43 protein-coding genes and 1 tRNA gene (1 of these 44 running past the window's edge) are annotated in these 57,671 nt (G+C 33.7%); 21 read left to right on the top strand and 23 right to left on the bottom strand.

Features of this window, described 5'->3' with window-relative positions:
• The 17 genes from FS85_RS0109110 to FS85_RS0109195 all read right to left on the bottom strand — a co-directional run.
• Positions 1 to 1,363: sulfatase (locus FS85_RS0109110; protein ID WP_033194675.1), on the bottom strand; the 1,363-nt coding region annotated here is incomplete at its 3' end.
• Positions 1,364 to 1,495: 132 nt separating this feature from the next.
• Positions 1,496 to 2,995, bottom strand: coding sequence for a sulfatase (locus tag FS85_RS0109115; protein WP_010135917.1), 1,500 nt, complete (start codon positions 2,993 to 2,995; stop codon positions 1,496 to 1,498).
• A 7-nt stretch (positions 2,996 to 3,002) separates the two neighbouring features.
• Entirely contained in the window at positions 3,003 to 3,890 is an 888-nt protein-coding gene (locus FS85_RS0109120) for a sialate O-acetylesterase (protein WP_071585713.1), read from the bottom strand.
• Positions 3,891 to 4,074: 184 nt separating this feature from the next.
• Positions 4,075 to 6,360: an alpha-amylase family protein gene (locus tag FS85_RS0109125; protein ID WP_010135919.1), complete on the bottom strand. Its 2,286-nt coding sequence runs from the start codon at positions 6,358 to 6,360 to the stop codon at positions 4,075 to 4,077.
• Positions 6,361 to 6,368: 8 nt separating this feature from the next.
• Positions 6,369 to 8,195 carry a right-handed parallel beta-helix repeat-containing protein gene (locus FS85_RS0109130; RefSeq protein ID WP_010135920.1) on the bottom strand — a complete coding sequence of 609 codons (1,827 nt, stop codon included), beginning with the start codon at positions 8,193 to 8,195 and terminating at the stop codon, positions 6,369 to 6,371.
• 12 nt (positions 8,196 to 8,207) lie between these two features.
• Positions 8,208 to 9,389: a hypothetical protein gene (locus tag FS85_RS0109135; RefSeq protein WP_139062179.1), complete on the bottom strand. Its 1,182-nt coding sequence runs from the start codon at positions 9,387 to 9,389 to the stop codon at positions 8,208 to 8,210.
• A 129-nt stretch (positions 9,390 to 9,518) separates the two neighbouring features.
• A complete protein-coding gene (locus FS85_RS0109140; protein WP_010135923.1) occupies positions 9,519 to 11,486 on the bottom strand; it encodes an FAD-dependent oxidoreductase in 1,968 nt (655 codons plus the stop codon).
• Between the two features lie 26 nt (positions 11,487 to 11,512).
• Complete coding sequence (locus FS85_RS0109145) at positions 11,513 to 12,979, bottom strand: sulfatase family protein (RefSeq protein WP_010135924.1); 1,467 nt, start codon at positions 12,977 to 12,979, stop codon at positions 11,513 to 11,515.
• 120 nt (positions 12,980 to 13,099) lie between these two features.
• Complete coding sequence (locus FS85_RS0109150) at positions 13,100 to 14,668, bottom strand: T9SS type A sorting domain-containing protein (protein ID WP_010135925.1); 1,569 nt, start codon at positions 14,666 to 14,668, stop codon at positions 13,100 to 13,102.
• Positions 14,669 to 14,674: 6 nt separating this feature from the next.
• Complete coding sequence (locus FS85_RS15415) at positions 14,675 to 17,578, bottom strand: PQQ-binding-like beta-propeller repeat protein (protein ID WP_050809640.1); 2,904 nt, start codon at positions 17,576 to 17,578, stop codon at positions 14,675 to 14,677.
• Positions 17,579 to 17,767: 189 nt separating this feature from the next.
• Positions 17,768 to 19,042, bottom strand: a complete 1,275-nt coding sequence (locus tag FS85_RS0109165; protein WP_010135927.1) for a T9SS type A sorting domain-containing protein — start codon at positions 19,040 to 19,042, stop codon at positions 17,768 to 17,770.
• A 183-nt stretch (positions 19,043 to 19,225) separates the two neighbouring features.
• Positions 19,226 to 22,048: a PQQ-binding-like beta-propeller repeat protein gene (locus tag FS85_RS15420; RefSeq protein WP_010135928.1), complete on the bottom strand. Its 2,823-nt coding sequence runs from the start codon at positions 22,046 to 22,048 to the stop codon at positions 19,226 to 19,228.
• Between the two features lie 184 nt (positions 22,049 to 22,232).
• A complete protein-coding gene (locus FS85_RS0109175; RefSeq protein ID WP_010135929.1) occupies positions 22,233 to 23,558 on the bottom strand; it encodes a T9SS type A sorting domain-containing protein in 1,326 nt (441 codons plus the stop codon).
• A gap of 126 nt (positions 23,559 to 23,684) precedes the next feature.
• Positions 23,685 to 25,151 (bottom strand): carbon starvation CstA family protein, encoded by a 1,467-nt coding sequence (locus FS85_RS0109180; RefSeq protein ID WP_010135930.1) that lies wholly within the window; start codon positions 25,149 to 25,151, stop codon positions 23,685 to 23,687.
• A gap of 1 nt (position 25,152) precedes the next feature.
• A complete protein-coding gene (locus FS85_RS0109185) occupies positions 25,153 to 27,558 on the bottom strand; it encodes a glycoside hydrolase family 2 TIM barrel-domain containing protein (RefSeq protein WP_010135931.1) in 2,406 nt (801 codons plus the stop codon).
• A gap of 240 nt (positions 27,559 to 27,798) precedes the next feature.
• A complete protein-coding gene (locus FS85_RS0109190; RefSeq protein WP_139062180.1) occupies positions 27,799 to 28,806 on the bottom strand; it encodes a family 43 glycosylhydrolase in 1,008 nt (335 codons plus the stop codon).
• 140 nt (positions 28,807 to 28,946) lie between these two features.
• Positions 28,947 to 29,017, bottom strand: a tRNA-Gln gene (locus FS85_RS0109195).
• A gap of 198 nt (positions 29,018 to 29,215) precedes the next feature.
• Between FS85_RS0109195 and FS85_RS0109200 the strand changes: the two genes are divergently transcribed.
• Complete coding sequence (locus FS85_RS0109200; protein ID WP_237706956.1) at positions 29,216 to 32,323, top strand: glycosyltransferase family 117 protein; 3,108 nt, start codon at positions 29,216 to 29,218, stop codon at positions 32,321 to 32,323.
• Positions 32,323 to 32,955 carry a polysaccharide deacetylase family protein gene (locus FS85_RS0109205; RefSeq protein WP_010135934.1) on the top strand — a complete coding sequence of 211 codons (633 nt, stop codon included), beginning with the start codon at positions 32,323 to 32,325 and terminating at the stop codon, positions 32,953 to 32,955. The genes FS85_RS0109200 and FS85_RS0109205 overlap by 1 nt, the downstream gene beginning before the upstream one ends.
• Here the strand turns inward: FS85_RS0109205 and FS85_RS0109210 are convergent.
• Entirely contained in the window at positions 32,952 to 33,251 is a 300-nt protein-coding gene (locus tag FS85_RS0109210) for a thioredoxin family protein (RefSeq protein WP_010135935.1), read from the bottom strand. The genes FS85_RS0109205 and FS85_RS0109210 overlap by 4 nt on opposite strands.
• A 220-nt stretch (positions 33,252 to 33,471) precedes the next feature.
• Between FS85_RS0109210 and polA the strand changes: the two genes are divergently transcribed.
• Positions 33,472 to 36,279 carry a DNA polymerase I gene (polA, locus tag FS85_RS15425; RefSeq protein WP_010135936.1) on the top strand — a complete coding sequence of 936 codons (2,808 nt, stop codon included), beginning with the start codon at positions 33,472 to 33,474 and terminating at the stop codon, positions 36,277 to 36,279.
• A 78-nt stretch (positions 36,280 to 36,357) separates the two neighbouring features.
• Here polA and FS85_RS0109230 read toward each other — a convergent pair whose 3' ends face one another.
• Positions 36,358 to 37,710 (bottom strand): T9SS type A sorting domain-containing protein, encoded by a 1,353-nt coding sequence (locus tag FS85_RS0109230; RefSeq protein WP_029489373.1) that lies wholly within the window; start codon positions 37,708 to 37,710, stop codon positions 36,358 to 36,360.
• Positions 37,711 to 38,004: 294 nt separating this feature from the next.
• Here FS85_RS0109230 and rplM point away from each other — a divergent pair, with 294 nt between their 5' ends.
• The 7 genes from rplM to FS85_RS0109265 all read left to right on the top strand — a co-directional run bounded on the left by rplM (position 38,005) and on the right by FS85_RS0109265 (position 44,501).
• A complete protein-coding gene (gene rplM / locus FS85_RS0109235) occupies positions 38,005 to 38,460 on the top strand; it encodes a 50S ribosomal protein L13 (RefSeq protein ID WP_010135941.1) in 456 nt (151 codons plus the stop codon).
• A gap of 2 nt (positions 38,461 to 38,462) precedes the next feature.
• A complete protein-coding gene (rpsI, locus tag FS85_RS0109240) occupies positions 38,463 to 38,849 on the top strand; it encodes a 30S ribosomal protein S9 (protein ID WP_010135942.1) in 387 nt (128 codons plus the stop codon).
• A 168-nt stretch (positions 38,850 to 39,017) separates the two neighbouring features.
• Positions 39,018 to 39,758, top strand: coding sequence for a 30S ribosomal protein S2 (rpsB, locus tag FS85_RS0109245; protein ID WP_010135943.1), 741 nt, complete (start codon positions 39,018 to 39,020; stop codon positions 39,756 to 39,758).
• Between the two features lie 86 nt (positions 39,759 to 39,844).
• A complete protein-coding gene (gene tsf, locus FS85_RS0109250) occupies positions 39,845 to 40,666 on the top strand; it encodes a translation elongation factor Ts (protein ID WP_010135944.1) in 822 nt (273 codons plus the stop codon).
• Positions 40,667 to 40,803: 137 nt separating this feature from the next.
• On the top strand, positions 40,804 to 41,514 hold the full coding sequence (gene pyrH / locus FS85_RS0109255; RefSeq protein WP_010135945.1) for a UMP kinase: 711 nt from the start codon (positions 40,804 to 40,806) through the stop codon (positions 41,512 to 41,514).
• An 8-nt stretch (positions 41,515 to 41,522) separates the two neighbouring features.
• A complete protein-coding gene (gene frr / locus FS85_RS0109260; RefSeq protein WP_010135946.1) occupies positions 41,523 to 42,077 on the top strand; it encodes a ribosome recycling factor in 555 nt (184 codons plus the stop codon).
• Between the two features lie 96 nt (positions 42,078 to 42,173).
• Positions 42,174 to 44,501 carry an efflux RND transporter permease subunit gene (locus FS85_RS0109265; protein WP_010135947.1) on the top strand — a complete coding sequence of 776 codons (2,328 nt, stop codon included), beginning with the start codon at positions 42,174 to 42,176 and terminating at the stop codon, positions 44,499 to 44,501.
• A 3-nt stretch (positions 44,502 to 44,504) separates the two neighbouring features.
• On the opposite strand, the gene FS85_RS0109270 is transcribed toward FS85_RS0109265, so the two are convergent.
• Positions 44,505 to 45,362 carry an RluA family pseudouridine synthase gene (locus FS85_RS0109270; protein ID WP_010135948.1) on the bottom strand — a complete coding sequence of 286 codons (858 nt, stop codon included), beginning with the start codon at positions 45,360 to 45,362 and terminating at the stop codon, positions 44,505 to 44,507.
• A gap of 157 nt (positions 45,363 to 45,519) precedes the next feature.
• Between FS85_RS0109270 and FS85_RS0109275 the strand changes: the two genes are divergently transcribed.
• Positions 45,520 to 46,095: a CopD family protein gene (locus FS85_RS0109275; protein ID WP_010135949.1), complete on the top strand. Its 576-nt coding sequence runs from the start codon at positions 45,520 to 45,522 to the stop codon at positions 46,093 to 46,095.
• A 5-nt stretch (positions 46,096 to 46,100) separates the two neighbouring features.
• Here the strand turns inward: FS85_RS0109275 and FS85_RS0109280 are convergent, their stop codons facing one another.
• The 3 genes from FS85_RS0109280 to FS85_RS0109290 form a co-directional block, all read right to left on the bottom strand.
• The gene (locus tag FS85_RS0109280) at positions 46,101 to 47,234 is read right to left on the bottom strand and encodes a glycosyltransferase family 2 protein (protein ID WP_010135950.1); all 1,134 of its coding nucleotides are present in this window, start codon (positions 47,232 to 47,234) and stop codon (positions 46,101 to 46,103) included.
• Between the two features lie 94 nt (positions 47,235 to 47,328).
• Positions 47,329 to 48,990 carry a SulP family inorganic anion transporter gene (locus FS85_RS0109285; protein WP_010135951.1) on the bottom strand — a complete coding sequence of 554 codons (1,662 nt, stop codon included), beginning with the start codon at positions 48,988 to 48,990 and terminating at the stop codon, positions 47,329 to 47,331.
• An 86-nt stretch (positions 48,991 to 49,076) separates the two neighbouring features.
• Entirely contained in the window at positions 49,077 to 49,715 is a 639-nt protein-coding gene (locus tag FS85_RS0109290) for a rhomboid family intramembrane serine protease (RefSeq protein WP_033194673.1), read from the bottom strand.
• Positions 49,716 to 49,772: 57 nt separating this feature from the next.
• Between FS85_RS0109290 and FS85_RS0109295 the strand changes: the two genes are divergently transcribed.
• The 10 genes from FS85_RS0109295 to FS85_RS0109340 form a co-directional block, all read left to right on the top strand.
• Positions 49,773 to 50,696 carry a lysophospholipid acyltransferase family protein gene (locus tag FS85_RS0109295; protein ID WP_139062184.1) on the top strand — a complete coding sequence of 308 codons (924 nt, stop codon included), beginning with the start codon at positions 49,773 to 49,775 and terminating at the stop codon, positions 50,694 to 50,696.
• 13 nt (positions 50,697 to 50,709) lie between these two features.
• A complete protein-coding gene (locus tag FS85_RS0109300) occupies positions 50,710 to 51,558 on the top strand; it encodes a LytR/AlgR family response regulator transcription factor (protein WP_010135955.1) in 849 nt (282 codons plus the stop codon).
• 146 nt (positions 51,559 to 51,704) lie between these two features.
• Positions 51,705 to 53,165, top strand: coding sequence for a phytoene desaturase family protein (locus FS85_RS0109305; RefSeq protein WP_010135956.1), 1,461 nt, complete (start codon positions 51,705 to 51,707; stop codon positions 53,163 to 53,165).
• Between the two features lie 2 nt (positions 53,166 to 53,167).
• On the top strand, positions 53,168 to 54,004 hold the full coding sequence (locus FS85_RS0109310) for a phytoene/squalene synthase family protein (protein ID WP_010135957.1): 837 nt from the start codon (positions 53,168 to 53,170) through the stop codon (positions 54,002 to 54,004).
• 1 nt (position 54,005) lies between these two features.
• The gene (locus FS85_RS16135; protein WP_010135958.1) at positions 54,006 to 54,467 is read left to right on the top strand and encodes a hypothetical protein; all 462 of its coding nucleotides are present in this window, start codon (positions 54,006 to 54,008) and stop codon (positions 54,465 to 54,467) included.
• Positions 54,460 to 54,918, top strand: a complete 459-nt coding sequence (locus FS85_RS0109320; protein ID WP_010135959.1) for a sterol desaturase family protein — start codon at positions 54,460 to 54,462, stop codon at positions 54,916 to 54,918. Before FS85_RS16135 ends, FS85_RS0109320 begins: the two co-directional genes overlap by 8 nt.
• Positions 54,918 to 55,610: a lycopene cyclase domain-containing protein gene (locus FS85_RS0109325; protein ID WP_010135961.1), complete on the top strand. Its 693-nt coding sequence runs from the start codon at positions 54,918 to 54,920 to the stop codon at positions 55,608 to 55,610. Before FS85_RS0109320 ends, FS85_RS0109325 begins: the two co-directional genes overlap by 1 nt.
• Positions 55,597 to 56,883, top strand: a complete 1,287-nt coding sequence (locus tag FS85_RS0109330) for a cryptochrome/photolyase family protein (protein ID WP_010135962.1) — start codon at positions 55,597 to 55,599, stop codon at positions 56,881 to 56,883. The genes FS85_RS0109325 and FS85_RS0109330 overlap by 14 nt, the downstream gene beginning before the upstream one ends.
• 82 nt (positions 56,884 to 56,965) lie before the next feature.
• Positions 56,966 to 57,349, top strand: coding sequence for a hypothetical protein (locus tag FS85_RS0109335; RefSeq protein WP_010135963.1), 384 nt, complete (start codon positions 56,966 to 56,968; stop codon positions 57,347 to 57,349).
• Between the two features lie 64 nt (positions 57,350 to 57,413).
• Positions 57,414 to 57,671 carry the start of a YfiT family bacillithiol transferase gene (locus tag FS85_RS0109340; RefSeq protein ID WP_010135964.1) on the top strand. 276 nt of this gene lie beyond the right edge of the window, so 258 of the gene's 534 nt are visible here — the first part of the coding sequence; its start codon is at positions 57,414 to 57,416; the stop codon falls past the right edge of the window.

The following is a 57,671-nucleotide window of genomic DNA, read 5'->3' on the forward strand; positions in this document are numbered from 1 at the left end:
CTTTATTTTCAGGATCCTTAGCAATATTATTCCACTCCATTGGGTCTGTTCTATGATTGTATAACTCTTCAAAACCATCACCGTAAACTATGTATCTATGATCTTCACTTCTTAGAGTATAGTTCCCATCTCCTTTAGAAGTTAAAGCTGAGTGATTCCATTTTCCCTTTGGATTGGCTACCAAATGTGCAAAACTATTTCCATCTAAATCTGTTTTATTAGGCAAACCACACATTTCTAACAATGTTGGATATACATCTATTAAAGAAACCGTTCTAGTACTTTCTCCTTTTGCTCCGTTGAATGGATTGTAAACAATTAAAGGAGTTTTTGTAGCCTCTTCCCAAAGTGTTTGTTTAGACCAATGTTCTTTTTCTCCTAAATGCCAACCATGATCTCCCATTAATACAACAATGGTATTGTTTTTATACTCGCTATTTTCCAACTGGTTTAATACATTTCCTACACAAGCATCTGCATAGGCTAAACAAGCTAAATAAGCTTTAACAGCAGATTTCCATTTCTGATTTCTTAAAATCTCTTGATGTAATTTTTTACCAGCCCAATTTCTACCAGTTTTTCCAACATCGTCTAAATCATTTTGTAAAATTTTAGGAAGTTGAATCTTATCTTCATCAAATAAATCAAAATATTTTTGAGGAGCATACAAAGGCAAGTGAGGTCTAAAAATACCACATGCTAAAAAGAAAGGTTGGTTGTGTTTTTGTCTTAAAAAACGAGCTGCATAATCCGATGACTTCCAATCGTTGGTTTGTTCGTCTTTAATCTGAACTCCTCCCCAATCAAAAGAACGAGTTTTACTACCCTTTATGCCTGCTTTTTTAAAATCTAATCCCTGCTGAAAACGTTGTTCCTTTGGCGGATATTGACACCCCAAACCTCCTTTATGTTCTTGTTGAAAAGAACCTGGATCACTTCCTGGCTTAGGTGTAGGTTTGGTTCCTCTTGGACTGTGAAAAATTTTACCTGCTGCAGCTGTTTTATAACCATTGGCAGCAAAATATTGTGGCAACGTTACTGTGTTTTCAAATCCTTTTTGTTTTCTAAAATTTTCTTCATTACCATGAACACCTGTTCTAAAAGGTTGGTATCCGGTTAACATACTTGTTCTTGATGGGTTGCATAACGCAGCTGAACAATAAGCCTGCTTGAACACTGTACTTTTTTTTGCCAATGCATCCATGTTAGGAGTAATGGCTTGCGGATGTCCTCCATAAGCACCAATCCAATCATTCATATCATCTACCATGATTAGCAACACGTTGGGTTTAGATTGTTGACTATAGACTGATATTGTAAAAAGCAACACCAATGAGCTTATTAATTTTTTATTGATATTCATAAATCATATTATTTCATTAAAACGAAGAAAATAAAATCAAAGTAATAAGATATACTTGTACGTTAAATAGATGTCGCTATAAGTACTATTTACAACAAAGCCAGCCTTTATTAGGACTGGATTTGATTTTATTTAATTTTGAAGTACAGAGTTAGGTGGCAATGGAACCTTATTTTCTTTTCGCCATTCTACCAATTCTTTCAATAGTTTTTGTATTCTTTTAGATTCTGTTTTGACCAAATTAACAGACTCTTTAGGATCTTTTTCTAAATTATAAAGTTCCAATTCTCCAGTAGCCAAATACTGAATTAACTTATAATTGTCTTTCCTTATTACAGAACACGCTTTTTGTTTTTTATTGTTACTAGCTAAGTGCCAGAACAAAGGTCTTTTCTCTAAAGATTTTTCATCTTTTTTAAACAAAGGAACCAAAGAGTTTCCATCTAACGTTTGTTGATAGTTTTGAATGTTTGCTAACTCTAAAAAAGTAGGAAAAAAATCTAGCAAACTAACTGCAACATGGGTTCTTCTCTCTTTTATTTTACCTGGCCAATTAATAAGCAAAGGTACACGTATACCACCTTCATAAATTTGTCTCTTTCGTCCTCTTAACAAATTGTTTTCGCCAATGTTGTAACCATTATCAGATGTAAGAATAATTAATGTATTTTCTCTTAAGCCTTCTTTGTCTAAATATGTTACAATTTTCTGAATATTTTCGTCTACAGACTCAATCATTGTAGCATATCCAGCCATAACTTTTCGCTTGTTTTCTGGCCCTATTCCCTGTCCCGTAACTTTATCTCCTTTTTTCTTAATGTACTTGTTGTACAATTTATCATTTCTACTTTTTACAGGTTTGTGTACTGCATAGTAATTTAGATTGATGAAAAAAGGTTCTTTTTTATGTTCTCCCATAAAACGAATCGCTTCATCTGTCAATCGATCTGTTAACCATTCATCCGATGGTTTATTAATTATAAAAGGATTACTAAACGGAGCTCTATATCCTCCCTTATAACTTTTGTAGCCTTCTATTTCAAAAGCGGGATCTCCTTTATACGTTCCTCCTACGTTTTCAATAAATCCACGTCCTTGCGGATAGTATTGTAACACTTCTTTGGTTTTATGTGCTGCCAGCCAAGTATAATCTCCTGGTTCTGGTTGTGTTAATTTTTGCTGAAAAGGATATGGTTGATTCAGTTCCTTTTCTGGGTAAGGTCCTACAATATGATATTTCCCTAAGTGAATGGCTTTGTATCCACTTTTTGCCAAAGGCTGTGCATAAATTTCATGATCTTTAGTTACTGTCCATCTAGAAAATATATTTTCTTCTGCAGTTCCATGCTCTAAAACAGGTACATTGTACACTCCTGTTCTAAAAGATTGTTGCCCAGTAAAAATTGCACTTCTTGATGGAGAACAAGTAGGGTACATATAAGCATTGTCTACCAACAAACTATTTTTTGCTAATTTATCCAGATTAGGAGTTTCATAATATTTTGATCCATTGAAACCTACATCAGCATATCCTAAATCATCTACCAAAATAAAAACAATATTGGGTTGCTTTTGTCCTAGCACGGTATAACCAATCAAGCAACATAAAATGAGAACGAAACTATTTTTCATTTTATTGTTATTTAAGGATTGAACATAAAGCTTTTGCAAAAGCAACTCCTAGTCTTTTCTGCCCCTCTGTGTTGTAATGTGTATCATCAGAATGTTTTGGATAATCTGTCCAAGAAACATCGGTAGAAGTTTTTACCAAAGCAACATTTTTATTATCAGCAACCACTTGTTCCATAGCTTTTCTTACCAAAGTAGGACCTTGTTTAAACTTTCGGGGAGGAATGTTGATTTGTCCAATAACAAAAGGTAATTTTTCAATACCAAATTCTTTTCTGTATGCTGCAATTAAATTCTCTAAATTTTGTTGATATGCCGTAGCTTTTAATTCATTATTGGTATCTGCTTCTCCTTGCATCCACAAAACTCCAACTATTTTATAAGGAATTCCTTTTGATTCTAAAACAGCTAGGTTGCTTTTTATATTCTTGATGTGTTTTTGGTACAGCTGCATACTTTGTCTGGCTGCACCTCGTTCTGCAATTTTTGCTTTCTCTTGTGTCCAATTCGGGTTCCATGCTCCGTACAAAGAAGTTCCTCCTACGGCCGTTTTAATCAACAAAAAATCATCTTCTGGGTACGTTTCAGACAATACTACTCCTGAAAACAGCTCGGGCCCAAAATGCTTCTTAAAATTGTATTTTTTATTGCTACCTCCATTATACCACGTTAAAGGAACAGGCTCTTTTTTTTGTGGTTCTCTTGTAGCCAACTTAACCCTAATTCCTGCTTTTTTTACCCTATCCAAAGCTTTTTCATCTAGGGCATCAAAATTTCCATGACCAGCCATGTTAGATTGCCCAGCCAACAGTACTACTTGTACTTCCTTTTTTTGTGCTGTACATAAAAAAGAAAATAAGCATGAGGAAATGAATAGAAGTATTTTCCTGTAAATCATTGTTAATTTTTTATTGTGTTTTACAGAGCACAAGTACGTTTATTTCTTTGGTTATGTTGTTCTTTTGCATTTACATTTTGTTTCTGATAGTAAATTAATCCTCTTTTTAAAATTCTCTAACAATTAAACAAAAAAACCAACAGAAGGCTAGTTTGTTGGTTTTCTGTATCTCTATGTAGGTCGATTATTTTTTAGTATCAACCTCAACAAAAAATACTTCGTTAGGTGCTAAAGTAGGTTTGTTGGTTACAGCAATTCCTTTAATCAGATCTTTGCAAACTGGTGTTAAGTTCCCATCCATAGAAATGTGAATTTGTGTTGGCTCTTTTCCAACATTTACAGCCGATAATACAACTTTACCATCTTGCTTTTTAATAGACTTCCATACACAAGTTTTTACTTTTAAAGGATTTGTTTCTGTTACTTGTATACTTGGCAATAAATCTTTTTCTGCTAGCAAATCCATTGCTTTTTGTTCCATTTTTAGGGTATTTGCTACTTTTATCAACTTTCCTTTTTCTTGTTTTAGTTCTGTAGAAATAGCCTCTCCATATTCATTGTACTTTAAACTTTCTGAATCTAAAACAATCGTTCCTCCTTGATTTAAATAAGCTTGTAATGCGTTAAATTCTTCTTGAGTTACAAAGGGTGTTTTGTGAACCAAGACTACATCCCACAAAGTATTTTCTTGTTTGTTAATAATGTCTTTGGTTACAAAGCCTAAAGAAGTCCCATTAAAATGTAAACCTTCATACAACTCAAACACATCGTCCATATGTCTGGTTTTGTTAATGGCAGATGTTTTAGAATAAAAAATTCGCAAAGGCTTTCTTAAACGTTGCAAACTCATAATTTCACGTCCAAAACTGTTTAAGTCAATCAACGTCATAGCAACTTCATTGGTTACTCTGGGTTGCATGTTGTTAGATCCCGCGTAACCTTTATCATTTTTAGCTTTCTTAGAAATAGCTCCATTAGCTCCTCTTGGCCAATACCAAATTTGACTAGCTGTCATTCCATAAGTATGTGCCAACCAAAAAGTAGCTCTTGCATATGCTGGATTCATATATAAATCACGAGATCTATTAGTAGATAAATAATGAAGTTCTGAATTAAAATTGATTTTGTTTGGACTTACAGATTTCATAAAATCAAATCCCATACACAATTCTCTCCAATCAAAAGCGTAGTGCTCTTCCCACTCATAAGGCTTTTTTTGCCAAATTCTTTTGTGTTCTGCACCAGAATCGTTTCCAATAATACCACTCATTTCGGTCAACGCCTCTAAGTCTATTCCATGTATTCTTGCATTTTCAGTCCACAAATTAGGCATGATCTTTAAATGTACTTTTCCCTCTGGATCGTACTTTTGAATTTCATTTTTCATAAAACGATACCAATCTGTTACTCTATCCATATTAAAGGCAGCCCAATCGTACCATTTTGGTGTTCCTTTTAGGCTGATATCAATAGGAATTTGCAATTCCACAGTCTGAAAATTTTTAAAGTTGGTTTTCCATACCTTGTTTAAAGATGTAATATTTTTATGTTTTTCTTGTAACCAGTCTCTAAATTTATCCATCGTAAAATGCGAAACTCCTCCAGAAGCCCAAGGTTTTTTATTCTTAGTTTTATCTGTTTGTGTATAAAAATGAGGTTCGTTACACAACATGTATCCTAGTTCAGAAAACTTTTTACCTGCAGTACTGGGAACCACAGCTTTGATTAAGGCTTTCTGAATAACTCTAGCTCCTGGATTGTCTATATCGTAACCCGTATACGTATCTTCTCTCATACTAAAATTAGGTCCAAACTTTTCTTTTGCCCAATTGGGTACGGACTTGTGGTTGAAAAAAATAAATCCTAATGAGCCCTCTTTTTTAGCTTTTAATTCTTGTTCCTTTTTAGGCTGAAGATCTCCTTTTTCATTAATTACATAAGGTGGAGTGATAAAAAATCCATCTTGATTTCCGTGATATGCTGTCAATTTGGATGTTTTGGGTTTCCAAGTATAATCTGCCAAGAATACAGGTTGGTCTTTATAAGTAATTTGATCTCCATCTACATAAACTTCTTTCCAATCTACTTGTGGTGATGGTGTTCTAAATTGTTTTCCACTTAACACCAAAGACAACTCTTCTTTTGCTTTTTCTAGCATTAACAAAACCTCTTTTCTTTCAAAATCTGGCAATTCTTTGGCATATGTTGCTGCTTTGGGTTTGTAAGAAGCTACCAACTTGAATGCCTTGGTATTTGATTCTATATTTTTTTGATCCCAATCGGCAAACTCTAAAAATATTTCTGCAGTTCTAATTGTTGTTTTTTCCTTCAGAACGTCAATTCCTCTTTTCTCTGCTTTTTCAATTAGTTTTTCTAAATCTTTGATTTCGTGTGCAGCTTGTTTTTGTACATTCTGAGCAAAAAAACAACTAGTAAACAAACAAGCTATGGCTAGGATTCTTTTTTTCATTTGGGATTTTATTTTTTTGAATACTTAAAACCTTTATTCCTTTTAACCGTAAGAGTTGCTTCTGTGTTTTTATCCACATCAAAATATTTGGTTACCGTTCCCGTATATGTGTTTCTTGTAATGTTGATGTTTTTACAATTCTTAAGGTAAAACAAGGCATTATCAGGATACTGAGGTTTTTCTGTGGATGTTTGCTGTATGTTGTTTCCTTTAAAAACAAGTCCATCTAACCTGTCCGCCCAAACAATACAGTTGTCAAAGGTTTCAATTGTGTTGTTTTCAAACAAAATATTTCTATCGTAAACAGCTGTCTGATCAAAGGCTGATCCTAGCCTTGGCGATACTTTTAGTACTGCATGCCCTGGAGCTCCTCCGTAGGCTACATGTTTAAAACGATTGTTTCTAATGGTTACATCTTCTACACTACCTGACTCAAACCAAAAATAACTTTCTCCTCTTAGCATGATGGAAGACATCATAGACGAAAAATCATTGTTTTCTAACAAGATTTTTTTGGGGGTTTTAATAATGATATTTCTAGCTCTGTGATCCCTAATTACACAATTACGCAGCGTAAATTCAGGATTCCAGGTTTTGTTTTCTAAAATATCTCCATCTTTTAAAGTGGTTGGAATTTCATTTCCAAAGGTGATGTCCGTAAATCTATCATTAATGTATCGAATGGATTTTACTGTATTTATCGTACCTCTAGACGGATTTGGACTTTTAATAAACCAAACCTCATCTCCTTTATCTGCAAATTTAAATCCTGTTTGCTCAAAATGCATTAAGCGAATTCTAACCGTCTGTTTGTCCAAAATTTTGTGTACCTCTACATAAGTTCCATGTACATTGGTACCATCGTCTAACATCCCTTCAAAACGACAATTATCAACCAAAATTTGTCCTTTGCAATTGGCAAAGTGTGTAGCATCTGCAATAGTTGAAATCGCTCGATCCGACCCTTCTTTGATGTAAATTCCCGAATTCAAAATTTGAATTCCATCACATCTTTCGAACAAAAAACCCATTCCCAATGCGTGATGAATAACAACTTTGTCAAAAATAATATTGTTAGATTCTGTTACTTGAAAAGCTGGAGCATAACGATTTTGTTCGTGTGGTCCTTTGGAGTGAAATACCGATCCTACTCTTGGAAAATGTTTGATGTTTTCGTCGTAAATTCTTAGAATTCCATTCGGTTTTCTTTCTACTTTATTGGGTCTTAAAGACATGTCAAAAGCACCATAAGCAACTTGTTTTGTAGCTTTATCAAAAGCCAAAGTGCTTCCTAAAGAAGCAAAGTAAAAATGTTCTATATCTGGAAAAATAATACGTCCTCTTTGCAATTTCCAAGAATATCCTTTGGTATAAGGTTTCATTTCAAACCAATGTTCTTTTTTATTTACTGCAGTTACATCTCCTTGAAAACTGAATGGAATATCCCAGTCTATAGTAATTCCTTTTACAGAGATTTGCTTGCAATTTAGAAATTGAAAAGGGGCTACTTGACCTCTAAAAATAAATTCTGCATTATTTCCTTCTAGGGTTACAGAGTTAAAGTCTTGAAACAAGAAAACAATCTTTTTTAAGCCATTTCCATGATTGGTAATGTAACAAAATTTTTCTTGTGCATAAGTGGGTAAAAAGTGATATACTCCTTTAGAAAACACTAATTTTAGATCTTTATCTTTTGTGTTTGCTATAGCCTCTCTAACCACAGTTGTAACATCATCACTAGGATGGATTTCTATAATTTCTTTTGCTTGGATTTGGTGTATTGTGAATAATAAACACAGTGATACCCATATTTTTTGAATGCTGTTATTTTTCATTTATTCTATAAATTATAATCTATCTTTGTATTGTTTTTTAAACTTTTTTAATTTCTTTTTTTGTTTTGCATGCAGGTTTTCTTCTTCATCTAGCAAAAACCAGTACGCTCTTCTAGCAATTAAAAAATTATCTGCTTCTAATAAGTTTACCAATTGTTCTATAAGCAAATCCGAGCTAAATTGGTGCTGCTTTAAATTGCTTAAAAACATTTCTACTTCTTGATAACTAAACGTAGCTATTTGCTTACTTAGCTGATTGTAATATGCTGTATTTTCTCCTTTATTGGTTTTAGCTACTGAGTTAAGACAAGCTACTCGTTTTTTATAGTCTCCTTTAGCAAACAAATAAGTCACCGAAGCATAATAATGTTTAGCAGGTATGGTTTCTATATAATCCATTGCTCTTTTAAAAACAGCATACTCACTAAAAACTGCTTGCTGTACTACCTCTGTTACTGTAGCAGTATCTTTAAGACCTAAAAACAGAAAACTTTCGATGGCAAATTTTTTATAATCTGAATCTTTATTTTTTAAAAACTCAGCAATCAAATCATCTTCAGAAAACTGTTTTCTTGTAATGTTTTTTATCTGGGATTCTATTTCTCCGTTTGCCCAATGCCATAATGTATAACAAGTCCAAACAGCTCCTTCAACGGTTTCGCTAGGACTTACGGTAGATGTTGCTCCAGATACAGCATCTACATCTACCGCACCGTGTTCTATAAAATCGGTAGTTACAAGATTGTCTTTAAATACATGGGCTAGCTCAGAATTTTTGTTCTGTAGTACCCATTCTAACTTTTTATAGTCCTCAGAGGTAAACGGAGCTCCTTCTTTTTTTTCCAATCCCTCTCCATCTTGCAACTCATAATGTGTATATCGTCCTATTTCATCCCAAAACATGCGCACCGTAACTACCTTGCAAACATTTTCTCCACAATTAACGGAATCTACATCTAAATAAAATTCTTTGTTTCCATTAGCCTTTTGTCTCTCTACCAAATAACATACTATCGGATTTTTTTTATCAATAGCAGGATGCACAACTGCAACCTTATGTACTTTTTCTGAAGGATTGGAAACTGTGTTAGATGATTGCAAAAAACACATCAACACCAATACAAAAAAGAGATAAATTCTGTGTGTGTGGAGTCTTAAAAAAAAGGGTGTTTTTATGTTTTGTAAGCGATTCATAAACACGGTGTTTATTGTAAAACAATACAACTTGTAAAAATGCAATATGTTTTTGTTAGGTAAAAAGCCGTGATTGATAAATTTCAAACTTAAATTCACCAATCACAGCTCTGCTATTTTTTTATTTTTTTAAGCTTCGTAAGCTCTTATTTCAAACAACTTAGCTGTTTTATGTCCATACGTTTGTTTTAACTGAATTCTAATTGCCGATGTTTTTATTTTGGTAAAATCAAATTTAATCAAGCGAGCAATATTTCTGTCTTTTGTTCCAACTTTTATCCATGTTCCATTCACTCTCACCTCTAAATCCAATTCTCTTAGCAACTCTGGAGGCACGGTGTCAATAAACGTTTTTCTTTGTCTGTCTGACAATGGTTGTTTTCGCATAGTGATATTTTTATGCAAATTGGTATCACATTTTATCTCTACCTTAGAAAGCTGTACGGGCTGTTCCCACTCTAACTGAAAGGTAGCTGGCAACCCTTCGGACTGCCAATGGTTTATTTCTCCGTCAATGTCTCTAGAAATTCCGTTGATGACATTTTTTGCAGCTCCAGATTTGGTTGATGTAGCGAAAATAGCACTCGCTTTTTTAGCTAAATCTTTAGGATCATTAGCTACTACTTTTGGAATGTACACATCGTCTCGCATTAGCATTTCTTGTAACTGTTTGATGTGCTTCTGCTTTACTTCTCGTGGTGTAATTTTTTTGTTTACACAAATAGTTGCTGCTGTACCTGTGGCTTGCCCCATCAATGCACAAGTTCCCTGAATACGTGTTGATGACAACGCAATATGAGTTAAACTTGCATTACGCCCAGCAAACATTAAATTGTCTATATTTTTAGAATACAAAGAACTAAAAGGAACTTGGTAAACGGTTTTAAAACGTTCGTGAAAAAAACTTGGACGCTCTTTAATATCTAAAATTCCTCCTGGATTGTGCTCGTCCAAAGACCAACCTCCATAACCAATAGCATCTTCAAAATGTCTATGCCCTGTTAAATCTCTTTCTGACAATATATGATCTCCTATAAAACGACGAGACTCTCTACGTCCTGGCAAAGAACCTACCCATTCTAAAGCATAATTTGCAGAATCTGGATATTTTCCCGAGTTTTTTATGTAATCCCAAACCCCATGCAAATATCCCATCAAATCATGACGGTTGTCTTCTTGCACATCTATAATATCATGATCACTTCCAAGCTCTACCCACCAATATCCATCTAAATATTGACTAATTTTTCTTTCGTGGTTGGCATTGTCTCCATCGTATTTTTTTGCAAATGTCGGTGCTGTGTAAGGCATCGGTCTGCCGTGATCTTTTCCTTGTAATAAAATAGAAGCTCCCATTTGCCATCCATCTGGCTGGTCTGGTGCATAGGTTTCATTAAACTCCGCTTTTCCTTCCCTTCCGGTTCTGTATAACGCTCCTGCTTTTGCAGCCATCAATCCATCTCCTGAGCAATCAATAAACATATCTCCTTTTACGGTAAATTCTGTTTCGGTAGTTAATTGCCAGCATTTTGTAGAAACAATTTTAGCTCCCTCCATTGTAGCATCAATGGCCTGCGTATTTAACATAACGGTTAAATTAGGTTCTCTAACTACATAATCGTACACAATATGATCCCAAACAGGATACGATTGTTGCGGATTGTACAAACGGTTTTCTAACATTATTTCTTCCACAATTCCTGTTTCTCTTTCTGCTTTTCCTGTAGACAAACGGTTTACTCCGTTAAGAGTAACACGAATTTCGCTAGATGCATTTCCTCCTAAAACAGGACGGTCATTAATCAATACTGTTTTGGCTCCATTTCTTGCCGATGCTACTGCTGAACAAATACCTGCAACTCCTGCTCCAACCACAACTACATCGTAGGTTACTGTCTTTTTTCTTTCAGGATTGGGGACTTTTTTTCCTGTTCCTAACTGATGCCATTGCCCATCACCTTCTACAGCCGTGGCACTGGTATTTCCTTGGTTAATTTCCTCTGCAACTCCGTCTAAAGATTTGCAAGAAGACAAAGGTATTACACTGGCTGCAACAGCTGCACCTGCCGCATTTTTTAAAAAATTTCTACGTTTCATTTCTATCTTTGGTTCTGTTTTTCTGATTATAAATCTACCCCTGTTCCTTGTAGAGAATTATCGTGATCCCACATAATTAACCAGGGATCTTTGGTTTGTAACTGAAATTTTCTAAGCTGTGCTTTTAGTTCGGCTAATTTTTCTTGATATGCCTCATCTAACGCAAGATTGTTGGTTTCTCCTGGATCTTTTTCCAAATCAAACAACTCGAATTCCGCATGTTTTAAATAATCTTCTACAGTTTTGTTTCCATACATCTCTTCATGATTTCTATACACACTTTGCCAAGTAGAAGAAGCCCATAAATCTGATGCAAATGGATAGTCTAATTGCCAAGCAATATTCCATATCAACTTATATTTTCCTTGAATCACGGCTTTCATAGGATAGTACATGGTAATTTCATGAAATGTGTGCGATGCATATACAGTATTCCAACCTTCTGGATTTTCTTTTTCAAGAATTCCATGAAAAGACTTTCCGTGAAATTCCTTTTTATCATAAGATACACCTGCCATATCTAAAATAGTTGGAGTAATATCTACCCAAGAAATTTTGGCATTATTTATCCCTCCTTTGTTTTCTTGTTGGCTAGGGTCTTTAATAATACATGGAAGCTGAATTCCTGGTTCATAAACTGTTGTTTTAGCTCCAGGAAAAGCCATTCCGTTATCCGAAATATAAAAAACAATAGTATTGTTTAACTTATCTGCTTCTTTTAAGTGCTGCATCAAACGTCCAAAACCTTGATCTATTCTGGATATACTTTGATAGTATTGAGCTATTTCTTCCCTAGACTCTTTGGTGTCTGGCAAAAAATCGGGAACAACAACGTCATTAGGATCATAGACCACTTGGTTTTCCCCTGGATAAGGTTCTTTTTTATTTCCAAACGAGTTAGGCAAATTCCATGGTTCAGACTTAAAAGGATGTCCGCGGTGAGGATCGTCTGTACAGAAATATAAAAAGAAGGGCTTTTTTGATTGAATGACATCCACACAAGCATCGGCCATCTCTAAGGTACTTCTAGGGTTGGCCTCCAAAACCGTATTAAAATGATACACTTTTTCTGGTGCCACGTGGTATTTTCCAATCCTAGCGGTTTCATAACCTGCCTGTTCTAATAATATGGGTAATGATTTTACATGATCGTAAGTGCTGAAATGATGATAATCGTGCACATGTCCGTAAGATCCGGTTGCGTGTCCAAATTTTCCTGTTAGAATTACAGATCTACTTGCAGCACAACTTGCGCTGGTACAATACGCATTGTTAAATCGTACTCCTTCTGCAGCCAATTGATCCAAATTTGGAGTCTGAATTACTTTATTTCCATAAGCTCCTATAGCATCTTTTCCATGGTCATCTGCCACAAACAACACAATATTGGGTTGGTTACTTAACGTTTTTGATGGCGTTTCTTTTGATGGGCTACAAGCCATTAAGAAAACACCTAAAATAAAAATCTTTGATTGTTGTAAAATTGAAATCATGCTCTATAGGATTGATAAATTTTGATCCGTTAAGTTAGTGTAAATTTAGACGCTCATCATGACACAGATGTCTTTTACAGGAGATATTATGTTCTTTTGCGTAAAATTTTCTGAATACATTTACTTAACAACTAGCTTCTTAATAACTGACTTAGAACCAAATGAAATTTTCACAAAGTAAACTCCGCTTAAATTTTTATTCAATTCTATTCTTGGCCTAGCCTGTTGTGTTTCTATTTCTTTGACCAGTTGTCCTGAAGTACTAAATATGCTTAGCTGAGCTCCTACAGGACAAGAAATATTAAAATATTGATTTGCGGGATTGGGAACTATCGTTATCAATTGGTCTAAATTAGATTGTTTTCCTTCGCAACTTACTGCGGTTTCAACCTCTATTAAATCTCCTAATTGGCTTTCTATTTCAAAAAATGGTTGGTAAAACTGTTTCACTTTTTCTCCATTTTTATAGACTGTATAAGGTGCAGTTCCTTGAACAATCTCAATCTTTGTTGTATTCCTTAGTGAAGATAAATTTACTTCTAATAGGGTTGCCTCTGGAACTGTTAAAACATACTCGTTGGAAACAGAAGTTTGCATAGAACCTAGCTTTAAACGATATTCTCCTGGGGTTAAATCTGTAATAGTTATAGCCTGAGTAAACGTTTTCTTTTCTTGATTAAACTCCACAAAATACGTTCCTTCTGTTTCTGTATCAATGTGTATCTGTCCGTTGTTTTTATCTAAACAAGTTTCTCCTATTGCCTTCAGTTCAAACTTAGGGTTGCTATACGCTCGCTTTAATTTAAACATAATATCATCTACATAAAATTCTCCTTGATATGGACCTTCTTCAGAAAAATTGGGAACAAAAATTTGAAATGTTCCTTCTTGAACCGATTCACTTATTACCACCTCTTTAGTAAGTAAAATCCACTGCCCCTTTGCTACCTCTTCTAAATTCCATTCTGTAGAATGCCATGGAGCAACAATTTGTGTATAAAAGCTGGGGATTGTAGTTTTATTGGCTACCCAAACCTGCAGGCTCACATCATAAACCCCTGCTACCAGACTAAGATTTTTCTCTTTGGTGGTTTCAATTTTACTTGTATATGCCAATTCTTTTGGAATGACAGATGCGGGAACTAAAAGCTGTAAATCATCCAAATAAAAAGTTCCGACAGCTCCTGTACTGCTATCCATCACAATTCTAACATTGGTGTTTTCAAACGGCTCTGAAAGGGTAAAAGGAACCTTCACTTCAACCCACTGATCTTTAACTACAGAAGTTACATCTAAATTAACATTGACATCATTCTTGCCCTCTGTTCTAAAATTCACTCTTATTTTTGATATAGACGTAGATTCGCTAGCAACCCAAATCATAGCTTTTAGTTCATAACTGCCCGACTTTAAATTGATAAGCATCTCTGAAATGGAAGAACTTCCAAATGCTTTTTTACTACCCGTAAAAGAAGTTGCATTGGTGTACTTTAAACTTCTTTGGGTTCCATCGGCTCCTTTATTGTTCACTATAGACCAATTATCGGGCTGCTGCATCCACCAACCATCGTCTCCTGTTTCAATTTCAAAACCGTAATAAGAACGATCTAAAACGTTTATTTTTTCTTGTGCCTTTACCATCATTATGGTTAAAAACAGACCTAAAAAAATGTTGATTTTTATTTTCATATACGATTAATTTAAAGGAGAACTTAACGTAATGTCTATAAATCTAAAACCACCTAAAGGTACATCTACAGTAACCGTTCCTTGGACTTGGTAAGAAGTTCCATCTAAAATATCTCTCATTTCAATAGGATTTATTGTCTGAAACTGTACCACCGCTTTTTGAGCCTTAGGATTTAGATATCCTCCATCAATAAGTGTTAATCTTAGATTTGTAGACGATGTTTGTGCTACCACCCAAGCCACATCACCAGAAACTGTTAAAGGCATTTTTTTTGCTCTTTGTTGAATGTCTTTTTGAACTGTATGATGATAATTTTTTGCATCGTATTGTTGCGTGCCATCTTCAGAATAATAATACCTACCATCGGTATAATATTCTTTTAAAATGTTTTTGTATAAAGGGTGCAACTTATCTTTTAGCTTTCCTCTAGGTGCTGTAAGATCTGCATTTGCTCCTTGCTGTGGAGGAGTAATTAAAACTAATCCGTTTGGATAATTTGGCAAATAATTTTGTCTTCGGTCTTTTACATTTGCTGCATAGCTAGAAAAATCCCAGGGTGTGTTTTTTGCTCCCATCCAATTGGCATTTTGTCGGCTAAACACAAAAGCATTGTTATTGATAAATTCTTCGTCGTAATGCGTAGCCCATTTTAAACTACTTCCTTCTGTAAGAAAATGAGTATCTGGAGGTAGCATACTGATATGTACTGGAGAAATGCTTAACAACTCATTGGGTTTGGGCACAAACAATGCTCCTTTAGCTACCAATTCCCATACAATACTCATGTAATCTGGATCAATTGCAAAATTATTGATATAGGTTGCTCCGTTAGCCATATGATAAATTAAATGACGTAAAAAGTGATTGGGAAGTTGTTGATGACAAAATTGCCTAGACCTGTCATAACTAGGATTATCTGGTACAGTTCTAGTACCCCAATCAGTTACTGCACCACTTGCCCAAATACCTACTCTGCTGGCGATACTTATATCCATGGCTTTGTCTGTGGTTTCTTCCATAGAAGGCACAAAAACATTCGCATATTTTCCAGACAACAATCCTTTCCACATAGGCATGTATACATTGGCCTGCCAAAAATTATGCTTAGTTCTTACATAAATATTTGCATTTTTTGTTTGGCAATAGGCCGCTAAAGGATAAAACATATCCTCCATAACCCAAGCAAAATCTTCTGAATGATCTTCTAGCTCAGGAAAAATCATCACTGTTTTTTTCCCTTTTGCATAATCCAGAGTTTGTTTTCTTGTTTCTAGCTGAAAAAAGTACGGATCGTTACCATGCCCACCCCAGTAAGCAATTCCCTCGTCACCCGCTGGAGATTCATCGTACCAAGCATTGATCATATTTATAGACTCTTGCTGACTGAGTACGTATTTTTTACGTCCGTCTCTTTTTTGCTGATACTTTGCATTGCCTAAAGACGATCGATCCCAATTTTCTGTCTTAGAAAAATGACTACCACCCAAAAATTTTGGACTTTGGTAATGGTTTCTAATATTTGTTGCGGTCAACTTTGCCAAGCCACTACTTAAATCCTCTGTCATAAAGTAAATAGCTCTTGCTGCTCTTTGCTCCGATGGCTGTTGATATCTAGCTAAGGCTTCTCTTGACTTTGTTGTATTTGCTAAAATTTCTTGAATTTTTCCTTTAGGAATTAAAGCTTGATATTCTTGTTTCCAATTTGGATGCCCTGTATTTACTATATGAATTTGACTTCCCCCACTTTGACAACTTGCCAAAATTAGTTGATTGGAATTGGAACGTTTCCACATATCATAATACGCATATTTGGTTTCTAACTTTTCTTCTGATGTAAAGTCTTTTGACACCAAAACCATATGATTTCCTACTAAGAATAAATACTTTTCTTGATCTACATCCACAATCAACTCTGGCTGTACTACAGAATATCCAAATCCTAATTTATTAATTTTGTATTGGTCTGTGGTATCGTCTTTTAAATGGACTCTAGCTACATTGGCTTCATTTTGATGGTTAGAAGCTCCTAGCAGAATTTCATAAATTCCATCTTTATCATAATCCGAAAAACGCAATTCTCCAATAGGACTTGTTGCTTGGGTTTCTATTCTTTTAATAGGATTATCGGCCAACACATCAAACACATAAATTGCTCCTTTGTCTTGCGAAGGATTGTTACTAGCATGCATAATTAAATAATCATTCTCTGCATCTTTGGGCATGGGTCTTAAAAAATTGGCATAATGCACAAAGTCTTTGGCTGTGGTAGTACCCCATGTTTTTTCTTTGGAATAATCTTTAGACTTTAGTTGTTTTACCAAACTTCCTGAAGCAGACAAATAATAACAATTTAAATCTAAACTTCCCCCAATAACATAATACTGTCCTTCTTTTTTAACAGCTGTTACCGCATACATAGGAACTTCATTTTTTTGGTAATTCCACAATTCTTTTCCCTTTGCATTGATACAATAAATACGACCATCGGCATTGGCAACCAAAACTTCATCATCTCCATCACCTGTTAGATCTACACACCAAAGATCGTGTATCATAAACCCCGATACATTATTTTTCCAAAGCACCAGTCCATTATAATTTACTGACAGTAGAGTTCCCTCGTAAGTACTGGCCACAATAACCTCTTTACCATTTTGTTTTGCCGTTCTAACTTTATGAATTGTATGTCCGGTTTCTATACTATAAATCGCTCCTACTTCTTTTACCTTATTTGGCAACGAATACTTAAGAGCGGTTTCTCCTGTATATTGTTTATCTTTAACAAAAGACCATTGTTCCATTTCTGATGTTTTCCATTGACTTTGTTGGGTTTCAAAATTGTATTTTTTTTGAGCACACAATGATTGAAACACACAAAAAATCAACAAAAATCTTATTGTTTTATTCATTTACAAACTCTAATTAAATTTCATTATATATTTCTCAAAAATAAGTTTCAACTTTTGATACTTCGTTTGCTAGTGTTTTTATTTTGTGTTCCTGAATACAATTCAACAGGTTTACAACCACAAAAAGGGCTTTGGCACCAAGTACCAAAACCCTTTTATCATACTTAACTATGTTGTACAACGTAATTGCTACATAATAACCTTAACAGCCTCTTGCTTAGAGCCTTTAGTAATTTTCACAATGTAAATTCCGTTTGATAGACCTGTATTTGATACTTGCTGACCTGTAATGCTATATACAGCCTCTAAATTAGCTCCTGAAACTGTAATAGTTCCTTGCTTTACATTGATAAAAGCTCCTTGGATCTTTTTACTTTCTGTAGACAAAGTTGCATCTGTAATTGTAGCTGTAATCTGATCTACAAATACCACATCTCCATTTAATAAATTTTCAGTACTTCCACCAGCATCATGGTTGATGGAAAACCAAAAAGTAACTCCATCAAAAGCATCAGGACAAGTTAAATCGAATGTTACTTCTTCCCACCCCATAGTAGTATTGGTGGTAGATACACTTGTGATGGGTCTGGTAGAAGTTTCTGTTCCTCCGTTGGTTAATTTAACTCTTGATGACAAACTAATTGGTGCAGAACGATTGGTTTTTACCCACATTTTTACTTGAATGGTAGAACCTGCTGTGTAAGGTGTATCGTATATTTTTTCATAATTGCTAAAAGTCCAGTAGGTATCGTCTGCATCTGCAGTAAAATTGAACTTTAAACTTTGAGAACCATCATGAGCCTGTGTAGAAGTAATTCCTCTGGTTGCAAAAGTTTTAGCTCCAGATAGGTGAGTAATTCCCGAAGGTCCATCAAAACTTGGGTTTAGTACAAATTCAGAATAAGTGGTTGCGGGCATTGAAGACAAAAACTCAATCTCATCTAAATAAAAAGCATCTCCAGCGGTGTCTGGTTCATTTTGTCTTACCATCAAATAAAAATTAGACAAATCTCCCGTCCACAATGTATAATCACTCATGTCTAAATAAGAAGTAATATATTCATCAGAATTAGCACCTATAGAAAAACTAACATTTCCATTAGTATTTGTTTTAATATTAGCACCATTTCCGTTGGTTCCTCCCAATCTAATCTCTACACCATTTGTTTCATTTTTATAAATAATTCTAATATACTTAGTGGTTGTTGCATTAATGCCTGTAAGCACTGTACCTGCTCCGTTATTTTTTATTCCAAAATTAGAGTTAGAACCTAATCTAATCAACTTTAATGCTCCGCTTCCCGAAACTCCTTCACCTGCTGCGTGAGTTACTTCACTATTTGCTCCCCAGCTTTTAGACCAATCTTGTAAATCCGTATCAAAGGTAAATGTTTGTGCATGTAACGTTGTTCCCACAAATAGAGAAAACACAAAAATTGTTGATTTTAGTAGTTTTTTTATCATTTTAATAAATTTTTGGTTATTAATTTTTTGTTAAATTAAATAATACCTTAAAAAACCATCAACACATCAAAAACCAGCCACAACACTTTTTTGACAAATCAATACTTTTCATTTTTCTGAATGCAAAAAACCGTGTCTTTTATTGATAAAGACACGGTTTAACAACCAATTTACTTGATAATTTTACAAGGCTTGTTTGATAGTGACATCTATAAATCGGAAACCTCCTAACGGAATTTCTATGGATGTTCTTTGCTGGCTGCTTTTAAATTTTTCCTGACTCAATATATCTTGAATTTGAACAGGAACCACCTTATGAAACTGAATTGTGGCAGTGCTTTTTTTAGGATTGATGTAGCCATTGTCTAACAATGTTACCCTTAATTTATCTGGAGCTATTTGAGCTACTACCCAAGCAACCTCTCCAGACACAGTTAAAGGAAGTTCTTTAGCATATTTTTGAATTTCTTTTTCTACTACCTTATAATACTCTTTTGCATTGTATTTCGTTTTTCCATCGGCAGAAAAATAAGAACGTCCATCGGTAATAAATTCTTTGGTAATGTTTTTATACATGGAATGCAAATTGTCTTTCAACAAACCTCTTGGTACATTTTGTTGTGCAAAAACACCATTTTGTGGTGGGGTAATTAATACCAAACCGTTGGGATATGGAGCTAAAAAATTCAATCTTCTTTCTTTTACCCCGCTTGCATAACGAGAAAAATCCCAAGGAGTAATAACTGCTCCAGGCCAAGAACCATTCATTCTACTAAACACCATTGGGTTTTCGGCTTCTTCTTTTTCATTAAAAAAAACAGTCCATTTTACATTAGCTCCATCTTCTAAAAAACGATGATCAGGTTCTTTCATACTTAAATGTACAGGCGAAATACTTAACACTTCATTTCTTTTAGGCACATACAAAGCTCCTTTGGCAATTAGCTCCCAATACAAACTTATATACTCTTGATTTACTGGAAAATTATTGATAAACTGAGCTCCATTTGCTGTATGAAAAATTAACATTCTAAGCATGTGATTGGGCAATCTTTGGTTTCCTAACTGTCTAGATCTATCAAAAGAAACATTGTCTGGTACTGCTCTTGTTCCCCAACTTTTTACTGCACCACTAGTCCACATTCCCATTCTTCCTGCCAAACTCAACTCCATGGTTTTGTCTGTAGTTTCTTCCATAGAAGGGATAAAAACATCCGCAAATTCTCCAGACATTAATCTAGACCAAGGACTTAGATAGTTAGATCCCAACCAAAAAATATTTTTAGACCTAAGGAAGATATTGGTGTTTTTTCCTTGTGCATAATTTGCCAAAGGATATATTAAATCATTTAACAAAAAGGTTAAATTGCTTTCGTTATGATCTTCTACCTCTGGATAAATTAACACTGTTTTTTTTCCTCTGGCTTTGTCTATTACTTTTTTGGTAGTGGCAATGCTAAACATATAAGGGTCGTTACCATGCCCACCCCAATAAGAAATTCCAGGAGCATTTTTATAGTTTTCAGCAATCTCTGAAACAGCTTGTATACTTGTAAGAGTATATTTTTTTCTTCGATCTCTTGTGTTTTGGTATTTTGAATTAGACAGTACAGAACGATCAAACTTTTCTACATTTTTCATAAAAACAGAATTCAAAAACACAGGATTTTTATAGGTTGTTTCAATTTCTGTTTTTAGTTTTTGTAAATTTTCAGGAATTTTTTCTGTCATTAAATACACCAATTGCGATGAATTTTCTACTTCTGGTTTTTGATAAGCTTTTAACTGTTTTTTTATTTGCTGTGTATTCTCTAAGATTGTAGCAATTTTTCCTTTAGGCTCTAATTGCTGATAGTCTTTTTTCCACACTTCGCTATTCAAATCAAACACATGAATGCAACTCCCACCACTTTGAGCACTTGCCATAATCATTTGGTTATTTTTTTCATCTTTCCACACATCATAATAGGCATATTTGCTTTGTATAATTTCTTCTTTTAACGTGTTGTCTGAAGGTTGATAGAGTCTAATCTGGTTTCCTATTCTAGTGATGTAGTAATTTTTATTTCTTTGATTTAACACAATGGTTTGGGCAATATCGTAACCAAACCTTACTTTTTTTATTTCATGAAAACTAAAACGATTTGCATCTATATCGTAAGTGGTAACTAATAAATCGTTGGAATGAGCAGAAGCTCCCATTATAATTTCATCATTCCCATCTTGATCCACATCTGCTATTTTAAAATCACCAATAGGACGAATTCTAATTTTTTTCTTTAGTGATTTATTTCCTTTTACAGGAACTTTTTTAAACGGCAATTCTTCTAGAGGATTAAAAAAATATAAAGTTCCTGGCACGTTCATGTGATTGTTAGTCCCCAACACCACCAAGCCATTAGTACCATCACTTTTTTGATAAGGTCTTATAAAGTTGGCCGTAGCAATTCCTGCTTTAGGAAGTTCTTTTTTGTTTTTACTCCATGGTTTTTCTATAGAAAAGCGAGAGGTTTTTATCTCTTTAATCAAAGTTCCTTGTGCAGACAAATAATACAAAGAAGTATCAAATCCTCCTGCAACCACATAAGTTTTATCTTCCTTTTTTACCATTGTAACAGCGTACATAGGTGCTTGATTTTTCTGAAAAGACCACATCACTTCTCCAAAACTATTCACACAATAAATTGTACCGTTGGCATTGGCTACCACCACTTCATCTATGGCATCACCATCTAAATCACCAGACCATAAATCATGATTCATAAAACCTGAAAGTGGCTGTTCCCATAGCAACTTCCCCTCATCACTGTAAGCCAATAAAGTTCCTTCATAAGAACTTGCAATAAGTACCGTTTGCTTTTTGTAATTAGCCGTTTGCACTTTTTGAATGGTATAGTTGGTATCTATACTCATCGTTTTTTTACGCCTGTTGTTTTTTTCTTTTTCTGATGCTTGAACAATGCTTAAAAAAGCAAGAAAACTCAATACAAGTAGTTTCAATTTCATTGGTTTTTATCTTTAAAATAAACAGCTGTAAAAAACATATTTTTTTAGCATTCACTGTCCTTGTGTATACATAAATTGTAGCTATCAAAAAAAATCCCTTATTCGTTAGACAGTCTCCAAAATGTATCATACATTTCTGGATGCTCTATCCTATGAATAAGGGATGCTACTATTATATTTTTTTTTACAATACTACTTTTACAGTATCGTGTTTATTTCCTTTGGCTATTTTAACAATATAAATACCACTAGCTAAACCTGTTGTTTCTACTTGTTGACCTGTAATAGAATATACAGATTCTAAATTTGCACCAATAACAGAAATTGTTCCATTGTTAGCCTTTACAATAGCTCCTTCTATTTTAGAGGTAGTTGTTGATAAAGTAGCAGCATCTATCCATTTTAAATTGTCAATATACACCACAGTATTGGCATCCGCTGATAAAATTTTTAATGTACACCCTGCATCTGTAGTTTGCTCAAACATATCTACTGTTGATGTTAATGTATGCCAACTATCTTTTGATAAATTAGGGTCTAAATCAATAGACATTGTCTTAAAAGGAGTTGCAGGGCTTGAATCGTTATTGGCTTTGATATTTAAGGTTAATTTGGAAGGAACTGTTTTCCCAGAAGGGATGTATACATCTGCTTGAATTGCATAATCTCCAGCTGCAAAACTAATTAACGAAGTTCCTGGGGTAGTTTCATTTCCTCCTTGAATGTTTTTCTCTCCTGCACCTACTGACGAATCGTATTTTAAGCTATACGTTCCAGAGCTAGCTTGCTCATCTGTAAAAGAATAATAATCATCGTGCTGTAAAAACCAACCTGTTGCAGTTGAGTTTCCGTTTGCATTGGGCTCAATAATTCCTTCTACCACTGCATCTGCAGCTTCAAAACCAAAGTATTCTTCAAAAGTGTGGCTAGCAACCCCGTTGTATTCTTCTATTTTTATATCATCTACATAAACTGTACTTGTTCCTGAAGCAGGTACTGTTCCTTGAAAGTTGATTGTCATCCAGTTTTTACTATCTCCTAAATTAGGATCTGCAGTAGTTGTTACAATTTTATAAACTTTGGTCCACACGCCATTTGGTACCGCAGAGATATCAATATTTGCCCCAGAACCTTTGATAGGTAAGTTTAAACTTTGTGGCTGTGTACCACTGGTTACTTTTACCCAAGCGGAAATTAAATAGTCTCTTTCTGTTAAGCCAAAATTTCCTTCTTTGTTTACATTAGACCTCCATGTTTGAAGTTTTGCAGCTGTAGGATTTGCTAGACTGTAGTCAAAAACAGCTTTCATGCTATAAGTTCCTGAGTGTGCTTCCTCGTTAGATTGTGTAAAACCTGACACTTGAGTCCATGCCGTAACAATATCAGAAGTACCCCCATTGTAGTCTACACTGGTCAACTCAAAACCAAAAGCATCGGCATTTAATATTTGAGCATTTGCACCAAAAGCCATCAAAAACATAGCTGATATTTGAAGTAATTGTTTTTTCATAATATTTAAAGTTTTTAATAATTAAATTATGAATACGAAATAATTACAATTCAATAAAAACTATATCTAGCTATGTAAATTAGATGTCTTTCTCGGTTAATTTTTACAATAAAAAAAGCACACCCACTAGGTGTGCTTTGACATTTTACGAAAAATTTTAAACTTTTTTTGTCTTTTAGTTCTTTTAACAAACACTATAAATAAAATAGTAATTGCTATTGTTAGCAATGCTCCTAGCGTATAAGACCATTGCTTTTCTAACTGAAAACCTTCTGGAGCTATTAAAATATAAGTACTACAAACCATGGTCATAAAAATGGCAGGTAACAACGTAACCCAATAATTCTTTTGTTTGCCTATTAAATAGGCAGTTATGGTCCACAAAACAACAACCGCTAATGTTTGGTTGGCCCATGCAAAATACCTCCAAATAATAGCAAAGTTTACTTTGGTTAACACAAAAGCCACGACAAACAAAGGAACACTAATATACAATCTCTTATAAATACTTTTTTGATCAAACGAAAACACATCTGCTAGAATTAACCTTGCAGATCTAAAAGCTGTGTCTCCTGAGGTAATGGGAGCTGCAACAATTCCTAAAACTGCTAAAATTCCACCTACACTACCTAACATATTTAACGATATTTCATTAGCTGCCCACGCTGCACTATTTCCATTTTCAGCCATTGCTTGGTTTAGTCCATGTACATCACCAAAAAACACCATCGCTGCTGCTGCCCAAACCAAAGCAACAATTCCCTCAGTAATCATAGCTCCAAAAAACACTTTTTTTCCTTCCACTTCATTTTTAACACAACGAGCCATTAAAGGAGATTGTGTTGCATGAAAACCCGAAATTGCTCCGCAAGCAATGGTAATAAACAACATAGGAAAAATAGGTGTATTTTCTGAATTGTGTTTCATGTTTACTAAGTTAGAAGGGATTATTTCTGGAATCTGATAGTCTCCCGTTAACAAAACCACCAGCAAACCTAAAGCCATAAATAACATTGCTGCTCCAAACACAGGATACAGTTTACTAATAACCTTATCTATAGGTAACAAAGTGGATAATATATAATAAATTAAAATAAAAGCAACCCAAACAGAAATTCCCAAAGCATTCGCTGTCATTCCATCTATTATTTTGGCAGGACCTACTAAAAAAACAGCTCCCACAAAAATTAACAATACCACTGTAAAAAAACGCATAAATTGTTTGATGGCATTCCCTAAATAAATCCCAACTACCTCACTAATACTTAACCCTCCATGACGTAACGACATCATTCCAGAAAAATAATCGTGAACTGCACCTCCAAAAACACATCCAAAAACAATCCATAAAAAAGCCGATGGTCCATACATTGCTCCTGCAATAGCTCCAAAAATAGGACCTAGACCAGCTATGTTAAGAAACTGAATTAAAAAAACTTTCCACAAAGGCAAAGGCATATAATCAATATCATCTCTCTGGCTGATGGCTGGGGTTTCTTTATTAGGATCTATAACAAAAATGTTTTCTATGATTTTTCCATACACAAAATAGCCTACCACTAAGATGACTATTGAAATTACAAATGATTTCATACTATTTAATTACTTGTTTTGCTGTTTTTAAATGATCTGCACTTACGACTATTTCTATTTTTCCTTCTTCCAACACCTTAAGAATTAACAAACACTTTCCTTGATGTGTTTTACATTTTTCTTTGTTTGTAAAACTTAAATGATCTTGCATATCTCCATTATCAAAAGCCAAAATTTTTGCATTGTTACTAACAAACACTGTTAAGTCATCCGATTCCCAAGTTACTAACTTTCCTTTTTTATCTAAAACACTTACCTCTACCTGAACAACATCTCCTTTATGTAACTGCTGTTTATTTGTCTTTAATTGAATTTTATATGCTTTTTTTGTTGTGTATAATACATCTTCTGTTACTTTTTTTCCGTTAGTGTACCCCACAGCTTTTAATTCACCAGGTTGATAAACTACTTTCTTCCATTTCATGATTTTATTTGGAAAATTTACCATTTTTTGAGTTCCTATTTTTTTTCCATTCACATACAGCTCCACCACATCACAGTTGGTATAGCTTACCAAATCATATGTTTTTCCTTTTTTTAAATTCCATGTTGCATCCATTGGAGGCCAACCCCATTTTCCTGAAGTAGAAAAATCAGCAGCATCTCCTTGATAAACATAGGTTTTAATCATTGGAGCATCTGTCCATACGGACTGATAAAAATACGCTCTATTCTTTTTGAAACCCGCAAAATTTAACAAACCGCTATCTGTACCCAATTTTGGCCATTTTTTTGATTCTCCTAAATAATCCATTCCAGACCATAAAAATAGTCCCATATTATGCTCATTGTCTAACACATCAAACCAAGGTGATTTTTCTATATTGGCAAATCTTTTGTCTGCTGTGCTATTAAAATATGTATAGCTTTCTGTGCTTACAAAAGGTTTTCCTGGATTTTGCACTCCAATAGCTTTACACCATTGTTCTCCGTAATTCAATGCTATCAAATCCATATACTCACAGGTTTCTATTATGTCTTGTACTTTTTGCGAGGGTACACCATCTCTTCCTCTTTCCATTCCCGAAATTACAGGTCTTGTATTGTCTATAGATCTAACAAAATTGGTATACTTTTTTAAGCCCACCTTCTGTTCGATTGTTCCAGGGGAATGATTCTCGTTTCCTACACTCCAAATAATTACACTAGGATGGTTGATGTCTCTACGAATAGATTGCTCGTAATTTTTTTGCCATTCTGTTTCAAAATAAGGATTGGAAAACCCCATAGGGTTAAAGAAATTTCCTTTTCTTGTTTTTCCCCTTACAAAACCATCATCATTCCACTTATCTACAAACTCGTCCATTACTAAAAACCCCATTTCATCGCACAAATTCATAAACTCTGGTGCTGCTACGTTGTGTGCTGTTCTTATCGCATTACAACCTATTTCTTTTAAGGTTTGCAATCTTGTTTTCCAAACTTCAATAGGCACCGCTACACCTAAAGAACCGGCATCTACATGCAAACAAACTCCTTTCATTTTTAAAGGTTTTTCATTTAAAAAGAATCCTTTTTTAGCATCGAACTTTATGGTTCTTACTCCAAAAACACTTTCGTAATCGTCTACCACCTGTCCATTGATAATAATTTGAGTAAGTGTTTTGTACAAGTTAGGAGCATCAATATGCCATCTTTTGGGGTTTTTAAGTGTTATTTTTTGTAGGGTTTTGTAAGTTGTGTTTAAGGTAGTATTGACAACATTTGCTGCTACCCCTACTTGATTATTAGCTTCATCAAACAAAGTAGTTTTAAGAGTTACTTGCTCTTTATTAGCAAAGTTTTCTATTAAGGTTTCTATTTCAACTATTGCCTCTTTATTGTTTATTTTAGGTGTGGTTATTTTTGTACCCCAATTCTTTACATGTGTATTGTGGGTAATGGTTAACCATGAGTTTCTGTAAATTCCAGAGCCTGTATACCAGCGAGCACTTGGTTGGTCGGAATGATCTACTCTAACAGCAATTACATTAGATTCATCAAACTTTAAAAATTCAGTTATATCGTAGTAAAAACTAGTAAATCCGTTGTATTGTGCTCCTACATAAATTCCGTTAATCCAAATTTTAGCATTTCTATAAATAGCATCAAATTGGATCTCAACATACTTTCCTTTGTGTTTTTTTGGTATTACAAACTCTTTTCTATACCACCCTATTCCGCCAGGAAACCAGGCATTTCTACCCGAATTTGATTCACTCAGTTTTTGCTCTATACTCCAATCATGCGGAAGGTTTAATTCTCTCCAATGATCGTCTTGGTAGTTAGGTTCTGAATATTTTAAACTATCAGACAAACTAAATTTCCAATGGTTGTTAAAACCTTGCTTGATTCTAACATGAGTTTGAGCTGTTGCCATTGCTCCCCAAAAAACGAATAGTACAAGAAGGTATCTTCTAATTTTCATAAATACTTTTGATTTTAAAACAAGGTTGGACAATTTAGCCCTATAGATTTATAATTTTCAACTGTTGATTGACCAAGCTCAACACAAAAAAACTACATCCAAAATCAAAACTACTAGAAACTAAACTTTAAAAAGTCTTTGTGGGTTTATGAAATGGTTTTATGTGTACTAAAATCTAATTACCAATACTATACATAGCCTTAAGATTTAGAAAAAGTCTTAAGTTTTTAGGCTTAAGACTTACATTTTTAAATTTATTTTATCAACTCCCTGTCTTGTTGGTGTTACTGTAATAATACTCCCATTTTCCTTAAAAAATAGCTCATCAACACAAACAGATCTTTTAAAGCCACTATTAGAAATATCTTGTGTATGATAGAAAACATACCATTTTCCTTTGTACTGAACTATTGATCCATGAGACGTCCAAGAACTAACTGCTTCCATTACCTTTCCTTGATACACAAAAGGCCCTAACGGATTTTGAGAAGTTGCATATACCATAGTAGCATCTTTAGCCCAACCGTTTGAATAAACATAGTAATACAAATCCTTTCTCTTAAACACCCAAGGACCTTCTCCATAAACTCCATCTCCTCCATGATTTACTTGTAAATTTGTTGCTTCTTTACCTCTTTCTTTCCAAAGCAAACGTTTTCCTTGTTTATCTAAAATTACAATTTCGTATAAGGGTCCCTCTCTTTCAATCATATTCTTTTTTAATTTTACTACCCTAGCATCTCTACATCCAAAATATAAATAAGCCTGCTCATCATCATCTATTAAAATAGCGGGATCAATAGGCTCTGGTCCTGCAAATGATTCTTCTAAAGAATCAATCAAAGGTTTTCCTAAAGCATCTTTAAAAGGCCCTGTTGGATGATTCGCAATTGCAACTCCAATTTTTTTTCTTTCTACTGGATAATAAAAATAATACTTCCCATTTCTTTTTACAGCATCTGGTGCCCAAGCCCATTTATTTGCCCATTTAATGTCTTTTAAAGAAAAAACAGCTCCATGATCTCTCCAGTCTACCATATTGGTTGTAGAAAAACAGGCCCAATCTAACATATCAAAATAAGTTGCATTGTCTTCATCGTGTGATGCATACACGTATAAAGTATCATTAAAAACTCTAGCAGATGGATCTGCTATATATTTATGTGTGATGAATGGATTTTGAGCTTGTATACCTGTTACAACAATAAAAGTAAGCAACATTAAAAGCTTTGAGTATGTTTTATTCATTTTAAAAAATTTTAAGGTTTCATTTTTCTTTAAATATAAAATCAAATATTCAAGAAAACAAGCTTAGTTTACATACAAAACTAAGACTAACTAAAAGACATAAAAAAAAGCCTTAAACCTAAAGATTTAAGACTTTTTTGTTGTCCCACAAGGACTCGAACCTTGAATGACGGTACCAAAAACCGGAGTGTTACCATTACACCATGGGACAGTGCGTTAGCGGTTGCAAATATAGAGCAGATATACGATTCTACCAAACTTTTTTTCAAAAAAAATACAACTTTTTTTTGCTTAAACAGACTACAAATTGACTATCAGTAAAATAAGAAAAAACTTGCATTTTATTTTTTCTAAAAAAAGGAACATTTTTTGTTATTTACCCCATCAGCATCAAGAAATAATTAAATTTGTGACTAAAATTTTACGCTTAAATCATCAGATGAAAGAACACACTTATCAAAAATGGAACGTAATTCTAGGATGGATTGTTTTTGCCATATCATTAATCACTTACACACTTACGCTAGAACCTACTGTTAGTTTCTGGGACTGTGGTGAATACATATCGACTTCGGTAAAATTAGAAGTGGGCCATCCACCAGGTGCTCCTTTGTTTCAAATGCTGGGTGCATTTTTTGCCATGTTCAGTGCCTCTCCTAGCCATGTGGCTTATATGGTAAACTTTATGTCTGGTTTGGCTAGTGCCTTTACAATTTTGTTTATGTTTTGGTCTTTGACAAATTTGATAAAAAGAGTGGCTCTAAAAAATGGAGAACTTACCCAAAATAACACAATTGCTATTTTAGGTAGTGCTGCTGTTGGTAGCTTAACGTATACTTTTTCTGATAGTTTTTGGTTTAGTGCCGTTGAAGCTGAAGTGTATGCCATGTCTTCTTTTTTAATGGCTTTGCTTTTTTGGTTAGGTCTAAAATGGGAACGTTCTTTTTCTGAACCTAGAGGAAATAAATGGTTGTTGTTAATTTCTTTAGTGATTGGGCTTTCGTTCGGAGTGCACATCTTATCTTTATTAGTCATTCCGTCTATCGTATTTATTTATTTAAATCAACACTATAAAAAATATACCACTAAAAATTTTATTATTGCAAATGCGATTGCTATTGGTACCTTGATTTTTATTTTTAAATTCTTATTCCCGTTTACCTTACGTTACTTTAGTGCTTCGGAATTATTTTTTGTAAACACCGTAGGAATGCCGTTCCATACAGGGACAATAATTGCTGGAATTACCATTATTGTTGCTTTTTACTTTGGATTGAATTATACCCGAAAAAACAAAAAACACATTGCTAACACTACTATTTTATCTGTTTTATTTGTAATGATTGGTTTTTCTTGTTGGATTCTTTTGCCTATTAGAGCCAATACAAACACAACTATTAACGAAAACAATCCTGAGTCTGCAAGAGAATTATTAGCTTACTACAATCGTGAACAATATGGTGATGCAAATATTTTTTACGATACTTATTACTCTGCTAAATATGACAGAGAACCAGCCCGAGATGCTCAAGGAAACGTAATTTATGAAGATGCAAAGCCTAAATATGAAAAAGACGAAAAAAGCGGAAAATACATTATCGTTAACGATTATAAAAATGCGGTAGAAAAAGTTTCTAACAAACATAAAGGATTTATACCTCGTATGGTAATGCCAGCATCAGAACCTTATTACAAGTCTATTGCTGGAATACCATCCAACAGCAAAGAACGACCTACATTTGCACAAAACTTATGGTTTATGGCTAAATACCAATTTGGCTATATGTACTTTAGGTATTTGTTTTGGAACTTTATAGGAAAACAAAATGATGAACAAGGTCGACTGGATCCTTTTAACGGAAACTGGATTTCGGGAATCAAGCCTATAGACAACCTTTCTGTTGGAATTTCCCAGGACAACCTACCCGATGATGTAAAAGAAAATAAAGGAAGAAATATGTATTACGGAATTCCTTTTATTCTAGGAATTATTGGTCTTTTATACCATTCTTCTAGGGACAAACGTAATTTTTACAACTTATTGCTTTTCTTTATTTTTACAGGGTTTGCCATTATTTTTTATACCAATCCAAAACCTTTTGAACCTAGAGAAAGAGATTACGCCATTGTAGGATCTTTTTACATATTTGCCATGTGGGTAGGTTTTGGTGTTTATGCTTTGTTTCAAAAAATCAGCAATGCAGGTAAATCCTCTAAAGCTATTGCTTTTGCCATTCCAACAATATGCTTGCTGGCTTCTCCTGTTCTAATGGCATCTGAAAACTGGGATGACCACGATCGTTCGTATCGTTATACTGCCTATTTTAACGCAAAAGCTTACTTAGATTCTTGTGACGAAAACGCAATTCTTTTTACCATTGGAGACAATGACACGTTCCCTCTTTGGTACATGCAAGAAGTGGAAGGCTATAGAACAGACATTAAAATTATCAACACTAGCTTATTAGCAACTGACTGGTATATTGACCAAATGAAACGCAAAACATATGATGCCCCTCCTATTCCATCTCAGTTAACCCACGAACAATACAGACATGGAACATTAGACGTAGCTTACCATACAGGACAAGTACAAGACCGTTGGGATATTGATAATTTTATGAGATGGATTAGTTCTTCCAACAAAAGAACCTACATAGAAGTTGCCAACGGTAAATTTGAAAAATTCTACCCTACCAACAAATTAAGACTTCAGGTAGATAAAAATGCTGTGTTAAAAAATGGAATTGTAAAAGAAAAAGATACTGCCTTAATTGTAGATTACATGGACTTGGACATTGATGAAAGAGGGTTGACAAAAAACAGAATCTTAATGTTAGACATATTAGCGAACAATAACTGGAAAAGACCTATTTATTTTACAGGAGGTTCTAATGCAGACGAAGAGTACCTTTGGTTAAAAGACCACTTGCAATTAGACGGCTTGGCTTTTCAGTTAGTACCAATCCAAACCAAAAGTGAATATGGAATATTGGGAATGGGTAGGATTGATACCGAAAAATTATACAATAAAATCAAAGATTGGAATTTTGGGCATAGAGGCAAAGACTTTTATGTTGATGTAGAATCTAGAAAAAATTCTATCTCTTACAGAAACAATATCTCTAGACTGGTTGAAGCACTAATCAACGAAGGAAAATTAGACAAAGCCGAAGAAATTTTAGATTTAAGTTTTGAGAAACTTCCTATAGAAAAATACCAGCAATATGGAGTGTGTCTTGGTTTTCCGGAGCAGTACTACTTGCTAAACAAACCCGAAAAAGCACAAAAAGCAGCAAAACAGTTAATCGCTATTTTTCAACAAAGACTAAAGTATTTTAGTACCTTAACTATGGGCAACATCAACTACTTATCGCAAGATTTAGAAAGGGAATTTCAAATGTATCAAACCGTAGCAAGAGATGTAAATAAATACGAAAAAGATGAAGCTTTTAAGAAAAAAGTAGAAGAAGAATTTGTAAATCACATTCAGTTATTTGAAGGTCTGTTTGAATAATGAACATATATCCTGTAAAAATACCTTATCTCATCAAATCCATTTTTCACAAATGGATTTGGTGTTTTAACACCTCTGAAAAACACATTTATCTTACTTTTGATGATGGTCCTATACCCGAAATTACACCTTGGGTTTTAGAACAACTAAACAACTATAATGCAAAAGCCACTTTTTTTTGTATTGGAGATAACATTAAAAAACATCCTGAAGTTTTTCATCAAATAATAGAAAAAGGACATCGTGTAGGAAACCATACTTATCATCATATAAACGGATGGAAACACACTACCACTACTTATATTAATAATTGTCATAAAACAGAACTACTACTTCCCGATTCTGAAAAAACAAAAATTTTTAGACCCCCCTACGGTAAAATCAAAAGAGAACAAGCTAAAACGTTAAGAAAAAAAGGATACAAAATAATTATGTGGGAGGTACTAAGCGGAGATTTTGATACAAGCATTTCTGCCGATCAGTGTATCAAAAATGTTTTGAGAGCTGTAAACAAAGGAAGCATTGTTGTTTTTCACGATAGTAAAAAAGCCTTTCCAAGATTACAAGGGGCATTGCCTATAATCTTAAAAGAACTTCATCAAAAAGGATATGTTTTTAAAACAATTCCTTAAACATATTGTTGCACCAAATTGATTAATGTGTTGGCATCTTGCTCCCCAGACTGTCTCCACTTCATGGTTCCGTTTTTATAGATTACATAAGTAGGATTTGCTTTGACCTTTAGAGCACTTGCTAAGGTTTCGTTTTTTTCAATATCAATCTTAATCACTTTTGCTCTATCTCCCAAAGCCGCAACAACATCTCTTAAAACCAAACCTGTTGGCTCTACTTCTTCATCACTCCATTGAGCATAAAAATCAATAAGAACAGGGACATCAACTTTTATTAAATCACCAAATTTTGTCATAATTTATATTGTGTTTATAAGTTTTGTATTTGCGTTCTTTTTTTATTTGGAACTGTATTAAAAATAATGCATTTAAAACATTTCCTGCAATTATACAAAAAAACTATCAAATATTTTTAAATCCTCAAGAGTCTTTATCAACAAAAACCTTTAAAAATCTAAGTCTTTAGGCACATATCAACTGTTTTATTTACTTTTACATCACTTAAACAAACACCTTATGGCTTCAGAAAAAAGACTGTTCTTGTTAGATGCTTATGCTTTAATTTTTAGAGGATATTACGCATTGATTAAAAACCCTAGAATCAACTCCAAAGGAATGGATACTTCTGCAATTTTAGGTTTTACCAACTCTTTATTGGATGTTATTAAAAGAGAACAACCTCAACTGCTAGCCGTTGCTTTTGACAAAGGAGGATCGGTAAGTAGAACTGAATCTTTCGAAGCCTACAAAGCAAACAGACAAGAAACCCCAGAAGCAATTAAGATCGCAGTTCCGTACATACAGCAAATTTTGCGTGCTATGAACATACCTATTATTGAAAAGGAAGGATTTGAAGCAGATGATTTGATAGGCACCTTGGCCAAACAAGCCGAAAAGGAAGGCTGTCAGGTATACATGGTAACACCTGATAAAGACTATGCTCAGCTGGTTTCAGAAAACATTTTTATGTACCGACCTGCTAGAATGGGGAATGGAATTGAAATTTGGAACGTAGACAAAGTAAAAGAAAAATTTGAAGTAGACACCCCATTACAAGTAATAGATTACTTAGGAATGATGGGAGATGCTGTAGACAATATTCCGGGATTACCAGGAGTTGGTGATAAAACCGCTAAAAAATTCATCAAACAATACGGCTCTATGGAAGGCTTACTAGCCAATACTCATGAGCTGAAAGGAAAAATGAAAGAAAAAATTGAAGCTAATAAGGAACTTGGACTGCTTTCTAAACAATTAGCTACTATAATTTTGGACTGCCCTGTTGAATATCATGAAGAAGATTTTACGATGTGCCCTCCCAATTTTGAAGAAGTCCACGCTATTTTTCAGGAACTAGAATTTAGACGAACGGCAGAAACTATTAACAAAATTTTTAACATTAACATTAGCACCATTACAGAAACAACTTCTGAAAACACAACTGTAAGTCCACAAAAAAACAACACTAAAGAGCAATTAGATTTGTTTTCAGAAACTACACAAAATGTAACCATAGAAACAGGCTACGCTACATTAGAAAGTTCAAAACCTATTTACCAATACATCCATACAGATCTTGCCAGAAAGCTCTTCATTCAAAAATTGATGCAGCAACCAAAAGTTGCTTTTGAGATTATTAGTGAACGAATAAATTTTGTAGACGAAATTATAGGATTTGGTTTTTCTTACCAAGCAAACTCTGGCTACTACATCCCCACAAAGAACAATAAACTACAAATTCTTAAAGAGCTACAAGCTTTTTTTGAAAACGATGCGATTGAAAAAATAGCATACGAACTTAAGGGAAATATCAAAATATTAGCTCAATATAAAATTGAGCTTAAGGGTGCAGCCTTTGATATCAGTTTAGCTCACTACCTATTGCATCCTGACATGAGACATCAACTAGATGTGCTTTCAGAAACTTATCTAAACTACCAAGTTACACATCAAGAAAAAGTTTTAGGAAAAGGAAGAAACAAAGTTACACTGTCTGATTTAGACTTAAACACCATTACTCCATACACTTGCGAACAAAGTGACTTATGCTTTCAATTAGAGCAAGGGTTTAGACAAGATTTAAAAGAAAACAACTTACACAAACTCTATACAGAAATAGAATTACCTTTATTAAAAGTATTGGCAAAAATGGAACTGGAAGGTATTAACTTAGATGTTCCTTATTTAAAAGAACTATCTCTTGCTTTAGAAAATGACATTCAGTTATTGGAACAAGAAATACATCAACTAGCTGGAGAAGAATTTAACATTGCCTCACCAAAACAATTAGGAATTGTTCTTTTTGAAAAACTAGCATTGATAGATAAGCCAAAAAAAACCAAAACAGGTCAGTACGCAACAGGAGAAGATATTTTAACCAAGCTATCAGAAGAACATACAATTGCCGAAAAAATACTAAACTACAGAGGTTTGGTAAAACTAAAAAATACCTATGTAGATAGTTTACCAAACGAAGTAAATCCTGTTACCAAACGAGTGCACACTACCTACAGCCAATCTACTGCTGCTACAGGAAGACTGAGCTCTAACAATCCGAATCTACAAAACATTCCCATAAGAACGGAACGAGGTAGGTTGATCCGTAAGGCGTTTGTTAAAAAAGATGAAGAACACGTACTTTTGGCAGCAGATTACTCGCAAATAGAACTAAGACTGATAGCGGAATTGAGCCAAGACCCAGAGATGCTAGCCTCTTTTAATAACGGAGACGATATTCACCGATCTACGGCAGCCAAAGTCTTTAATGTTCCATTAGACCAAGTTACAAGAGAACAACGTAGCCAAGCAAAAACCGTAAATTTTGGTATTATTTATGGAGTTTCAGCTTTTGGATTGAGTCAGCAAACCAACCTAAGCAGAAAAGAATCAAAGGAGCTAATTGACACCTACTATCAAACCTATCCAACATTAAAAAAATACATGGCAGACCAAGTAACTTTTGCCAAAGAACACGGATATGTAAAAACCTTACTAGAAAGGCGTAGGTATTTAAAAAACATCAATTCTGCCAACGCTATTGTCCGTTCAGCTGATGAACGAAATGCTGTAAATGCTCCCATTCAAGGAACTGCTGCAGACATTATTAAAATAGCGATGATTGATATTCAAAAAACATTAGAAAAAGGCAATTACAAAAGTAAAATGTTACTACAGGTACACGATGAATTAGTTTTTGACATCTACAAAAATGAATTGAACGAACTACGTCCTATGATTGTCTCAAAAATGGAAAATGCATACAAGCTAAACGTTCCTTTACTTGTAGAAACAGATTTGGGAGACAATTGGCTGGATGCACATTAAACTATTCTATTCAAAAAAAAAAGAGCAGTAATAAAATAATTACCGCTCTTTTTTAGTTTGTTTAAAAACAAGCTAAGGTTACTTTTTTATAAAACGCTTTGTTGAAACTACATTTGTATCGCTGTAAATTTTAACAACGTAAATACCACTATTTAAATTGGAAACATTTAAAGAACTGGTATTTTTAGCCTCTACTACTTTTGCACCTGTAATCGCATATATTTCTATTTTTGAAATAGTTTGATTCTTAACAGCAACATTAAGCCTATCCTCAACAGGATTTGGGTAAACCAAAGCGTTAGTGTCGTCAATTGTTATTTTTTCAGAGCTTAATGTTGAACAATTAAAACAAGCATTTAAATCATCAATGTAAATTGCTTCACCAGCTTGCAGTGTGTTATTTGCATGAATCACTGGTCTAAATTGTACTTGATTAAAATCTGTTCCTCTAGAAACAGCATTTCCTTCAAAAGTAAACTCCGTCCAAGTATTTACAGGTACTGTGATTACATCTGTAATAAATAAGTTTCCATCAGCCCAAGGCTCTATCTGTACGTCGTTCATTAAAAACCTATAACTTCCCTGTAATCTTATTTCTCTCTCTGTTACACCAGAACCTTCAGCTGCTTCAAAATACACCCAGTAGCTAGCTCTCAAATCGAAAGTAGTTCCTGTTGATACAGTACTAGGCAGATCATAACTGTAATTCGTCCAAATGTATTGAGTAGAGCTTCCGTCGTGATTTGATGCGTAGTTAACTTTAAGGCTTCTAGTTCCTGTTCTTACTTGCTCTGTTGAAACGGTAACATCGTTAAAAGCTCTGCCTTGTGGATTCCAAGGACTGTAGTCTGTAGTAGTTCCTGCCATTCCATCATCAAAACTAGGGTTTTGAACGATCCCCGCATATGTTGTTGGGTCAAAAAACTCAATTTCATCAATGGTAATAGTACCTGCAATACTAGTAGTGTTATCCAACCTGAATTGTACTTGCATATTTAACTCTTCTCCCACCCATTGTGTTGATGACATCGCAAAGAAATAAGTTTTGTAATCCGTATCTGCTGTTGTAATACTTATTTCTGGTGTCCAAGTTACCGCTCCACCATCATTGTCATGTCCTATACGCATTGAAATTGCATTAGAAAGATTCTTTACAACAACTTTTGCATAAGTGTAAGAGTTAGCATCAACACCATTAGGTGATGATACAAACCTTTTAAGAGTGGCGTTTTTACCTGCACCATCAAAACTTATAACTCCTTTTCCATTATCTGTAGTTTGAACAACGGTAGTTGTACCATAATTCTTTTCCCAAAGCTCTGTGTCTCCTGACGTTTCAAAATCAAAAGTTTGTTGAGCGTGTAAAGCCTGCGTACTTAACATACCTATAAATGCAATAGGAAGAGTTTTCATAAGTAATTGTTTTCTCATAAATTTAATTTTTAATAGTTAAAATTGTTTTATTCGCAACTAAATTCGTTTTTTTATAATCAAAACAAAAAAAACACATACATGATTTTACATAGACATTCAAAAAAAACAACCATATGTTCTGTTTTTTAACAATATGTTGCATCGACAATGAATGTAAATTGTAAAAAAAGAAAAGAAATTTAAAGTGTTGCATAATTATATAGTGCTAATTAAAAAAATAGTTCTACTTTTGCAGTCCCTTCGAGATTTCGGAGAAGAATTATTGTTTAATTATCACAAAAACTAATGTAAATGAACACATTAAGTTACAAAACAGTATCGGCTAACAAAGCTACAGCTGACAAGCAATGGGTTTTAGTTGATGCGGACGGGCAAACATTGGGTCGTTTAGCTTCTAAAGTTGCAAAACTTATTAGAGGTAAGTACAAGCCAAGCTTTACTCCACACGTAGATTGTGGAGACAACGTTGTTATTATCAACGCTGAAAAAATTCAATTAACTGGAAAAAAATGGTCTGACAAATCTTACATTCGTCACACAGGATATCCAGGAGGTCAAAGAAGTTTAACTGCAACAGAAATGTTCGAAAAAGATCCTACAAGATTGATTGAGAAAGCAGTAAAAGGAATGTTACCTAAAAATAAATTAGGAAACGCTCTTTACAAAAACTTATATGTTTATGCTGGTGCAGAGCATGCTCAAGAAGCTCAACAACCAACAGCTATTAACTTAAATGACCTTAAATAATTATGGAAACAGTTCACAAAATTGGTAGAAGAAAAACTGCCGTAGCAAGAGTATACGTTTCTGAAGGACAAGGAAACATTACTGTTAATGGAAAAGAATTGACTGCTTATTTAACTACAGGTACATTACAGTACAAAGTAAAACAAGCATTATTATTAACCGACAATTTAGAGTCTTTTAACATTACTGTAAATGTATACGGTGGTGGTGTTACAGGTCAGGCAGAAGCAATTCGTTTGGCAATTTCTAGAGCGTTGTGTGAAATTAACCCAGAAAACAGAGCTATCTTAAAACCTGAAGGATTATTAACTCGTGATCCAAGAATGGTAGAACGTAAAAAATACGGTCAGAAGAAAGCACGTAAGAAATACCAATTCTCTAAGCGTTAATATTTACAGTGTTTTTAAAGTTGCAAGTCTTAAAGATTTTTTTAAACCTTTTAACGTTCAACTTTACAAACCAAATAACAAATTAAAAACATTGTTTAGTCAAATGGCTAAGACTTCGGTAGAACTACTTAGCCATTGCCTAAATAAACATTCTAAACAATATATATTATGGCAAATATCCAAGAATTATTAGAAGCAGGTGTACACTTTGGACACTTAACTAGAAAGTGGAACCCAAGTATGGCTCCTTACATCTACACAGAGCGTAACGGAGTACACATCATCGATTTATACAAAACATCAGCTAAAATTGACGAAGCATCTGCTGCTTTAGAAAAAATTGCTGCATCAGGAAGAAAAATCTTATTTGTTGCTACTAAAAAGCAAGCAAAAGATATTGTTGCTGAAAAAGCAGGAGCTGTAAACATGCCTTACATTACAGAAAGATGGCCAGGAGGTATGTTAACCAACTTTGTTACTATCCGTAAAGCTGTTAAGAAAATGGCTCAGATTGATAGAATGAAAACGGATGGATCTTTTGATGCACTATCAAAAAGAGAAAAATTACAAATTGACCGTCAACGTGCTAAATTAGAAAAGAACTTAGGTTCTATTGCAGACATGACACGTTTACCAGGAGCTTTGTTTGTAATTGACGTTAAAAAAGAACACATTGCTGTTGCCGAAGCAAAAAAATTAAACATTCCTGTTTTTGCAATGGTAGATACTAACTCTGACCCAAGCGATGTAGACTTTGTAATTCCATCTAACGATGATGCTTCTAAGTCTATTGATAAAATTTTAAGCTTAACTACCGAGGCAGTAGCTAAAGGGTTAAGCGAAAGAAAAGCTGGTAAAGAAGCTGCAGCTTCTGCAAAAGAAGAAGCAACAGCTGAAGAGGCTAAATAATTACAAAAATTTAACATGTAACGGTACAAAACTTTTCTAATTTTGTACCGTTCATTTTATAAACAATATTTTAAAGAATAAATACTATGGCAGATATTAAAGCAGCTGACGTAATGAAATTAAGAAAAATTACGGGTGCTGGTATGATGGATTGTAAAAAAGCTTTGGCTGAATCTAATGGAGATTTTGACGGAGCTATTGAAGTTTTACGTAAAAGAGGTCAGAAAATGGCTGCAAAAAGAGCAGACCGTGAGTCTACCGAAGGTGCTGCCATTGCAGTTGTAAATCAAGACAGTACAAAAGGAGTTTCTATTGTATTAGGTTGTGAGACTGACTTTGTTGGTAAAAACGAATCTTTTGTTGCTTTGGCTAACCAAATTGCTGAAATCGCTTTATCTGTATCGACTAAAGAAGAATTATTAGCTGCTGATTTTGGTGGTGTTTCTGTTGCAGACAAATTGGTAGAGCAAACAGGAGTTATTGGTGAGAAATTAGAAATTAATGCTTTCTCTAAAGTAGAAGCTCCATTTGTAGGTTCTTACATTCACGCAGGAAATAAAATTGCTACTTTAGTAGGATTGTCTGGTGCTGCTGATGGTGCTGAAGTAGTTGCAAAAGATGTAGCTATGCAAGCTGCTGCTATGAATCCTATTGCTTTAAACGAAGAAGGTGTTGATGCTTCTGTAATAGAAAAAGAAATTGAAATTGCAAAAGATCAATTAAGAGCAGAAGGAAAACCTGAAGCTATGTTAGACAATATCGCAAAAGGAAAAATTAAACGTTTCTTTAAAGATAATACTTTAGTAAATCAAGACTTTATTAAAGATGGTAAGCAATCTGTTGCTCAATACGTAAAAACGATTGGAGACATTGAGGTTGTTGCCTTTACAAGAGTTGCATTGGGTTAATTATTAGTCTGTGCTAAAAATACAAAGCCTCTCATTTTTATGAGAGGTTTTTTTGTACATCAAAAAAAAGAAACTGACATTCTAACAACTTAGATTTTGAACTAAAATTTTATATTTGCACAAATCTTTAAAAAATCATGCAATACAAAAGAATACTATTAAAATTAAGCGGTGAAGCTTTGATGGGTTCCCAACAGTATGGAATAGACACAGAGCGTTTGGCGGAGTATGCAAAAGAAATCAAAGAAGCAGTAGATACAGGGTTACAAATAGCCATTGTAATTGGAGGTGGAAACATTTTTAGAGGAATTTCTGGTGTTGCACAAGGAATGGATCGAGTTCAAGGAGATTATATGGGGATGTTAGCTACTTGTATTAATGGAATGGCTTTGCAAAGTGCTATTGAAGCGCAAGGAGTGCCTACTAGACTATTAACAGCCATTAAAATGGAAGAAATTGCTGAACCTTTTATCAAACGAAGAGCGGTAAGACACCTAGAAAAAGGCAGAGTTGTTATTTTTGGAGCAGGAACAGGAAACCCATATTTTACAACCGATACCGCTTCGGTACTTAGAGCTATCGAAATTCAGGCAGATGTAATCTTAAAAGGAACACGTGTTGATGGTATTTATACAGCAGATCCCGAAAAAGATCCAAATGCAACTAAATTTGAATCTATCAGCTATCAAGATGTATTGCAAAAAGGTTTGAAGATTATGGATTCTACCGCTTTTACTTTAAGTGAAGAAAACAAATTGCCTATCTTGGTGTTTGACATGAATACCAAAGGAAACTTAATAAAATTGATTAAAGGGGAAAATATTGGTACAGTTGTAACAGAAAAATAAGAAACAAAATGAACGAAGAAGTTGCTTTTATTATCGATACAACCAAAGAGGGAATGGAAAATGCTATCGCTCATTTGGTAAAAGAATTTAGTAATATTAGAGCAGGTAAAGCAAGCCCTGCTATGTTAGGTAGTGTTATGGTAGACTACTACGGATCTAAAACTCCATTAAGCCAAGTAGCCAATGTAAACACTCCTGATGCACAAACAATTACCGTACAACCATGGGAAAAAAACATGATTCCTGAAATTGAAAAAGGAATTATGAATGCCAACCTTGGTTTTAACCCAATGAACAACGGTGAAAATATTATTATAAACGTACCTGCGTTAACAGAAGAAAGACGTAAAGAATTGTCTAAACAAGCAAAAGCTGAAGCTGAACACGCTAAAGTAAGCGTGAGAAACATTCGTAGAGATGCTAACAACGACATCAAAAAAACAGATATTTCTGAAGACGAACAAAAAGGTGCTGAGCAAGATGTACAAGATTTAACTGATAAATACATCAAAAAAATTGATGAATTGTATACTGTTAAAGATGCAGAAATAATGAAAGTTTAATTACTTTTGTAACCATCTAATTTTTAAAGCTATCTAATCGAGTAAATCTACGAAATTAGATAGCTTTTTACATCAAACTTGTTACATCTTCCTTTTATGAATTTTTGGAATACACTTGCCAGAACCATTCTAACCCATAGAGTTGCTACTTTAATTTTAATTGCTTGTATTACCACAGCATTAGCACTACAGTTTAAAAATGTACAATTTTCTTATACAGAAGCCAATCTTTTACCCGAAGACCATCCTGTAAATATTGAGTATGATGAGTTCCTCTCTATATTTGGTGAAGAAGGAAACCTTATTGTTTTGGCTGTACAAGACTCTTCTTTAATAAACAATGCTACTAAATTCAACAATTGGATTGCTCTTGCTGATCAAATAGCGAGTTATAAAAATGAAATAGAAGGTGTTGTTTCTTTTAGTAATATTAAAGAACTTCAAAAAAATACCAGTAAGCAAAAATTTGAACTTAAATCTTTGTTTCCCAATAAGAAATTAAATCAACAAGAAATAGATAGCATTAAAAATCATATTTTTGACAACCTTCCTTTTTACGACAACTTATTATTCAACAAAAAAACAGGTACATTACAAACTTTGGTTTATGTTGACAAAGAGATTGTAAACACAAAAATTAGATCGGACTTTGTTAAAAATGTTTTCAAACCCTTACTAAAAAAGTTTGAAAAAGAAAACAATCTTCAAATAAGGGTTTCTGGTGTTCCATATATCCGAAGTATGAATTCTGCTAGTGTAAAATCGGAAATGGGAATGTTTGTGGCATTAGGATTAGGAATTACAGGACTGATATTTTTCTTGTTTTTCAGGTCGCTACGAGCAACAACCATTACGCTTATGGTAGTTATAATTGGAGTGGTGTGGTCTATTGGTTTTATCGGTTTGTTTGGATATACCATATCTATATTAACAGCTTTAATTCCACCTTTAATTATTGTAATTGGGGTACCTAACGCAATTTTTTTAATTCATAAATACCAGCAAGAAGTTAACAAACATGGCAACAAGGCCAAGTCTTTACAAAGAGTAATCACTAAGGTAGGAAATGCTACTTTGATGACTAATATTACTACATCGGCAGGATTTGCAACCTTTATATTCACTAAAAGTCAATTACTAAAAGAGTTTGGTGTAGTTGCCTCTATTAGTATTTTAGGAATTTTTGTTTTATCTATCTGCTTAATTCCTACACTTTATAGTTTTTTACCACTGCCTAAAGCCAAACATTTAAGACATTTAGAAAAAAAATGGGCTGATACGATTATTAGTAAAATGACTCAAATTGTACGTCATAAAAGACAGTATGTTTATTTGGCTACTTTTATGGTTGCTTTTATTGCACTGATAGGTGCCGAACGTATTAAAGTATCGGGAAGTTTGATAGAAGACATGTCTAAAAAAACTCAGTTTTACAAAGATATTCTGTTTTTTGAAAAAGAGTTTGGAGGAATTTTACCTTTAGAAATTCTGATTGATACCCAAAAAGATAAAGGGGTGATGAATTTAAGCACCCTAAAACGTATTGAGAAAATGGAACAAGAGATTATTAAAATTCCTGAATTATCTAAACCCATTTCTATCAACAATTTGGTTAAATTTTCTAAACAAGCCTTTTATAACGGAAATGTTAACTTTTACAAATTGCCAACTTCACAAGAAAAAAACTTTATTCTTAGCTATGCTCAAAACTCTGGTGCAAATACCAATGCACTAAGTACTATGGTAGATTCTACAGGTAGATATGCTAGAATTACCACATTTATGAAAGATATAGGTACCGAGCGTATGGAGCAAATTCAGGACAGGTTACAGCTTATTATAGATGAGCATTTTCCATCAAAAAAATACAGCGTAAAGATGACTGGAAAAGCATTGGTATTTGTAAAAGGAACCAATTATTTAATAAACAACTTAACCATTTCGCTAACTCTTGCAGTACTATTAATTTCTATTTTTATTGGTTCTTTATTTAAAAACTATAAAATGATTTTAATCTCTCTAGTTCCCAACCTACTCCCTTTGTTGCTAACTGCTGGAATTATGGGGTATGTTGGTATTCCGCTAAAGCCTTCTACTATTTTAGTGTTTAGTATTGCTTTTGGAATTTCTGTAGATGATACCATTCATTTTTTGGCAAAATACCGACAAGAACTGATAGCAAGCAAAGGAAAAATAAGAAAATCTGTTTACAAAGCCTTAAGGGAAACAGGAATAAGTATGTTCTATACCTCTATTGTTTTGTTTTTTGGATTTTTGGTATTCATTATCTCCAGTTTTGGAGGAACCAAAGCATTGGGTGGCTTAATTTCTATTACGTTGCTTTTTGCAATGATTTCTAACCTGATTATTTTACCTGCTTTGCTCATTACATTCGAAAGAAACATTCGTAAAAAAGAACTTTAATTTTTAGAATTCCATCAATCTTTTAAATTTTGATGGAACTTCTTTAAACACCTCTAACTTCTTATCTAAAAAAGGATGTTTAAAAGAAAGACTTTGTGCATGCAAAAACAAACCTTTCCCTTTTAAAACAGCTCCTTCTTTGCCATACAAAGTATCTCCTAAAATTGGAGTTCCTAAATAAGCACAATGGATTCTAAGCTGATGTCTTCTTCCCGTAAGGGGCTTAAGCTCTACCCAGTTTAAACAAGTATATTTTTCTGAAGGTACTGTTTTTAACACTTTAAACATAGACACACTTTCTTTATCCTCAATTGGACTTGTGATTTGTCCCTCGGTCAACATTTTTCCTTGCGTAATGGCTATGTACGTTTTTTGAATCTTTCTATCTTTAAACAAGTCACCCAAAACATGAAGACTACGAGCTGTTTTCCCAACCAAAAGCAAGCCACTAGTAGCAAAATCTAATCGATGTATAGGTTGTGGTTTTACGGCATCTTTTTCGCTACTCACCTGTAAGTTAAACTCTAACGCATTGCTAATGGTTTTTGCTTTGTTTCCACTTACCAACATTCCTGCAGGTTTGTAAATTACAGCTAAAAAATTGTCTTGGTACAATATATCCAAAGGCATTTGAATGTTCTTTTTCTGCAAACTTTCATCTTCAATTAGTGTCAGTTCTTCATTTCCTAGCAAAAATTGTCCAGATACTCCTCTGATTCCATTTACACAAATCAAGCCTTTTTTAATGGCTTTCTTAACTCCAGACTTGGTAGGTACCTGATTGAAAATTCCGACCGCATAATCTGAAAGCCGAATTTTCTCTGTAAGTACTGGAACTTTGTGATGTTGCAATATATTCATGATTTGCAATATTGATAAATTTGACTTTTTTTAATTCTGACTAAATGGGTATTTGACACAATCAAATAATAATCATTAAATATTAAATTCTTCTTGTGTTTTATAGACTTTCTAATTTGCAGATTTTGTAATTTGCATTGGAAAAGTAATTAAAATTATGGAATATTTATACGTAAAAGCTTTGCATATTATTTTTGTAGTAACTTGGTTTGCTGGTTTGTTTTATATGGTTCGATTGTTTATTTATCATGTAGAAGCAGAACAAAAACCAGATAATGCAAGAATTATTTTACAACGTCAGTACAAATTGATGGAAAAAAGGTTATGGTATATTATTACTTGGCCTTCCGCTATCATTACTTTAATTACTGCAGTGTATTTATTGTATTTATCTCCTGGCTTTTTAACACAAGGTTGGATGTGGGTAAAGCTTTGTTTTGTAGCAGCACTGTTTGCTTATCAATTTGCATGTCATTACATTTATAAAAAACTTCAAAACAACGTAATTGATTACTCTGCTTTTCAGTTAAGAATGTGGAATGAAATAGCTACCATTATTTTGTTTTCTGTGGTATTTTTAGTGGTTTTAAAAAACACCATCAATTGGATTTGGGGAGTTGCAGGAATCTTAATTATTGCAATTTTGCTAATGCTTATGACCAAATTATACAAAAGAATGAGAGCAAAAAAAAGTTGGGACACTGAAGAAAGTGGTAATTTACCTAAAGAATAGCAATTTTACTTTAGAAAAATAACTTCTCCTCTACCATCTGCTGTGTTACTACCAATAAGAAAGTTGGTCGCATTGGGTAAAATTTTAAATAGGACTTTGTGAAAACGATGCGTTCCTATATGATTGATAATTTCTTGATAAGACATGGCTTTTTCTTCAAACCACACCTCTTCTACTTCATATTCTCTTATCACTTCTTCTAAGCGTAATATACTTTGAGGACTTACTGTAATAATTTCTTTGTTTAACTGTAAATCTTTTACAATATCTCTTTGCCCTACAAATAATATTTTTTTTGTATCTGCTATTAAAATAGGAGCATTGGACAACTGAAAATACTTTAGCAAAAACCAAAACTTTACCCCTACTTTCATCAGAGTTACATCTATGCCTGTAACTTTAAAATGCTTTTTGTAAAAAATATTCATGGCACCATAAAAATGTCTTAAATATTTTACATCTTTTCTGGTACTTTCTCCTTTGTAGTGAATGACTACAGATTTTCCATAATAATAATTGCTATATCCTGATTTTGTTAATTTATAGCTTAAATCAATATCTTCTCCATACATAAAATAGTCTTCATCAAAACCACCTACTTGTAGGTATCGTTCTTTTTTTAAAAGCATAAAAGCCCCCACCAAAACCTCTATCTGTCCCACACCATCTTTGGTTAAATAATTGGCATAATATCCTGTAGCATTTATTCCCAACATTCTACCTAAAGAACGTTTGGGAGTAGGAAGTCCTCTTTTACTTTCAGGTAAAAAAATACCTGTACCATCTATCAAACGAACTCCTAAAGCACCTAAATCTTGTTGAGCATCGGCAAAAGGTAGTATTTCCTTAAATAATTTTTCTCCTACAACAGTATCTGGATTAAGAATTAACACATATTCACCCTGAGCAATTGCCACTCCTTGGTTGTTGGCTTTAGAAAACCCAACATTTTTAGTGTTGGCTATTAATTTTGCTTGCGGAAAACGGGTACGAACCATTTCGCAGCTATTGTCTATTGAAACATTATCTACAACAATTACTTCACCATCTACGTTTTCCAAAGCTTTGTAAACACTTAGTAAACATTGCTCTAAAAAATAACATACATTATAGCTAACAATTACAACAGAAAGTTTCATAACCCTATTTTTTTCCGAATATATATAATATCTGCTTTTTAACTTGCTTATCAGTGCTAAATTTCTAGCTAAAATAAAGTTACCAAATTCGTTTTTATTTAGGACTTACTTCATTCAATCCTTTTTTAAAAGCCTCGGGATTTTCAACCAAGTGATAACGTGGATCGTCTATATTATCAATAATAATTTCCTCAAATTTTGGATTGGCCTTAGTAAGTAATACTTTACAATCTTTGCTTAAATGTCTTAGTTTGACTTCTTTTCCTAAATCATTGTATTTATTTACAATATTTCGGATGGCCTCTAGACCAGAATGATCTGTTACTCTAGATTCTATAAAATCTATTTCTATATATTTTGGATCGTTTTTAGGATCGAACTTTTCGTTAAAAACATTGACAGAACCAAAGAACAAAGGACCCCAAATTTCGTACGTAGGCACGCCGTCTTTTACTCTTTTTCTTGCACGTATTCTAACGGCATTTTCCCAAGCAAATACCAAAGCAGAAATAATAACCCCAGCAAATACAGCAATGGCTAAATCGAAAATTACAGTAATTACAGAAACAGCCACTAAAACAAAGGCATCGGCAGCAGGAATTTTTCTAAGGATACGAATACTAGACCATGCAAATGTTTCGAATACCATAACAAACATTACTCCAATCAATGCAGCTATAGGAACTTGTTCTATGTATTTATCAGCAAAAAGAATAAACGACAATAAAGTAAGTGCCATCATTACCCCAGACAAACGACCTCTACCTTTTGCATTGATATTAATTACAGTCTGTCCAATCATTCCGCAACCTCCAGTTCCTCCTAACAAACCACTGGCTATATTTCCCATTCCCTGAGCTATACATTCTCTGTTTCCGTTTCCTCTTGTATCTGTTAGCTCATCAACCAAATTCATCGTCATTAAAGATTCTATCAAACCAACCGAAGCTGCTAAAAATGCATAGGGCAATAAGAACGATAAAGTATCTAAATTAAAGGGTAAGTTTTGCCAAAACTCTTGATTAGGAGTTGGAAATTTTCCTTTTAGTCCTTCTCCTCCTCCTTCACGAATGTAAGATCCTACCGTAGACACTTCTAAATCAGAAAAAACAACCAGCAATGTTACAATTAAAATAGCAGTTAATGCAGGTGGTAAAGTCTTGGTGATTTTAGGTAATACAAAGATAATTGCCATGGTTAGGGCTACCAAACCTATCATCATGTAAAGCTCTGTACCTGTCATAAAACTGGTTACATAATGTTTTACACCTTCTGCAGAAACTTCTAAAGTTTTGTGACTAAACATTTTTACCTGAGCCCAAAATATAACAATAGCCAATCCGTTTACAAAACCAAGCATTACTGGGTGAGGTATTAATCGAACAAAACGTCCTAGTTTAAAAACACCTGCTAAAATTTGAATGATTCCCATTAAAATTACAGCTCCTAATAAGTAATAGTATCCCATATTTTCTATAGGAGTATCCATTAGCATTCCTTTGGCATGTCCTTCCTGTATCATATGCACAAAAATAACAGCAACGGCACCAGCAGCACCAGATATCAGTCCTGGTCTCCCTCCAAAAACTGCTGTAATTAACCCAATAATAAAAGCACCAGACAAGGCTACTAAAGGATCTATTTGTGCCACAAAAGCAAAAGCAACAACTTCGGGAATCATGGCCAAAGAAACGGTCATTCCTGCTAAAATATCGTTCTTAGGATTTTTAGTAAAACTTTTTAAAAACTCACTCATTTTTCTTGATTTTAGAGCTGCAAAAGTAAGTTTTATAAGTAAGTAGGACAACTCTACAACATTAATAAATACTTATGTGGTACTGTTTAAGCTTTTTTTAAGTGCAAGCCCCAGAGAATTACAATGGGAATTGCCATTAACAAAACCTCTACAGGATGCTGATAAAAAACCGAAGGTTGCATTACAATTGTTAGCAAATAACCCGCTACTGCCCCACCAATATGGGCTGTATGCCCTACATTCCCCACTTGATTTCTCATTCCGTATATAGAATATAATAGGTATGCAATTCCAAAAAAATATCCTTTAATGGGAATTGGAATTAATAACAAATATAGTTTCATATCAGGAAACAATACAATGCTAGAATAAACAATTCCTGTAACTGCTCCTGATGCCCCAACCGCACTGTAATATGGGTCGTTTTTATGAACAAACAAAGACAAATAGTTCCCCGCCAACAAGCTTACTCCATATACTAACAAAAACTGCACACTGCTAAAAGAATACAAAACAGTTCCAGAAAACAGATACAATGCGTACATATTAAACCCTAAATGAAAATAATCTACGTGTAAAAAACCTGAAGAAAACAATCGGTATTGCTCTCCCTTTTGAATACTTAATACACTGAATTTGTATTTATTGAAAAAAAACTGCTCTTTAAAACCTTTTAAACTTGCTAGAATATTAGCAGCTATCAATGCGATGACTATAAAATTCATTTTTGTTTCTATTCATTTTGTAGGATATATATTCGATATTTGCAACTCCTTTTATTGATGAAGATGAACAAAGACCGAATTATTTTTCACATTGTATACCCTATTATTTATCTACTGGCTAAGTTACCACTTTGGTTTTTATATGGTGTTTCTAATTTGATATATTATCTAATCTACTACATTATTGGATATCGAAAAAAAACAGTACGAAAAAATTTAGCTTTGTGTTTTCCTAACAAATCTGAAAAAGAACGTTTGGAAATAGAAAAAAAATCATTCCGTCACTTTGTAGATATTTTTATAGAAATGTTAAAAGGCTTTGGAATACCACAAAAAGAAATAGACAAACGTTACAAATACACCAATCCCCAAATTTTTAGAGAAATAGAAAAACTAAACAAATCTGTAATTCTTTTAGGGGCACATTACGGAAACTGGGAATGGTTGTTTAATATCAATCATCATACACGTTTGCAATGTTACGGAGCCTATCGCAAAGTAAAAAATCCTTATTTTGATCGTTTTGTAAAAGAAAATAGAGGTCGTTTTGGATCTAACTTTATCACCACCAAAGAAACCATTCCACAAATTGTAAAAAATTACAGAAAAGGAATACATTCTATGTACGGATTGTTAAGCGATCAAACGCCACATATTTCTAAAACCCATTATTGGGCACCATTTTTTGGTCATATTGTTCCTATACACACAGGTGCAGAAATGTTGGCTCAACGTTTTGATTTTGCCGTAATTTACATGCGTGTAAAAATGCCCAAAAGAGGATTTTATGAAATTACTTTTGAACTTTTGACCGAATCGCCAGAAAAAACAAAAGGCTATCCAATGACAGATTTGTATTTAAGAAAATTAGAAAAAGATATACAAGAAAGACCTGAATTGTATTTTTGGACACACAAACGATTTAAGTATTTAGGCAAAATGCCTAAAGACAATCAAGATGTTTTGATAAAAAACAAGTAAATTTAACATTGGTATGATAGAACAATTTAAAACCTGGTGTAATAAACCTTACTTCTTAGTAGATAAACTAAACGTAAAGCTTTCCATGGTTTTAGGAGTGGGTTTGTTTACCTACTTATTTTTGTTTGTTTTTCAGCCTTATGGAATTAATAAAGTTATAAACGCCAACCACTTTCTTATTGTTGGATATGGTTTTTTGGTAAGCGTTAGTTTGTTTATTAGTTATTTTGTGCTGCCTAGACTATTTCCATTTTACTTTAGCGTAAAAAGCTGGACTATACAAAAAGAAGCACTTTTTTTACTCGCTTCCTTTTTGCTAATTAGCACTACAAACTATTTTTATCACCATTTTTTTGTAGCTCACTACTTGCCTAATTTTTCTTTTTTACGATTTGTATCTGTTGTATTTTCTATTGGTATTTTCCCTGTATTTATCATCATCTTTTTAGTAGAGCGCTATTTGTATAGAAAACACAATTTGGAACCTACAAAAATTATAGAAACCATACGAAAAGAAAAAAAAGAAACGGTTTCCATTCCTTCAGACAATATTAAAGAAGCTCCTTTAGTTTTGGATATTGATGCTATTATTTACGCACAATCTAACAACAACTACACCACTATTTTTTACTTAGAACATCAAAAAGTAAAAAAAGAATTGATGCGAATTACTTTAAAAAAAGTAGCTGCTATCTTAGAAAAACATCCACAATTTGTACGTTGTCATCGTTCTTATTTGGTAAATAAAAACGAAATTTTAAAGGTGGAAGGAAACGCACGTTCGCTACAAGTTTATCTAAAACCTATAGATCATGTAGTACCTGTATCCAGATCTTTCCCAAAAGAACGTTTGCAATACTAGTCCATTAACCACAAAAGTGTTAAGAGAAGTGCCCATACCTCCCATTAGTCACAAATTCTGCCCAAAAACCACATATTCTATCAAGCAATATTTGTAAATTGTATTATTGTGATGGCTATCTGTTTAGCCCAAAACAATAAATCAACATGCAAAAAGAAATCGTAATTATCGGAGCGGGATTTTCATCTTTAGCTGCCAGTTGTTATCTAGCCAGAGCAGGACATGGGGTTACTGTACTGGAAAAAAATAGTCACTTTGGGGGAAGGGCTCAACAACTGCACAAAGATGGATTTGTGTTTGACATGGGGCCAACCTTTTATTGGATGCCCGATGTCTTTGAAAAGTTTTTTTCTGACTTTAACAAATGCCCCTCCGACTACTATCAGTTAGAAAGGTTAGATCCGGGATATCAAGTATATTCCGATGTAAACAAAGTCATAGAAATTGCTGCCAATTTTGATGAAATTGTAAACACATTTGAAAGCATTGAAAAAGGAGCTGGAGCTGCTTTACAAAAATTTATAACCGATGCCGAAAACAATTACAATTTAGCCATCAAAGATTTGGTGTACCAACCTGGTGAAAACTTAATGGAAATCATTACTCCTAAAACAGCTCTAAAAATTGGAGCTTTTTTTGGGACTATCAAATCACAAGTTGCAAAATTCATCAAACATCCAGACTTAAAACAAGTGTTAGAGTTTCCCGTACTTTTTTTAGGAGCCAAACCCGAAACCACTCCGCAGTTTTATAACTTTATGAACTATGCCGATTTGCAACTAGGCACATGGCATCCGAAAAAAGGAATGCACCAGGTTGCTATGGGAATGGTGGCTTTAGCGAAAGAATTGGGTGTAACTTTTAAGGCTAATGAAAATGTAGAACACATCAACCTAATAACAAATAAAGTCGTATCAGTAACCACTAACAATCAAACTTATACCTGCGATATTTTGCTAAGCGGTGCTGATTATCATTTTACCGAAACCTTACTTCCCAAAGAATATCGTCAATATTCAGAAAGTTATTGGAACAAAAAAACGTTTGCTCCTTCGGCACTTTTGTTCTACGTAGCTTTTGATAAAAAGTTAGAAAATGTAGCACATCACACCTTGTTTTTTGACACTGATTTTGATATTCATGCCAAATCTATATACGATACTAAAGAATGGCCTACCAACCCATTGTTTTACGCTAGTTTCCCAAGTATTACAGATGACTATTTTGCTCCAGAAGGAAAAGAAGCTGCTACTTTTTTAATTCCTATTGCTCCTGGTTTAGAAGATAGTACAAAAATAAGAGAACATTATTTTGAAATTATCATTAACAGATTAGAAAAAATAACAAACCAAAGTGTGGCTCCTTTCGTACGTTTTAAAGAGAGTTACTGCGTAAAAGATTTTAAAGAACAATTTAACTCTTATAAAGGAAACGCCTACGGATTGGCCAATACCTTGCTACAAACACACATATTAAGACCTAAATTAAAAAGTAAAAAAATAAATAACCTATATTTTACAGGTCAGTTAACAGTACCAGGACCAGGGGTTCCTCCTGCCATTATTTCTGGAGAAATTGTTAGCCAACTTATTCTAAAAAACAAGTAATTATGAAAGCACTTTTTGACAACACAAGTTACCAATGCAGCCAATTGATTACCAAAAGTTATAGTACTTCCTTTTCTATGGGAATTTTACTGTTTAAACCCTCTATTCGCCCAGCTATTTATGCCATTTATGGTTTTGTTCGTTATGCAGATGAAATTGTAGATACTTTTTTAGAGTTTCCTCAGCAAGAATTGTTGGATGAATTTGAAGCTGATTACTACAAAGCTCTAGAACGCAAGATTAGTTTAAACCCCATACTAAATGCTTTTCAAGAAGTTGTTCATCGTTATGACCTACAACCTTTTGTAAAAGATTTTCTAAAAAGTATGAGACGAGACTTGTCTCAAACCATTTACATTTCACAACAAGATTACGAAGCCTATATTTATGGATCTGCCGATGTCGTTGGATTGATGTGCTTACGAGTTTTTGTAAACAACAACGAAGAAAAGTTTCGAGAGTTAAAACCTTATGCTATGAAATTAGGATCTGCGTTTCAGAAAGTAAATTTTTTGCGAGACTTAAAAGACGATCTCGAAAATCTAGATCGCTCTTACTTTCCAAATCTTACTACTTTGCCTATGAGTCCCGAAACCAAACAAGAAATTATTAATGATATAGAAGCTGATTTTGAACAGGCATTGGTAGGAATTAAAAAACTTCCTATTGAAAGTAAAATGGGTGTATATTTAGCTTATAAATATTATTTAAAACTACTAAACAAGCTAAAAGCAACAACCAGTGAAGAAATTATGAATCAGCGTATTCGTGTATCTAACTCAACCAAAATTTTAATTTTGATGAGGGCATATACCAAATACTCATTGAGATTAGTTTAATATGAGATGGCTATTGTTTTTTTGGATGTTTACTATATATGCACATTCTCAAAAGTGCAAAGACTTAGACACCATAAGAGCTATTTTTCAAAAAGGAGTAAATGAGCAAGAATTAGAACGCATGATTGAAATTTGCGAACGCTCTTCTTGTCGTCAAATAATTCCCTACTACGCAGCTTCTCTTATGAAAAAAGCAGAATTTGTTTGGTCTCCTTTTGAGAAGTTAAGTACCTTTAAAAAAGGAAAAAAAAAGCTAGAAGAATTTATTGCTAAAAACCCTAAAAATATAGAAGCCAAATACATCCGTTGGTTGACACAAAAAATGGCTCCCAAATTTTTAGGATACCGTGATCGTTTAGAAGAAGATTATCAATATATACAAAAAAACATCCATCAAAGTAATATTAATCCTAGCTACCAAAAAGTGATGTTGAATCATATAAAAAAAATACAAGATGAATAACCTATTGCTGTACTTTTTAACAACTACAGGTACATTTTTACTGATGGAATGTATTACCTGGTGTACACATAAATTTGTAATGCATGGTTTTTTGTGGTACCTTCACGAGGATCATCATCAACCAAAATACCAAGGTGTCTTTGAAAAAAATGATGCTTTTTTTGTCATTTTTGCCATTCCTAGTATTGCCTTGTTTTATTTTGGAATTCATCCCGAGCTCAACTATTTATTTTTTATCGGATCGGGAATTTTATTATACGGTATTGCCTACTTTTTAGTACATGACATCATTATTCACCAACGTTTTCCTTGGTTTAAGAACATTAAAAATCCGTATATCAAATCGCTGCGAAAGGCACATAAAGTTCATCATAAACACTTAGGAAAACAAGACGGAGAATGTTTTGGAATGCTGTACGTTCCTATCAAATACTTTAAACAATATTTTTAATGCAGGCATACACGTATTTGCTAATTGATTTGGCTTGTATTTCTGTTCCTTTATTTGCAAGTTTTTATCCCAAACATGCTTTTTACAAAGAGTGGAAACCTTTTTTTACAAGTTGTGCATTGGTTGCTATTTTCTTTTTAATATGGGACGAAATCTTTACTCGTTTTGAATTTTGGGGGTTTAACCCAGATTATCTTACAAAAATTTATGTAGGCCATTTGCCCTTAGAAGAAATTCTGTTTTTTTTCTGTATTCCTTACGCTTGTTCTTTTACCTATTTTGCTTTTTTGTATTTGTTACCTAACAAAAAACACAGCAATAAACTTGCGCAACTAAACTACGCATTGGCTATGTTCTGTTTAGGTTTAAGTGTCTTAAACTACAGCAAATGGTATTCGTTTTTAACCTTTCTTTTTTTAGGGTTGTTCTTGCTATACCTTCGTCTAAAAAAAATAAACTTATACTATTACTACTTGGCCTATGTAACCATTTTACCTTTCTTTTTTATCAGTAACGGAATCCTAACAGGAAGTTTTTTAGAAGCTCCAATTGTTTGGTATAACAATACACAAAATTTAGGAATTAGACTTTTTACTATTCCTTTTGAAGATGCTTTTTATGGAATGTTACTAATTTTTGGTAATATTTATTTTCATCAACTTTTTAAAAACTCATCGCATGAAAAAAGTTAATGTATTTTGGTTTCGTAGAGATTTGCGCACTTTTGATAACACAGGCCTAAACAAAGCCTTACAGAGTAGCAATCCTGTATTGCCTATTTTTATTTTTGACGAGCATATTTTAGACGAACTTCCTATAAAAGATGCCCGTGTAACTTTTATTTACAAAGCTTTAGCTGCTATTGATAAAGAACTAAAAAAACACCAAAGTAGTTTACTGGTTTTACAAGGAAAACCAGAAGAAGTATGGCAACAGCTTTTTAAAGATTACCAAATACAAGAAGTATTTACCAACAAAGATTACGAACCTTATGCTTTAAATAGAGATCGTGCTATTTATAAATTGACAAAAGAACATCAAGCAGCATTTTATAGGTTTAAGGATCAGGTAATTTTTGAAGAAAAAGAAATTGTAAAAGAAGATGGAAATCCATATACCGTTTATACTCCCTACAAAAAAAAATGGATTAATAAATTTAAAAACAACACATTAACTGTTTCCGAATGCAGTTTTTCCAACTTTCTACATTTCGAAGCTTCTTTTCCAAAACTGAGCGATATCGGTTTTCAAGAAACAGAAATAGAACTTCCAGAATTTTCACCTAAAAACATTCAAAATTATGGAGACAACAGAGATTACCCAGCTAAAAATCACACTACACATATAGGGGTTCATCTTCGTTTTGGTACGGTAAGTATTAGAAAGATTGTAGTGGACTACGGAAAACAAAACGATATATACTTAAGTGAATTGATTTGGAGAGAGTTTTTTATGCAAATTTTATTTCATTTTCCCAAAGTACAGCAACATAATTTTAGAGCAAAATACGATGCCATTCCATGGAGAAATAACGAAAAAGAATTTCAAAAATGGTGTGATGGACAAACTGGATACCCTATGGTAGATGCAGGAATGAGAGAACTAAACACTACTGGCTACATGCACAACCGAGTTAGAATGATTGTTGCCAGTTTCTTATGCAAGCATTTATTGATTGATTGGAAATGGGGAGAAGCCTATTTTGCCCAAAAATTATTAGATTACGAGTTGGCTGCTAACAATGGAAACTGGCAATGGGCTGCGGGCACAGGCTGTGATGCTGCTCCTTATTTTAGAGTTTTTAATCCCACCACGCAAATTGAAAAGTTTGATAAAAATAATGAGTACATCAAAAAATGGATTCCTGAGCTTAACGATTCTAATTATCCAAAACCCATGGTAGATCATAAAATGGCTAGAGAAAGAGCTATTAGCACCTATAAAAAAGCACTTTCTACAAACTAATTGGCAAAATTTTATTGTTGAATGATTAGTACCTTGAACAACTTTTCAATCTTTGCAAACACGTTATTAATATATTTTTAGCATGAAAAGAACTTTACAAATAGCTGCTATTTACAATTTAGTATGGGGTGCATGGGTGGTACTATTCCCCCATCACTTTTTTGATTTAGTGGGCTTAGAACGTTTAAACCTACCTATGATTTGGCAAGGAGTTGGAATGATTGTAGGTGTCTACGGACTAGGTTATTGGTGGGCATCTTATCACCCTTTAAAACATTGGCCCGTAATAACTGTAGGCTTTTTAGGAAAAATATTTGGGCCGATAGGTTTTGTTATGAACTATGCACAAGGTTTGGTTCCTTTTGATTTTTTTTACACCCTTATTTTTAATGATTTAATATGGTGGATTCCTTTTGGAAATATTCTTTGGAAAGTACACACACAACAAAAATGGAAACTTAATTAAGTAAGTTTTTTGAGCTGTTTTATTTTTTTACTAGTTTTAGACTACCATCATAAATTGTTTTAGAGTGGAAAAACTAAAGTTCCCGATAGGTCCTTGTCCAGAAACTAAAGACCCTAGCAATCAAGAAATCCAAAAATGGATTCAGGATATTGCAAACTTTCCTAAAAGTGTTAAAGAAATTACTCAAAATTTAACAGTCGAAGAATTGAACTGGAAATATCGTCCAGAGGGTTGGACTCTAAAACAAGTTGTTCATCATTGTGCAGATAGTCATCTTAATAGCTTGATTCGTTTTAAACTAACCCTTACAGAAAACAAACCC

Source organism: Ochrovirga pacifica (assembly GCF_000220525.1).
GTDB classification, from domain to species: Bacteria; Bacteroidota; Bacteroidia; order Flavobacteriales; family Flavobacteriaceae; genus Ochrovirga; species Ochrovirga pacifica.

Coding starts and splice junctions, on each gene's coding strand:
- FS85_RS0109335 (WP_010135963.1), top strand. CDS start 56,966: ATGAAAAGAACTTTACAAATAGCTGCTATTTACAATTTAGTATGGGGT.
- FS85_RS0109325 (WP_010135961.1), top strand. CDS start 54,918: ATGCAGGCATACACGTATTTGCTAATTGATTTGGCTTGTATTTCTGTT.
- FS85_RS0109230 (WP_029489373.1), bottom strand. CDS start 37,710: ATGAGAAAACAATTACTTATGAAAACTCTTCCTATTGCATTTATAGGT.
- frr (WP_010135946.1), top strand. CDS start 41,523: ATGAACGAAGAAGTTGCTTTTATTATCGATACAACCAAAGAGGGAATG.
- FS85_RS0109320 (WP_010135959.1), top strand. CDS start 54,460: ATGAATAACCTATTGCTGTACTTTTTAACAACTACAGGTACATTTTTA.
- FS85_RS0109330 (WP_010135962.1), top strand. CDS start 55,597: ATGAAAAAAGTTAATGTATTTTGGTTTCGTAGAGATTTGCGCACTTTT.
- FS85_RS0109165 (WP_010135927.1), bottom strand. CDS start 19,042: ATGATAAAAAAACTACTAAAATCAACAATTTTTGTGTTTTCTCTATTT.
- FS85_RS0109120 (WP_071585713.1), bottom strand. CDS start 3,890: ATGATTTACAGGAAAATACTTCTATTCATTTCCTCATGCTTATTTTCT.
- FS85_RS0109130 (WP_010135920.1), bottom strand. CDS start 8,195: ATGAAAAATAACAGCATTCAAAAAATATGGGTATCACTGTGTTTATTA.
- FS85_RS0109295 (WP_139062184.1), top strand. CDS start 49,773: ATGAAGATGAACAAAGACCGAATTATTTTTCACATTGTATACCCTATT.
- FS85_RS0109190 (WP_139062180.1), bottom strand. CDS start 28,806: ATGAATAAAACATACTCAAAGCTTTTAATGTTGCTTACTTTTATTGTT.
- FS85_RS15415 (WP_050809640.1), bottom strand. CDS start 17,578: ATGAATAAAACAATAAGATTTTTGTTGATTTTTTGTGTGTTTCAATCA.
- FS85_RS0109180 (WP_010135930.1), bottom strand. CDS start 25,151: ATGAAATCATTTGTAATTTCAATAGTCATCTTAGTGGTAGGCTATTTT.
- FS85_RS0109115 (WP_010135917.1), bottom strand. CDS start 2,995: ATGAAAAATAGTTTCGTTCTCATTTTATGTTGCTTGATTGGTTATACC.
- FS85_RS0109145 (WP_010135924.1), bottom strand. CDS start 12,979: ATGATTTCAATTTTACAACAATCAAAGATTTTTATTTTAGGTGTTTTC.
- FS85_RS0109310 (WP_010135957.1), top strand. CDS start 53,168: ATGAAAGCACTTTTTGACAACACAAGTTACCAATGCAGCCAATTGATT.
- FS85_RS0109275 (WP_010135949.1), top strand. CDS start 45,520: ATGGAATATTTATACGTAAAAGCTTTGCATATTATTTTTGTAGTAACT.
- tsf (WP_010135944.1), top strand. CDS start 39,845: ATGGCAGATATTAAAGCAGCTGACGTAATGAAATTAAGAAAAATTACG.
- FS85_RS0109300 (WP_010135955.1), top strand. CDS start 50,710: ATGATAGAACAATTTAAAACCTGGTGTAATAAACCTTACTTCTTAGTA.
- FS85_RS0109205 (WP_010135934.1), top strand. CDS start 32,323: ATGAACATATATCCTGTAAAAATACCTTATCTCATCAAATCCATTTTT.
- FS85_RS0109125 (WP_010135919.1), bottom strand. CDS start 6,360: ATGAAAAAAAGAATCCTAGCCATAGCTTGTTTGTTTACTAGTTGTTTT.
- FS85_RS0109270 (WP_010135948.1), bottom strand. CDS start 45,362: ATGAATATATTGCAACATCACAAAGTTCCAGTACTTACAGAGAAAATT.
- FS85_RS15420 (WP_010135928.1), bottom strand. CDS start 22,048: ATGAAATTGAAACTACTTGTATTGAGTTTTCTTGCTTTTTTAAGCATT.
- FS85_RS0109305 (WP_010135956.1), top strand. CDS start 51,705: ATGCAAAAAGAAATCGTAATTATCGGAGCGGGATTTTCATCTTTAGCT.
- FS85_RS0109285 (WP_010135951.1), bottom strand. CDS start 48,990: ATGAGTGAGTTTTTAAAAAGTTTTACTAAAAATCCTAAGAACGATATT.
- polA (WP_010135936.1), top strand. CDS start 33,472: ATGGCTTCAGAAAAAAGACTGTTCTTGTTAGATGCTTATGCTTTAATT.
- rpsB (WP_010135943.1), top strand. CDS start 39,018: ATGGCAAATATCCAAGAATTATTAGAAGCAGGTGTACACTTTGGACAC.
- FS85_RS0109140 (WP_010135923.1), bottom strand. CDS start 11,486: ATGAAACGTAGAAATTTTTTAAAAAATGCGGCAGGTGCAGCTGTTGCA.
- FS85_RS0109265 (WP_010135947.1), top strand. CDS start 42,174: ATGAATTTTTGGAATACACTTGCCAGAACCATTCTAACCCATAGAGTT.
- FS85_RS0109290 (WP_033194673.1), bottom strand. CDS start 49,715: ATGAATTTTATAGTCATCGCATTGATAGCTGCTAATATTCTAGCAAGT.
- rplM (WP_010135941.1), top strand. CDS start 38,005: ATGAACACATTAAGTTACAAAACAGTATCGGCTAACAAAGCTACAGCT.
- pyrH (WP_010135945.1), top strand. CDS start 40,804: ATGCAATACAAAAGAATACTATTAAAATTAAGCGGTGAAGCTTTGATG.
- FS85_RS0109210 (WP_010135935.1), bottom strand. CDS start 33,251: ATGACAAAATTTGGTGATTTAATAAAAGTTGATGTCCCTGTTCTTATT.
- FS85_RS16135 (WP_010135958.1), top strand. CDS start 54,006: ATGAGATGGCTATTGTTTTTTTGGATGTTTACTATATATGCACATTCT.
- FS85_RS0109175 (WP_010135929.1), bottom strand. CDS start 23,558: ATGAAAAAACAATTACTTCAAATATCAGCTATGTTTTTGATGGCTTTT.
- FS85_RS0109150 (WP_010135925.1), bottom strand. CDS start 14,668: ATGAAAATAAAAATCAACATTTTTTTAGGTCTGTTTTTAACCATAATG.
- FS85_RS0109135 (WP_139062179.1), bottom strand. CDS start 9,389: ATGAATCGCTTACAAAACATAAAAACACCCTTTTTTTTAAGACTCCAC.
- FS85_RS0109185 (WP_010135931.1), bottom strand. CDS start 27,558: ATGAAAATTAGAAGATACCTTCTTGTACTATTCGTTTTTTGGGGAGCA.
- rpsI (WP_010135942.1), top strand. CDS start 38,463: ATGGAAACAGTTCACAAAATTGGTAGAAGAAAAACTGCCGTAGCAAGA.
- FS85_RS0109280 (WP_010135950.1), bottom strand. CDS start 47,234: ATGAAACTTTCTGTTGTAATTGTTAGCTATAATGTATGTTATTTTTTA.